This is a genomic window from Pseudomonas sp. 13B_3.2_Bac1 (assembly GCF_025466205.1).
In the GTDB taxonomy this organism is placed as follows: domain Bacteria; phylum Pseudomonadota; class Gammaproteobacteria; order Pseudomonadales; family Pseudomonadaceae; genus Aquipseudomonas; species Aquipseudomonas fluorescens_H.
In genome coordinates, this window is sequence record NZ_JANLOG010000009.1 from 1 (window position 1) to 57671 (window position 57671).

Consider the following 57671-nt stretch of genomic DNA (forward strand, 5'->3'; position numbering starts at 1 on the left):
AGTCCCCAGACATACGGGTCTCAGGGTCAGAAAGTTAAAAAAAAGGGCTTGGGGACTGATCCCCAAGCCCTCAAAAGGTGAGAGGTGTCTAGTCCCTCGACCTGGTGAGCGGTGCTACAAGTAACGCGTCGGCTCAGGCTTTGAGCGGAACCAGACGCGGGGCAATCATGTTTTCCGGGCGCAGGATGTCGGCGAGCATCGCTTCGTCGAGCAGGCCTTCTTCGCGCACCAGTTCCAGCACGCCGCGGCCGCTTTCAAGGGCGATACGGGCGATGCGGGTGGCGTTTTTGTAGCCGATGTACGGGTTCAGCGCGGTGACCAGACCGATCGAGTGCTCGACCAGTTCGCGACAGCGCGCTTCGTTCGCGGTGATGCCGACGATGCAGTGCTCGCGCAGCATGTCCATGGCGCGTTGCAGCAGGCGGATCGAGTCGAGGATCTTGAACGCGATCAGCGGCTCCATCACGTTCAGTTGCAGTTGGCCGCCTTCGGCTGCCATGGTCAGCGCCAGATCGTTACCGATGACCTGGAAGGCCACCTGGTTAACGGCTTCCGGAATCACCGGGTTGACCTTGCCGGGCATGATCGAGCTGCCTGGCTGACGCGCTGGCAGGTTGATTTCGTTGATGCCGGTACGTGGGCCGCTGGACAGCAGGCGCAGGTCATTGCAGATCTTCGACAGCTTGACCGCGGTGCGCTTGAGCATGCCGGAGAACAGCACGAAGGCGCCCATGTCGGAGGTGGCTTCGATCAGGTCGGCAGCGGGCACCAGCGGCTGACCGCTGATCAGTGCCAGGCGTTGAACGGCCAGCGCTTGATAACGCGGGTCGGCGTTGATGCCGGTGCCGATCGCGGTGCCGCCCAGGTTCACTTCAGTCAGCAGTTCCGGGGCCAGCGTCTTCAGACGGGCCAGGTCTTCGCCCATGGTGGTGGCGAAAGCACGGAACTCTTGACCCAAAGTCATCGGCACGGCGTCTTGCAACTGGGTACGACCCATCTTCAGGACGTGGTTGAATTCTTCACCCTTGGCCGCGAAGGCCTGAATCAGGCTGTCGAGGCTGGCCAACAGCGCGTCGTGACCCAGCAGCAGACCCAGGCGGATCGCGGTCGGGTAGGCGTCGTTGGTCGACTGCGCCATGTTGACGTCGTCGTTCGGGTGCAGGTACTGGTACTCGCCTTTCTGGTGACCCATTGCTTCGAGTGCAATGTTGGCGATCACTTCGTTGGCGTTCATGTTGGTGGAGGTACCGGCGCCACCTTGAATCATGTCGACCACGAACTCTTCGTGGAAATCACCGCGGATCAATCGGGCACAGGCTTCGCTGATGGCAGCGTGCTTGGCTTCGCTCAGATGACCCAGTTCACGGTTGGCGTCTGCAGCGGCCTGTTTGACCATGGCCAGACCGACAACCAGTTTCGGGTAATGCGAAATCGGAACGCCGGAGAGACGGAAGTTGTTCACCGCTCGCAGGGTCTGGATGCCGTAATACGCTTGAGCCGGTACTTCGAGGGCGCCAAGCAGGTCATTTTCTGTGCGGAAAGATGCAGCGGAGGACATGATAGAAATCATCTCGATATGGACCCGGTCTATGCCGGAACGCTGCGAATGCTAGGCTTCCGGGATTTTTTGGGCCAATGCTGTTAAACACTGGCCTATGCACATTCGGCATAATGCCGGTGTGACGCCGCGTGCGCGGCAGACGTGTGACCTGTTTTGGTGCGTGTCCGGGAGGACGTGATGAATCTGGAAAGCAAATGGCTCGAGGACTTCAGTGCCCTGGCCGCCACCCGCAGCTTCTCGCAGGCGGCCGAACGGCGCTTCGTGACCCAGCCGGCCTTCAGCCGGCGAATCCGCAGCCTCGAGGCCGCTCTGGGGCTGACGCTGGTCAACCGCTCGCGCACGCCGATCGAGCTGACGGCGGCCGGGCAACTGTTTCTGGTGACCGCGCGCACCGTGGTCGAACAGCTCGGCGAAGTGCTGCGTCATCTGCATCATCTGGAAGGCGGGCAGGGCGAGGTGATCCAGGTCGCGGCGGCGCACTCGCTGGCGCTGGGCTTCTTCCCGCGCTGGATCGCGCAATTGCGCAACGAAGGCTTGAACATCGCCACGCGGCTGGTGGCGACCAACGTCGGCGACGCGGTGCACGCGCTGCGCGAGGGTGGCTGCGACCTGATGCTGGCGTTCTACGACCCGGACGCGGCAATGCAGATGGACCCGGAAATCTTCCCGTCGCTGCACCTGGGCCAGACCGAAATGCTGCCGGTGTGTGCAGCGGACGCCGATGGCAAACCGCTGTTCGATCTGGAAGGCGAAGCCAGTGTGCCGCTGCTGGCCTATAGCGCCGGGGCGTTTCTCGGGCGTTCGGTGAATGGTCTGCTGCGCCAGCGTCAGTTGCGCTTTACCACCATTTACGAAACCGCCATGGCCGACAGCCTCAAGAGCATGGCGCTGGAAGGCCTCGGCATCGCCTGGGTGCCGCAGTTGAGCGTGCGCGCCGAACTTGGCCGAGGTGAACTCGTTGTTTGCGGCGGCCCGCAATGGCATGTGCCGCTGGAGATTCGTCTGTATCGCTGCGCACTGGTGCGCAAGGCCAACGTGCGCTTGTTGTGGCGCAAGCTTGAGGGCGGGGCAGCCGGCCCGGCGACTTGAGGGGCCCAGGCGTGAAAGTCTCAATGGGCTTTCACGCTGTTGTTCATGACTTAAAGCGTTTCAAGCATTTTCTTCGAGATACTTGCGGATTCTTTCCCGGTTTTTATCACTGAAGCGTTTGGCATTGCCTCTGAGAGAGGATTCAAGCGATCCGGAGGCCATGATGGTTTCATCCCACCAACCGTTGTAATAAACCTCGAAGTCTTCATGGCGTGCGCCGAACATATGCCCCACTTCATGCGCGGGTGTCTGGTCACCGTTAATGGATGCAATGGCAACAAACCCCGTTTGACTTGCAATCCCTGCAACCGTGCTGCTGAGATTGTCGCGTGTCAGCAGAAGGTACTTGCGCGTGTGGTTGGTATAAGTGTCGGCGGGTTGGGTCTGTTTATGCTGTTCGACTTTTTTAGACCAGGAAAGAAGTGTCTGTTCCGGGCTGTCAATCTTGTAGCTCAGGTCTGTGAGGGCCGGCGCGTCTGAAGGTGACTTGAAAAGGATTGCGAGCGGCCGTCCGGAAAGTGTTTCGAATTCCTTGGCCAACCATTTGAATTGTTTTTCGTAAATATCATCAGCGTCATGATCTGCCAGATCCTTATGAACAAACACTAATAACAGCAATGGGTGTGGCATTTAAATGCTCCGATGGTTTCTGGATTCGGTGGTGGGTGCCGAAAATATTGATGATTTAATAAGGGCGAAATATTTTATTAAGTTGAAGTTCGCAAGTTGCCGCAACTTCACGTTGTTTATATAACATTGGTAGCGTGTGACGCGGCTGGTTAGTGTTTTAGCTTTTATTTCCTGATGCTCTTTACTTGGCGTTTATCGGGTGCAGTTCAGGAGGGATGTTCTTGATTCTCGAGTCAATAAAACCGCTGTATTGCCTCGGCTGACAGATGGTCGAATCGGGGGCTGTTTATTGCTTTCTTTGCGGTATACTGCGCGGCCTTCGGCCGGCACGTCCGGCCATTTTTCGTACAATCAAGCCACGCAATCCTGCGTGGCTTGTTGTTTTTGACGCGCCTGCGGGCGCCCAGAGAGAAGAGGCGCGACGATGAGTGCACTGGTTGGCGTGATCATGGGCTCCAAGTCCGATTGGTCCACCCTTAGCCACACCGCCGATATGCTGGAAAAGCTCGGCATCCCGTACGAGGTCAAGGTGGTTTCTGCCCACCGCACCCCGGATCTGCTGTTCCAGTACGCCGAAGAGGCTGAGGGCCGCGGCATCGAGGTGATCATCGCCGGTGCCGGTGGCGCAGCCCACCTGCCAGGCATGTGTGCGGCCAAGACCCACCTGCCGGTGCTGGGCGTTCCGGTGCAGTCGTCGATGCTCTCGGGCGTCGATTCGCTGCTGTCGATCGTGCAGATGCCGGCGGGCATTCCGGTTGCCACCCTGGCCATCGGCAAGGCCGGCGCGATCAATGCTGCGCTGCTCTCGGCGAGCATTCTCGGCGCCAAGCATCCACAGTTCCACGCGGTACTGAAAACCTTCCGTGCCGAGCAGACAGACAGCGTCCTGGACAATCCAGACCCACGTATTGCCTGAGGTTGTTGAGATGAAGATCGGTGTAATCGGTGGCGGCCAGTTGGGCCGCATGTTGGCGCTGGCGGGCACTCCGCTGGGCATGAACTTCGCTTTCCTCGACCCTGCGCCGGACGCTTGCGCCGCGGCACTGGGCGAACACCTGCGGGCCGATTACGGCGATCAGGATCACCTGCGCCAGTTGGCCGATGAAGTCGATCTGGTGACCTTCGAGTTCGAAAGCGTCCCGGCCGAAACCGTGGCGTTCCTCTCGCAATTCGTGCCGGTGTACCCGAGTGCCGAAGCCCTGCGCATCGCTCGCGACCGCTGGTTCGAGAAGAGCATGTTCAAGGACCTGGGCATCCCGACCCCGGCCTTCGCCGACATTCAGTCGCAAGCCGACCTGGATGCCGCCGTGGCTGCCATCGGTCTGCCGGCGGTGCTGAAAACCCGCACCCTGGGTTACGACGGCAAGGGCCAGAAAGTCCTGCGCAAGCCGGAAGACGTGGTTGGTACGTTCGCTGAACTGGGCAGCGTTGCCTGCCTGCTGGAAGGCTTCGTGCCGTTCACTGGCGAAGTCTCGCTGATCGCCGTGCGTGCCCGCGACGGTGAAACCAGGTTCTATCCGCTGGTACACAACACCCACGACAGCGGCATCCTCAAGCTGTCGGTGGCCAGCACCGATCACCCGCTACAGGCGCTGGCTGAAGACTATTCCAGCCGCGTGCTCAAGCACCTGGATTACGTCGGCGTGATGGCGTTCGAGTTCTTTGAAGTCGACGGTGGCCTGAAGGCCAACGAAATCGCCCCGCGCGTGCACAACTCCGGGCACTGGACCACCGAAGGCGCCGAGTGCAGCCAGTTCGAAAACCACCTGCGCGCCGTTGCCGGCCTGCCGCTGGGTTCGACGGCCAAAGTCGGCGAGAGCGCGATGCTCAACTTCATCGGCGTGGTTCCGCCGGTGGAGAAGGTCATCGCCATCGAAGATTGCCATCTGCATCACTACGGCAAAGCCTTCAAGGCCGGGCGCAAGGTCGGTCACGCCAACCTGCGCTGCGCCGACATGGCCACGCTGCAGGCGCAGATCGTCAAGGTCGAAGCGCTGATCGCCGAGTAAAAGCAGTTTCATCTGGCCGCGGCGGAACCATTGCGGGGCCGCCGTTCTCTGATGGCAGGATGCGAAAGTCTGACTAGGCTTTCGCATATCTACTATTCAGAGGGAAATGCCATGGGAATTATCGGAACCATCTTTATCGGCTTGATCGTCGGCCTGCTGGCACGCTTTCTCAAACCGGGCGATGACAGCATGGGCTGGATCATGACCATCCTGCTCGGTATCGGCGGTTCGCTGGCAGCCACCTACGGCGGCCAGGCCCTGGGCATCTATCAGGCAGGTCAGGGCGCAGGCTTCATTGGCGCACTGGTCGGCGCGATCGTGCTGCTGGTGATCTACGGCCTGATCAAAAAGAACTGATCCAAAGCGACAAAGCCCTCTCTGCCAAACCGGTGGGGAGGGCTAGAATGCGCGGCGACTGTTCGTCCCTTCTTTTTTACCGAGCTCCTCCATGCGCCGCATTTTGTTGACTCTCCTTTTTCTGGGCAGCGGTTTGGCCCACGCCGGCGAACTGCCGGAAACCGACTGGCTGGAACTGATGCCCAAGTCGGACCAGAAAGCCCTCGAGGCCATGCCTGAAATCGATCACAACTCCCCGGAAGCCACCGGCACGTTCACCCAGAAGGGTGGCATGAAGCAGGCCAAGGGTTTGCCGGCGGTGATGTATTCGACCAAAACCGTGGCGGCGATGAACGACAAGCACATTCGTATCGGTGGTTATCCGGTGCCGCTGGAGTCCGATGCCAAGGGCCGCACCACGGTGTTCTTCCTCGTGCCGTACCCGGGCGCTTGCATCCACGTGCCGCCACCGCCGCCGAACCAACTGGTGCTGGTGCGTTATCCCAAAGGCTTGAAGCTGGATGACATCTACACGCCGCTGTGGGTGACCGGTACGCTGAAGATCGAGAAGGTCAACAACGATCTGGCGGACGCGGCGTACGCGCTGGATGCGGACAAGGTGCGGGTGGTGCAAGAGTCCGATCTCTAACACTTGCCACAAAACAACTGTGGGAGCGGGCTTGCTCGCGAATGCGGTGTATCAGAGAGATTAATGTATCTGACACACCGCATTCGCGAGCAAGCCCGCTCCCACAGTTTGTTTCGCACCAGGGTTTAAAGCGGTTTGCTGCCGACGCTGACACCCATCGTATGGCTCACACCCGAGCCCAGCGTGACCACGTCATCCATCACATTCGCCGTCTCGATGCACAGCATGCGCTGCCAGCCATCGTTGTCCATGTCGCTGAACGCCGCTGCGCGGTCGATCCATGGGTTCCAGATCACCGCCGTGCGTGAGCCAGTGGCGGTCAGCACGATGCGCCGTTTCCAGGTCGGATCGACGATGCTCAGTTGCGGCGGAGCGTCGAGGTAGATGCGGTCGGTTTCCCCGGCGAAGCGCAGCTCGCCCTGCTGTTTGTGGGTATTCCAGTTGTCCAGAGTCTCGATGTAGTCCAGGCCGTCCACACCGTCGACGTGCACGTTGCGCACATCGCTGACCGCGAAGTAACTGTGCAGCGCCTGGCTGATGCTGACGCTTTCGGCGCCCCGGTTGTGGCTGGTCAGGCTGATGTGCAGTTGATCATTCAGGTGCAGGGTCAGGGTCAGATCGACCTGGTGCGGCCAACCCGGGAAGCCACCTTCGGGATACGGCAGCTTGAACTCGACTTTGATGCCATCGTCCTCGGCTTCGATGCCGCCCAGTTGCCAATCCATCGCCCGGACGAAACCGTGGGACGCTGCCGGTTCTTCGCTGACGCGCATGGCTTGCACGCTTTGCGGGTTGCGATCAAACACACCGAACCACGGCCAGCACACCGGCACACCGGCGCGGATGCTCTTGCCGGTCTTGAACAGCGCCTTGTCGTTGAGCCAGATGATCGGCGGCTGACCGTCAACCTGATAACTGAGGATGTGCGCGCCTTGCTGGGCCACCAGCACTTCGGCCTGACCGTGGCGGATGCGCCAGCAGTTCAGTTCATCCAGTTTCACGGCTTCAACGTTGGGCGTGTTCATGGGGCAGCTCTCGATCAGACACTTGGGACGACTATCGACCGCAAAACCGCGGCGAGGTTTAACGCGCGCGTGGCGGTACCGAACGGGTACGACCGCTGCCGTCGATGGCGACGAAGACGAACACCGCTTCGGTCACTTTACGCCACTCGCTGGACAGCGGATCGTCGCTCCACACCTCGACCATCATCTGGATCGAGCTGCGGCCGATTTCCAGGGTCTGGGTGTAAAAGGACAATTGCGCGCCCACCGCGACCGGCACCAGGAACGCCATGCGGTCGATGGCCACGGTCGCCACACGGCCACCGGCAACCCGGCTGGCCATCGCAGTGCCGGCCAGATCCATCTGCGCCACCAGCCAGCCGCCGAAAATATCGCCAAAGCCGTTGGTTTCGCGGGGGAGTGCGGTAATTTGCAGGGCCAGGTCGCCTTGCGGGATCGGATCTTCTTGTTCGAGCTCTATCATGCCGGGGGTGCCTCTGACCCGTGACTCTTCTTTGGTATTGCTGGTGGTAGCCGTCTTCGGGAAAAACGATTCAGCACCGAACATACTGCGTTCGTCACGTTTTCCATAAGGCAACTAAAGGGGAAACTCTGCGAAACCGGCTGATCCCGTTCAAAGGCCGGGCCAACGACGTTTTCGCACAGCAACCCCCTACAAACCGGAGCAAGGTTGCGAGTATATCGGTCGGTAGACTCCGCGACGACCATCGGGTTCTGATTTTGACCGTCAAATACGCGCCTCTATGTGCTTTTTCGAACAATTTGCTATGGTGCCGAACCTGCCGAAGCCACAGCCAGCGTTGTTGTGGCGGCGGATCCGACTATAAGAGAAGCCCTTGCCATGACCACAGCGCCTTCGAGCCTCGCGCAGCCCGAGCAACCTGCACGCCCCCTGACCCGCAATGACTACAAGACTCTGTCGCTATCGGCCCTGGGCGGTGCGCTGGAGTTTTACGACTTCATCATCTTCGTGTTCTTCGCCACCGTGGTCGGCAAGCTGTTTTTCCCGGCCGACATGCCCGAGTGGCTGCGCCTGATGCAGACCTTCGGCATTTTCGCCGCCGGTTACCTGGCGCGGCCGCTGGGCGGCATCGTCATGGCGCACTTCGGCGACCTGCTGGGACGCAAGAAGATGTTCACCCTGAGCATTTTCATGATGGCCGTGCCGACCCTGATCATGGGCCTGCTGCCAACCTACGCGCAGATCGGTATGTGGGCGCCGATCCTGCTGCTGTTGATGCGGGTGATCCAGGGCGCGGCGATTGGTGGTGAGGTGCCGGGGGCGTGGGTCTTCGTTTCCGAACACGTGCCGCAAAAGCACATCGGCTACGCCTGCGGCACCCTGACCAGCGGCCTGACGGCGGGCATCCTGCTCGGCTCTCTGGTCGCTACGGCAATCAACAGCATTTATACGCCGGGGGAAGTCGCGGATTACGCCTGGCGCATCCCGTTCCTGCTCGGTGGTGTATTCGGTCTGTTCTCGGTGTATCTGCGTCGCTGGCTGCACGAGACCCCGGTGTTCGCCGAGCTGCAACTGCGCAAGGCGCTGGCCGAAGAAGTGCCGCTGCGCGCGGTGCTGCGTGACCATCGCGGGGCGATTGCGATCTCGATGCTGCTGACCTGGCTGCTGTCCGCCGGGATCGTCGTGGTGATCCTGATGACCCCGACCGTGCTGCAGACGGTCTATCACTTTTCGCCGACGATTGCGTTGCAATCGAACAGCCTGGCGATCGTGTTCCTCAGCGTCGGCTGCATCATCTCCGGTGCCCTGGCGGATCGTTTCGGCGCCGGCCGGGTGTTTGTCTTCGGTTCGCTGGGCTTGCTGATCAGTTCCTGGACCTTCTATCACAGCCTCGCTGATCATCCGAACTGGCTGTTCCCGCTGTATGCGCTGACCGGTCTGCTGGTCGGCACCATCGGTGCGGTGCCATACGTGATGGTCAAGGCGTTCCCGCCGGTGGTGCGCTTCAGCGGGCTGTCGTTCTCGTACAACGTGGCGTACGCGATCTTCGGTGGCCTGACGCCAATGGTGGTCAGCCTGCTGCTTAAAGAGAGTGCGATGGGCCCGGCTTACTATGTGGCCGTCCTTTGCACGATGGGGATTCTGGTGGGGGCGTGGCTCTGGAAGAAGGGGCGCTGAAAATCTTCACCTGTGGGAGCGGGCTTGCTCGCGAATGCGTTGTGTCAGTCTGCATATGAATAGGCTGACACGGCCTCTTCGCGAGCAAGCCCGCTCCCACATTAGTTCTGTGTTGTTCTCTGAGATCTTCGAATCATCCTGCAAAACCCCGATACTGGCCTTTCATCCAATTGTCATATTTCAGCCATAGAGTGTTCACACGGCCTGCTGATACTTGGCCCCGACTTAACACCCCCTATCTGCTAGGAGTAAGGCATGAAACTGAAGCGTTTGATGGCGGCAATGACTTTTGTCGCTGCTGGCGTTGCGACTGCCCACGCGGTAGCCGCTGGCGTTGACCCGTCAATTCCGGCTTACACCAAAGTCACCGGTGTCTCGGGCAACCTGTCCAGCGTTGGTTCCGACACTCTGGCCAACCTCATGACCCTGTGGGCTGAGAACTACAAGAAAGAATACCCGAACGTAAACATCCAGATTCAGGCCGCTGGCTCCGCCACCGCGCCACCTGCGCTGACTGAAGGCACCTCCAACCTGGGCCCGATGAGCCGCAAGATGAAGGACACCGAACTGGCGGCCTTCGAGCAGAAATACGGCTACAAGCCAACCGCAATCCCGGTTGCCGTGGACGCCCTGGCGGTGTTCGTGCACAAGGACAACCCGATCCAGCACCTGACCATGGAACAGGTTGACGCGATCTTCTCGTCCACCCGTCTGTGCGGCGCCAAAGCCGACGTGAAAACCTGGGGCGACCTCGGCGTAACCGGCGACCTGGCCAACAAGCCAGTGCAACTGTTCGGCCGTAACTCGGTATCCGGCACCTACGGCTACTTCAAGGAAGAAGCCCTGTGCAAAGGCGACTACAAGCCTAACGTCAACGAACAGCCAGGTTCGGCGTCGGTCGTGCAGTCGATCAGCTCCTCGCTGAACGGCATCGGTTACTCGGGCATCGGCTACAAGACCGCCAGCGTGAAAACCGTTGCTCTGTCGAAGAAAGGCAGCACTGACTTCATCGAAGACACCGAAGAAAACGCCCTGAACGGCAAGTACCCGCTGTCGCGCTTTCTCTACGTTTACGTGAACAAGGCACCGAACAAGCCTCTGGCCCCGCTGGAAGCCGAGTTCGTGAAACTGGTTCTGTCGAAACAGGGTCAGGAAGTCGTAGTGAAAGACGGCTACATCCCGTTGCCAGCCAAGGTTGCTGCAAAAGCACTGGCTGACCTGGGTCTGCAGGAAGGCGGCGCTGAAGTCGCAAAAAAGTAACAAATTGAGTCAGGGGTGAACCCCGCCTGACTCAAGTGTGGGGCCCGGTCCGCAAGCGGCCGGCTCCCACACCCTCCGAATTTTTCTATCCACTGCCAGTACCCCGCTGGCGGCGGATTTGGTGCGTCACTGCATTGTCATCTTTCTGTCATACAGGATCGCTAGGGTGTGCGCATGAATGATCTGGCCAATTCCCCAATGACTACGACTTCCCCTCCCAAGCGCATTGATTTCAATACGCCTGAGCTGCAACGCAAGCGCCGCATTCGCGCGCTCAAGGATCGCTTCACCCGCTGGTACGTCCTCGTCGGCGGCCTCGCCGTGCTGGCAGCCATCACCCTGATCTTCTTCTTCCTCGCCTACGTCGTTGCACCGTTGTTCCACGGCGCCAGCCTGACCGCGAAGGATGCCATTACCCCCGCCTGGATGCAGGACGCCGGCAAGCCGCTGATGATTTCGCTCGAAGAGCAGAATCAGGTGGCGATGCGCGTTTCCGACAAGGGCCAGGCGCTGTTTTTCGACATCGACAGTGGCGCTGAATTGAAGCGCGTCGATCTGCCTGTGCCAGCCGGCACCACCGTGACCTCCATTGGCGAAGACCAGCCAGGTCATCCGCTGGTAGCCGTGGGCCTGTCCAACGGCCAGGCGCTGGTGTTCCGTCACACCTATAAAGTCAGCTACCCCGATGGCAAGAAAACCATCACCCCGGCCATTGAGTATCCGTACGGCGAAGCGCCGATCGCGGTGAACGAGGGCGGCGGGGCGCTGGAGCACGTCAGCCTCAACGCGACCGATTCGACCCTGATGCTGGTGGGTTCGACCGGTTCGCAGCTCAATGTGCTGGCGCTGACCAGCGAAGAAAACATGATGACCGGCGAAGTCACCAACGAGCAGAAGCGTATCGAGCTGCCGCAGATGACCGAGCCGGTGAAGAACATCTTCGTCGACCCGCGCCAGCAATGGCTGTACGTGGTCAACGGGCGGGCCCAGGCCGACGTGTTCAGCCTGCGCGACAAGAGCCTCAACGGTCGCTACAAACTGCTGGAAAACGCCGACGCCCAAGTCACGGCCTCGACCCAACTGGTGGGCGGTATCTCGCTGATCATCGGTGATTCCACGGGTGGTCTGGCCCAATGGTTCATGGCTCGCGATACCGATGGCGAGTTGCGTCTGAAACAGATCCGCACCTTCCAGATGGGCACTGCGCCGATCGTTGAAATCACTGCCGAAGAGCGTCGCAAGGGCTTCGTTGCCCTTGATGCCAGCGGCAAGCTCGGCGTGTTCCACAGCACCGCGCACCGCACCCTGCTGGTCGATCCGGTGGTCGAGGGTCAGGGCCTGTTCGGTCTGTCGCCGCGTGCCAACCGGGTGATCGTCGAGGCCGGCGGCAAGCTGCAACCGCTGCTGCTCGACAACCCGCACCCGGAAGTATCGTGGAGCGCGTTGTGGAGCAAGGTCTGGTACGAAAACTACGACGAGCCTAAATACGTCTGGCAATCGACTGCGGCCAACACCGATTTCGAACCGAAACTGAGCCTCTCGCCACTGACCTTCGGCACCCTGAAAGCCGCTTTCTACGCAATGTTGCTGGCCGCACCGCTGGCGGTTGCCGCAGCGATCTACACCGCGTACTTCATGGCCCCGGGCATGCGCCGCAAGGTCAAACCGGTGATCGAGCTGATGGAAGCGATGCCGACGGTGATCCTCGGTTTCTTCGCCGGTCTGTTCCTCGCGCCGTATGTGGAAGGGCATCTGCCGGGCATCTTCAGCCTGCTGATGCTGCTGCCGATCGGCATTCTGGTCGCCGGTTTTACCTTCAGTCGTCTGCCTGAGTCGATCCGCCTGAAAGTCCCGGATGGCTGGGAAAGTGCGCTGCTGATTCCGGTGATCCTGTTTGTCGGTTGGTTGTCGCTGTACATGAGCCCGTACATGGAGAACTGGTTCTTTGGCGGCGACATGCGCATGTGGATCTCCCACGACCTGGGCATCACCTACGACCAGCGCAACGCTCTGGTGGTTGGTCTGGCGATGGGTTTTGCGGTGATCCCGAACATCTACTCGATCGCCGAAGACGCCGTGTTCAGCGTGCCGCGTGGCTTGACCCTCGGCTCCCTGGCCCTCGGTGCCACGCCGTGGCAGACCATGACCCGCGTGGTGATCCTCACCGCCAGCCCGGGCATTTTCTCGGCACTGATGATCGGCATGGGCCGTGCGGTCGGGGAAACCATGATCGTGCTGATGGCTACGGGTAACACCCCGGTCATGGAAATGAACCTGTTCGAAGGCCTGCGCACCCTGGCCGCCAACGTCGCGGTGGAAATGCCCGAGTCGGAAGTCGGCGGCAGCCACTACCGCGTGCTGTTCCTCTCGGCGCTGGTGCTGCTGTTGTTCACCTTCGTCATGAACACCCTGGCAGAACTGATTCGTCAGCGTCTGCGCAAGAAATACTCGTCGCTTTAAGAAAGGTAGAAGTCTGTGAAACAGAACTCCCTGAATGGATGGTTCAAGAGCGGCGCCCCGGGCGTCTGGATCAGCGGTGGCGCGGTGTCCATCGCGGTCATCATGACCATTGGCCTGCTGGCGGTGATTGCCGTGCGCGGTCTGGGTCACTTCTGGCCGGCGGACCTGATCCATGCTAGCTACGACGTACCGGGCCAGGCCAATCACCTGGTCATCGGCGAAGTGGTACAGAAAGAAGAAGTGCCGCGTGCACGCCTGAAAAGCGCCGGCCTGCCGGTGCCTGATCAGGGCCCGGAATTCATGACCCGCGAGCTGATCAAAGTCGGCAACCGTGACCTGAACGGCAACGACTTCACCTGGGTGGTCGGCGAGTGGCTGACCAACCAGACCACGCCGCCGGAACTGATGGCGATCGAGCGTCGCGAGTGGGGCAACTTCTACGGCTACCTGGTCAACGTCAAACAGGACGGCAAGGTGATCGCCGAAGGCGAAGCGGCCTGGCCTGAGCTGCAAGCGCGGATCGACCGCGTGAACAAGCTCGCCGCGCAGCTCAAGTCGCTGGAAAAGACTGATATCGGGGCGATCAACGCAGGCCTGGAACGCATCCGTCTGCACGGTCGCAAACTGGAACTCGACGGCAAGCTCGACGCCACCGCGCAAGCGGACATGGACGCCGAACGTGCCGAGCTGAACGCGCGTTATCAGGACATCGAAGCGCGTCTGGCCGATCTGCATGCGCAGTTCAACCGCGACGCTTTGACCGCTCGCGATGCCAACGGCAAAGAGATCGAAATCGGCCTGGGCAAAGTCGTTCACGCCTATCAGCCGAACGCGATGAGCACCTTCACCAAGGTCGGTTTCTACTTCAGCAAGATCTGGGAATTCCTCTCGGATGACCCGCGTGAAGCGAACACCGAAGGCGGCATTTTCCCGGCGATTTTCGGCACCGTGATGATGACCCTGATCATGGCGATGATCGTGACTCCGTTCGGCGTACTGGCGGCGGTGTACCTGCGCGAATACGCCAAGCAGAACACCCTGACCCGGATCATCCGTATCGCGGTGAACAACCTGGCGGGCGTTCCGGCGATCGTTTACGGCGTGTTTGGTCTGGGCTTCTTTGTTTATGTGTTGGGTGGTTCGGTTGACCGTCTGTTCTTCCCGGAAGCACTGCCGGCACCGACCTTCGGTACGCCGGGCCTGCTCTGGGCGTCGCTGACTCTGGCGCTGCTGGCGGTACCGGTGGTGATCGTGGCGACCGAGGAAGGTCTGGCGCGTATCCCGCGTACCGTCCGTGAGGGCTCGCTGGCCCTTGGTGCGACCAAGGCGGAAACCCTGTGGAAGATCGTTATACCGATGGCCAGCCCGGCGATGATGACCGGCATGATCCTCGCCGTGGCCCGCGCCGCCGGTGAAGTGGCGCCGCTGATGCTGGTGGGTGTGGTGAAACTGGCGCCGTCGCTGCCAGTGGACGGCAACTACCCGTACCTGCACCTGGACCAGAAGATCATGCACCTGGGCTTCCACATCTATGACGTCGGCTTCCAGAGCCCGAACGTCGAAGCGGCACGGCCACTGGTGTACGCCACGGCGCTGCTGCTGGTGCTGGTGATCGCGATCCTCAACCTGTCGGCGGTGTGGATTCGTAACCACCTGCGTGAAAAATACAAAGCTTTGGACAGTTGATATCCCTGTGGGAGCGGGCTTGCTCGCGAAAGCGGTGGGTCAGGCGACATTGATGTCGAGTGTGCCGGCCTCTTCGCGAGCAAGCCCGCTCCCACCCTAGATTGAGTACAGCCGCACCAAGCGGCTAACCGAACCGAATTTGTTAGCACAGGGAGCCTCCCATGCAGCACGAAACACCTACCCACGGCATCAACATGTCGGCCCTGGGGCGCGACAAGCAGAGCCTGAATCTCGAGCAGGAAACCGTGGCCATCGAGGTACCGGGTCTGAGCCTGTACTACGGCGACAAGCAAGCCCTGTTCGACGTCAGCATGAACATCCCGAAACAGCGCGTGACCGCGTTCATCGGCCCGTCCGGCTGCGGCAAGTCCACGCTGCTGCGTACCTTCAACCGCATGAACGATCTGGTTGACGGCTGCCGTGTCGAAGGCGCAATCAACCTGTACGGCAACAACATCTACCGCAAGGGCGAAGACGTCGCCGAACTGCGTCGTCGCGTCGGCATGGTGTTCCAGAAGCCCAACCCGTTCCCCAAGACCATCTACGAAAACGTGGTCTACGGTCTGCGCATCCAGGGCATCAACAAGAAGCGCATCCTCGACGAAGCGGTCGAGTGGGCGTTGAAAGGCGCGGCGCTGTGGGACGAAGTCAAAGACCGTCTGCACGACTCGGCACTTGGCCTGTCCGGCGGTCAGCAGCAGCGTCTGGTGATTGCCCGCACCATCGCCGTTGAACCGGAAGTGTTGCTGCTCGACGAACCGTGCTCGGCCCTCGACCCGATCTCGACCCTGAAAGTCGAAGAGCTGATCTACGAGCTGAAGTCCAAGTTCACCATCGTCATCGTCACCCACAACATGCAGCAGGCCGCGCGGGTTTCCGACTACACGGCGTTCATGTACATGGGCAAACTGGTGGAATTCGGCGACACCGACACCCTGTTTACCAATCCGGCGAAGAAGCAGACCGAAGACTACATCACCGGTCGTTACGGCTAGCAGACGCTGGTTGTCGCTCACTGAATTGACTGCGGCCCGCCGCACCTTACCGGACGCTCCAAGGACGCCAACATGATTAGTAAAGAAGGCCTTACCCACCACATTTCCGCGCAGTTCAACGCTGAACTGGAAGAAGTGCGCAGCCACCTGCTGGCCATGGGCGGGCTGGTCGAGAAGCAGGTCAACGACGCGGTCACCGCGCTGATCGAGGCCGACTCCGGCCTGGCCCAGCAGGTGCGCGAAATCGACGACCAGATCAATCAGATGGAGCGCAACATCGACGAAGAATGCCTGCGCATTCTCGCCCGTCGTCAGCCGGCGGCATCCGACCTGCGTCTGATCATCAGCATCTCCAAGTCGGTGATCGACCTGGAGCGCATCGGCGACGAAGCGACCAAGATCGCCCGTCGCGCCATTCAGCTGTGCGAAGAAGGCGAAGCGCCGCGTGGTTACGTCGAAGTGCGTCACATCGGCGACCAGGTGCGCAACATGGTCCGTGATGCGCTGGACGCGTTTGCCCGTTTCGACGCCGATCTGGCCCTGTCGGTGGCGCAGTACGACAAAGTCATCGACCGCGAATACAAGACCGCGCTGCGTGAACTGGCCACCTACATGATGGAAGACCCGCGCTCTATCTCGCGGGTTCTGAGCATTATCTGGGTGCTGCGTTCGCTGGAGCGGATCGGCGACCACGCGCGCAACATCTCGGAACTGGTGATCTACTTGGTGCGCGGCACCGACGTGCGTCATCTGGGCCTCAAGCGCATGAAGGAAGAAGTTGAGGGCACAAGCGGCGAAACCGCTAATGTTCCGGGCAATGCTGACGATAAGTAAGATTGCCTGAGAAAAGCGCCCGGCCCTTTGGCCGGGCGTTTTTGTTTGGGCGCTTGAATCAGGAAACCGAATTAAAAAGCAGCACCCGCGAACGAAAAGTCCCGGCGTGACTGAAGATTGTTGGCAATGTGCCATCAGCAAAGCGGTATGCTTGCCGGGATTTTTATAGGGGTGTTGGATGAGCAAGATCAGTGTGTTGGTCGTGGACGACGCTTCGTTCATTCGCGACCTGGTGAAAAAGTGCCTGCGTAACTACTTCCCGGGGATTCGTACCGAGGACGCCATCAACGGCAAAAAGGCCCAGGCGATGCTGGCCAGGGAAGCGTTCGACCTGGTGCTGTGCGACTGGGAAATGCCGGAAATGTCCGGCCTGGAACTGCTGACCTGGTGCCGCGAGCAGGACAACCTCAAGACCATGCCGTTCATCATGGTTACCAGCCGTGGCGACAAGGAAAACGTGGTGCAGGCGATTCAGGCTGGCGTTACCGGCTACGTCAGCAAGCCATTCACCAACGAACAGCTGCTGACCAAGGTCAAGCAGGCGCTGAACAAGGTTGGCAAGCTCGATACCCTGATGAACAGCGCGCCGACCAAGATGAACTCGGCGTTCGGTAACGACTCCCTGAGCGCGTTGACCGGCGGCAAGCCTGCCGTGGTCGGTACTGCGCCGGCGGCCGCTGCTGCGGTGAATCCGTTCGCCAAGCCTGCTGCAGCTGCTCCGGCGCCTGCTGCTGCACCGTCGCGTGGCTTGCTCAACAGTCCGCCGGTACAGGCACCGGCTGCCTCGAAAGCGCCGGCCGGCGGTCGTGGCCAGGGCCAGTTGCGTCTGCCGAGCGGCACCCAGCAATGCGTGATCAAGGCCCTGAGCATCAAGGAAGCGCTGTTGGTGGTGAAGCGCACCGACACCCTGCCACAGATCCTCGACAGCGCCGTGCTCGATCTGGAGCAGGGCGACAACGCCGAAATCGCCCGTCTCAATGGCTATCTGCACGCTGTGGTCGCACACGAGCCGAAGCCGGACAGTGAATGGCTGCAACTGACTTTCCGTTTCGTCGACCAGGATGCGCAGAAGCTCGATTACATCTCCCGCCTGATCGCCCGCGGCACGGCGCAGAAGCACTTCGTTCCGGGCGCTTGATCCTCGTCGCCTGACACACCGCTTTCGCGAGCAAGCCCGCTCCCACCTTTGAAATGCATTCCAAGGTGGGAGCGGGCTTGCTCGCGAAGGGGTCATCACTGACGACGTCCATTTTCCAGACTGCCCAATTTGAAACATCTGTCGACTAGCCTGGTCTGTCTCAGCTGCTAGGCTCTTTTCCAGGCCTTACTCGACAGAACCTTTGCCCATGCTCGCGCGCCTGCTGTTTTTCTGTGGTCTTTTCATGGCCTCCACCTCGACTGTGGCCATGACCATCTACAAATCCACCGATGCCAACGGCGTGGTCTCGTACAGCGACCGGCCGAGCAAAGGCTCGCAGGTGTTCGTGTTTCAGGACCGCATGGTCGAGCACCTCGAGCGCCAGGTGTATCTCGATATCAAGAAGCAGAAGGGTACCGACGTGGTGTTCGTGCGCAACGACCTGTATGCGCCGGTCGAGGTGGCGCTGGCGTTCACCGGCATGAGCAATGTGCGTGGTGCCCCGGCACAAACGATCCGCCGGGTGCTGCCGGCGCGCAGCAATACCCGGTTGGCACTGCTGACGGCGATTAGCGGCAGCCAGCCGCTGGTGTATACGCCGCAGTTCCAGTACTCGCTGGGCGACCCCGCTGGCGCCGCGCAGAGCTATCGCTATCCGTTGCCGTGGCGGGGCGGGCCGTTCCGTCTGAGTCAGGGCGCCAACGGCCAGTACAGCCACTACGGGCCGAAGAACAAGTACGCGATGGACATCGCCATGCCGGTGGGGACGCCGATCATTGCCGCACGGGCCGGGGTGGTGGTGAAAACCGAAAATTCACAGAGCGGGCGCGGCAATGATGCCTCCGGCAATTTCGTCCGGGTACTGCATGACGACGGCACCATGGGCGTGTACCTGCATCTCAAGCAAGGTTCGGTGAGCGTACGTGAGGGGCAGCGAGTGACGGTCGGCAGCCCGCTGGCGCTGTCCGGCAACACCGGCAACAGCAGCGGCCCGCACCTGCACTTTGTGGTGCAGCGCAATACGGGGCAGGGGCTGGTGTCGATTCCGTATCAGTTCAACCAGCCGCTGGGGGCGCTGCCCAACTTTGCGTTGGGCAAACAGTAAAGGCAGTGGAGCTCAACTGTGGCGAGGGAGCTTGCTCCCGCTGGGCTGCGAAGCGGCCCCAAAAACCTGAAACCGCGTTCGATCAGATACACCTAGCACACAGTTCTGCGACTGCTGCGCAGCCGAGCGGGAGCAAGCTCCCTCGCCACAAAAGCTGTCCTGCAATCGCGATCAATCCAGCATCAACACCTTCGCCAGCACAATCTTCGGCCCTTTCATCTTCTTGATGATGATTCGCAGGCCTTCGACTTCCAGCACTTCTTCCTCTTCCGGCACCCGTTTCAGGGTTTCGTAAACCAGGCCAGCCAGGGTTTCGGCTTCGATGTGGTCCAGGTCGATCCCCAACAGGCGCTCAACCTTGAACAGCGGCGTATCGCCACGCACCAGCAGCTTGCCCGGCTGATACGCGAGGATCCCGCGCTCGGCCTTGCGGTGTTCGTCCTGAATGTCGCCGACCAGCACTTCCAGCACGTCTTCCATGGTCAGGTAGCCGATGATGTTGCCGTCGGCCTCTTCAACCACGGCGAAGTGCGAGCCGCCCTTGCGGAACTGCTCCAGCAGCTGCGACAGCGGCATGTGTCGCGACACGCGCTCCAGCGGACGGGTCAGTTCAGCCAGGTTGAACGACTCCGGAATGTGGTCCAGCGCCGCCAGTTCCAGCAGCAGGTCTTTGATGTGCAGCAGGCCGACGAACTCCTGGCGCTCGCTGTCGTACACCGGGTACCGGCTGAACTTGTGGCGACGGAACATCGCCAGAATTTCTTTCAGCGGCGCGTTGAATTCGAGGGTGATCAGGTCTTCGCGGGAGTTGGCCCAGTCGACCACTTCCAGTTCGCCCATCTCCACCGCCGAGGCCAGCACGCGCATGCCTTGGTCGCTCGGATCCTGACCACGGCTGGAGTGCAGGATCAGTTTCAGTTCTTCGCGGCTGTAATGGTGTTCGTGGTGCGGGCCGGGTTCGCCTTGACCGGCGATCCGCAGAATCGCGTTGGCGCTGGCATTGAGCAGGTAGATCGCCGGGTACATCGCCCAGTAGAACAGGTACAGCGGCACCGCCGTCCACAGCGACAGCAGCTCGGGTTTGCGGATCGCCCACGACTTGGGCGCCAGTTCACCGACGACGATGTGCAGGTAGGAAATGATGAAGAATGCGGTAAAGAACGAAATGCCCTTGACCACTTCCGGCGACTGCACGCCGACCGCGCTCAGCAGCGGTTCAAGAATGTGCGCGAATGCCGGCTCACCGACCCAGCCGAGGCCCAGGGAGGCGAGGGTGATACCGAGCTGACACGCCGAGAGGTACGCATCGAGCTGACTGTGGACGGTGCGCAGGATGTGCCCGCGCCAGCCGTTCTTGTCAGCGATGGCCTCGACCCGGGTCGAGCGCAGTTTGACCATGGCGAATTCCGCCGCAACGAAAAAGCCGTTGAGCAAAACCAGGATCAGAGCGAAAAGAATCATGCCGAAATCGGCGAAAATCGTAGCGAGGGACAAGCCAGGGGAAGGGTCCATGATGGAGTTTTGCAGGTTCCGTGTGATTCGTAAGAGAGAAGAAATCGCGCCTGAAAGGCAGACGCAAGTCAGCCAATGTAGCGGCTGACATGGCGATTGCCTAGTGGCGCGTGCTGGCCGGTATCACTCGGCGGCGCTGATGGCCCGTGCCTGGGCCACCTGGGCCGGGGCGAAATGGCAGGTGAACGTGCTGCCATGACCGGGCACGCTGCTGATCTCCATTCGCGCGCGGTGGCGCAGCAACACGTGTTTGACGATCGCCAGGCCCAGCCCGGTGCCGCCGGTGTTGGAGTTGCGGCTGGAGTCGACGCGGTAGAAGCGTTCGGTCAGGCGCGGCAGGTGTTTGCTGTCGATACCGATCCCGGAATCCTGCACGCTCAGGTGCGCGCCTTGCTCGTCGCCCCACCAGCGAATGCGGATGTTGCCCTCGGCCGGGGTGTACTTCACGGCGTTGAACACCAGGTTGGAGAAGGCGCTGCGCAGTTCCGCCTCGCTGCCCTTGAGCAGGATGCGCGCATCGGCTTCGAGGGTGATTTTCTGGTTCTTCTGCCCGGACAACTGCTGGGCGTCGCTCTTGATTGACTGCAGCAGGGCGTCGATCTGCACTGGCTGGTTGTCCGACGGGTAATCGGTGGCTTCCAGTTTCGCCAACAGCAGCAGATCGTTGAGCAGCGTCTGCATGCGTCCGCCCTGTTGCTGCATCTGCTGCAGGGCGCGGCTCCAGCGCGGGTTCACTTCCTCGACGTTGTCGAGCAGGGTTTCCAGATAGCCGCAGATCACTGTCAGCGGTGTGCGCAGTTCGTGGGAGACGTTGGCGATGAAGTCTTTGCGCATCTGTTCCAGCTGATGGATGCGCGTGACGTCGCGTACCAGCATCAAGTGTTCGTTGTTGCCGTAGCGCGTCAGGTACAGCTGAATGCGCACGCGATCATTGGTCGGCGAAGGGATTTCCAGCGGTTCGGCGTAGCTTTCCTGCTCGAAGTATTCCTTGAAGCGCGGATGCCGTACCAGGTTGGTCACCGGTTGACCGCTGTCCTGCGGGGTCTTGAGGCCGAGCAGGGTTTCCGCGGCGCGGTTCCACCATTCCAGGTTGCCGTCGCTGTCGAGCATGATCACCGCGTCTTTGAGCGCGGCGGTGGACTCCTGCACCCGGTCGATCACCGCTTGCAGGCGCCCGCGTACCCGTTGATCGCGGCGTTGCAGGTGGTAGATGCTGTCGAACACCTCGCCCCACAGGCCATAGCCGTCGGGCGGTGCTTCATCGGGTTGGTGCAGGCGCAGCCATTCGTGCAGACGCAGCAGTTGCTTGAGCGTCCAGGCCAGGTAAATCCCCAGGCCTGCTGCGAGGCTCCAGCCGTAGTAGCCGGTGATCAGGCCGATCACCAGACACGCTGTGACCAGCAACAGCATGTGGCGAATCAGGGTGCCATGCCAGTTTTGATTCACGGAAAATACGGTCCTTGTCAGCGAGTCTGGCGGTCGGATCAGGCCTTGGTGGAAAACCGGTAGCCGGTGCCGCGCACGGTTTGTACCAGATTTTCGTAGGCGTCGCCGAGGGCCTTGCGCAGGCGGCGGATGTGCACGTCGACGGTGCGCTCTTCAACATAGACGTTGCCGCCCCAGACCTGATCCAGCAACTGTCCGCGCGTGTAGGCGCGTTCCTGGTGGGTCATGAAGAATTGCAGCAGACGGTATTCGGTCGGGCCCATCTCGGCCGGACGGCCGTCGATGGTCACGCGGTGGCTGATCGGGTCGAGCAGCAGGCCGCCGACTTCGATCGGCGCTTCGCCATCGGTCGGACCGGCGCGGCGCAGTACAGCCTTGAGGCGGGCGACCAGTTCGCGTGGGGAAAACGGTTTGGTGATGTAGTCGTCGGCGCCGACTTCAAGACCCTGGATCTTGTTGTCCTCTTCGCCCTTGGCGGTGAGCATGATGATCGGGATGTCCCCGGTCAGCTCGTCACGCTTGAGGCGGCGGGCCAGTTCGATGCCGGAGGTGCCGGGCAGCATCCAGTCGAGCAGGATCAGGTCCGGTTTGCGGTCAACGATGATGGCGTGTGCCTGCTGCGAGTTCTCCGCCTCGAGGCAGTCATAGCCGGCCATTTCCAACGCAACGGCGATCATTTCGCGAATGGGCGCTTCGTCGTCGACGATCAGAATGCTCCTGCCAACCATGCCTTAATCCTCTTGTCATTTAACTGTCTTGCGCCGCATTAGATAACGGAATTATTGCATTCGTGTGACAGTATTTTAGTCGCCCGGCGGTTGGCGCGATCCTGGACTAAGCTCTAAGTCCGAATCCTGACAACCACAAAAGAAGGTTTCCATGACACAAATGACTGCTTCTTTCAAAGCTCTGCTGCTGGCTGCTGCCGTTGCTTTACCGACCATGGCGTTTGCTGCTGAGCCAGCGATGGAGAAGGACGGCATGTTTACCGATCACAAGGGCATGACCCTGTACACGTTCGCCAAAGACTCTGCGGGCAAGTCCATGTGCAACGACAAGTGCGCGGCGAACTGGCCACCGCTGATGGCTACGGCTGGCGACAAGTCCATGGGCGACTGGACCGTGATCAAGCGTGACGACGGCAAGATGCAATGGGCCTACGAGGGCAAACCGCTGTACACCTTCGTGATGGACAAGAAGGCCGGTGACATGACCGGTGAGGGCAAAATGGACGGCGCCTGGCACGTCGCCAAAGCCAAGTAAACGCAAACCCCTTGTAGGAGTGAGCCTGCTCGCGATGACGGTGTATCAGTTAACAGCAATGTGGCTGATACACCGTCATCGCGAGCAGGCTCACTCCTACAGGTTTGTGTTTAGCGCAACGCGTAATCCAGCACGATCCCGACAAAAATCGCCAACCCGGCCCAGTGGTTGTGGAGAAACGCCTTGAAGCAACGCATGCGGTCGCGATCACGGGTGTACCAGAACTCCCACGCATAGCATCCAGCGGCCACCAACAGACCGAGATGGAACCAGATGCCCAGCTCGAACTTCGACCCGGCCAGCAACAGGCAGCCCAGCGACAGCGCCTGCAACGTCAGGATGATCACCCGATCCGCATCGCCGAACAGAATCGCCGTGGACTTCACGCCGATCTTCAGGTCGTCGTCACGGTCAGTCATCGCGTAATACGTGTCATAACCCACCGTCCACAGCAGGTTGGCGATCCACAGCAGCCACGCGGCGGCGGGCACGGCGCCGGTCTCGGCGGTGAACGCCATCGGCATGCCCCAGGAAAACGCCGCGCCCAGCACCACTTGCGGGTAGTAGGTGTAGCGCTTCATGAATGGGTAGGTGAACGCCAGTGCCAGACCGCCCAGCGACAGCCAGATCGTCGGCGCGTTGGTGCACAGCACCAGCAGGAAACTCACGCCCATCAGCAGCGCGAAGAACACCAGCGCCTCTTTCGAACTGATTTTGCCGCTGGCCAGAGGGCGTTGCGCGGTGCGTTTGACGTGGCCATCGACCTTGCGGTCGGCCCAGTCGTTGATCACACAGCCACCGGCACGGGTCAACACCACGCCGAGGACAAAAATCGCGATGTTGGCCAGCGATGGCGAACCCTTGCCGGCAATCCACAGTGCCCACAGCGTCGGCCACAGCAGCAGGTAAATGCCGATCGGCTTGTCCATGCGCGTCAACTGAATGAAATCCCAGGCGCGCGGGTTCAAGCGGTTCAGGGACTTGAGCAGGCTCTGGTACATCAGCAGTTCTCCGGATGGGCGCGGGCGGCGTTCCACAGGGTCGGCAGGAAAATCTCCGCCACCAGTACGCTCAAGGCGCCACGGTCGAAACGCGAGCGGCGGCCCCACAGCTCGGGGGCGCGGCAGGTTGGCGGCAACCAGTCCTGCGGGTAGTGACAGACCTCGATGGCGCGGCGCTGGAAGGCGTGGTCGCAGAACAGCAGTTCGCCCAGCGAGCGGCTGCCGAGTTCGTCCATGTGCAAGCCGTCGCCTTGCAGGGCGGCGCGTGAAGCCACGCTGCGGGCGAACACCCAGGCTTCGCCGTGACCGCGCAAATACACCTCGCGCACCCAGCCTTCGCTGCCTTCGGCCAGATCCAGTGCTGCGCATTCGTCGCTGCGCAGGGTGTCCCAGCCTTCGAACAACGGCGTGACGCTGAAGCCGTCATTCGACAGCCGCGTCAGACGGCGGGTCAGTGAGCCTTCGTCGAACAACCAGTCCAGGGTCAACGAATCGGGAAGGGGCGTCAGTCGGCTTTGAGTCAGCCAGAGCGGGGCCGGGCAGGCATTTGAATGTTGCACAATGAGTCATTATTGGCCGCAAATGAGGCGGCGAGCTTAACATGGCGTGCTGCGAATTTGATGGGTCCGGGGCGCCGTTGCGCCGAACAGGCTTGCATCTGCCCGGCACCCTCAGTACAAAACGCCCTGAGCCGGATGGCAGCGCAACCACCATCGACCATCCGCGCCGACAAAAGCCTGAATCCTGAGGAAGTACCTGAATGAAAAAGTGGCAATGCATCGTCTGCGGCCTGATCTACAACGAAGCTGACGGTTGGCCGGATGACGGCATCGCGCCGGGCACCCTGTGGCAGGACGTGCCGGAAGACTGGCTGTGCCCGGACTGCGGCGTGGGCAAGTCGGACTTCGAAATGATCGAAATCAACTGAGAAAAACCAAGGAGTAAGGCATGAACGCACCTGTCGTAATCGTCGGCACCGGGCTTGCGGGTTACAACCTGGCCCGGGAGTTTCGCAAACTCGATGGCGAAACCCCGCTGCTGCTGATTACCGCCGATGACGGGCGCTCTTACTCCAAGCCGATGCTTTCCACCGGTTTCGGCAAGAACAAGGACGCCGATGGCCTGAGCATGGCCGAACCCGGCGCCATGGCCGAGCAATTGAAGGCCGAAGTGCGCACCCACACGCGCATCAGCGGCATCGACGCCGGCCACAAGCGCCTGTGGATCGGCGAAGAAGCGGTGTACTACCGCGACCTGATCCTTGCCTGGGGCGCAGAAACCGTGCGTGTGCCGATCGAGGGTGATGGCTCCGAGCTGGTATTCCCGATCAACGATCTCGAAGACTATGCGCGCTTTCGTGCCGCCGCTGCGGGCAAACGCCGCGTATTGCTGCTGGGGGCGGGCCTGATCGGCTGCGAATTCGCCAATGACCTGATTCTCGGTGGTTACGAGGTGCAACTGGTGGCGCCGTGCGAGCAAGTGATGCCGATGCTGCTGCACCCGGCCGCTGCGGCCGCCGTGCAAGCCGGGCTGGAAAGCCTGGGCGCGCGTTTTCACCTCGGCCCGGTGCTGACCCGCCTGCAAAAAGTCGCAGACGGGCTGGAAGCGCATCTGTCCGACGGGCAGGTGATTGCCTGCGATGTGGTGGTGTCGGCCATCGGCCTGCGCCCGCGCATCGATCTGGCCGCGGCGGCCGGGGTGCAGGTCAATCGCGGCGTTGTTGTCGACCGGTATCTGAAGACTTCCCACGCCAATATCTACGCCCTGGGCGACTGCGCCGAGGTCGATGGGCTGAATCTGTTGTACGTGATGCCCCTCATGAGCTGTGCGCGTGCGCTGGCACAAACCCTGGCGGGCAATCCGACGGCCGTGAGTTACGGCCCGATGCCGATCACGGTGAAAACTCCGGTGTGCCCGTTGGTCGTTTCGCCACCGCCACGGGGCAGCGAAGGCGTCTGGACCGTCGAAGGGCAGGGCGCCGACATCAAGGCCCTGTGCCACAGTGCCGATGGTCAGTTGCTCGGCTATGCACTGACCGGCGCGGCGGTGATGGAAAAACTTGCTCTGAACAAACAGCTTCCGGCCCTGCTGGCGTAAATACCGGTCGTTCTGTCGGAATCACCCCGCTTTTGCCCCTACAAAGGTCGCGGGGAGACTGGCGCCGCCGGTATCCGCGTGCCATTCTCACTCCCGTCTGCCGCAGAGTAGAGCCTGCGGCGCCTTGGGCGCTGTTCCAACGAGAACAGCACGGACATAACAACAAAAAACCGTCAAAGGGGCTTCACTAATGCGTAAACCAGAACTCGCCGCTGCAATCGCTGAAAAAGCGGATCTGACCAAAGAACAGGCCAACCGCGTTCTCAACGCCGTCCTCGAAGAAATCACCGGCGCTCTGCACCGCAAGGACAGCGTCACGCTGGTGGGCTTCGGCACCTTCCTGCAACGCCACCGCGGCGCCCGCACCGGCAAGAACCCGCAAACCGGTGAGCCGGTGAAGATCAAGGCCAGCAACACCGTGGCATTCAAGCCAGGCAAGTCGTTGAAAGACAGCGTCAATCCTTAAATTGCGGCGAACTCCCTGAGTAGCGGGGAGAACTGCAATAAAAAATGGGCACACCGATTGCGGTCGGGTGCCCATTTTTTGTGGCCGTAAATCGGCTTATTGACGCCGGAAGCAGGCCTTGCCGTTGCCGAAATCCACGGCCAGACAGTTCGGTTCGATCGCCAGTTGCAGATCCTGAAACAGGCCGGACAAATCGCTGTCCGACGCCTGTTTGGTATCGCTCTTCAGCGTCACGGTGTTGTTTTGCATCTGCCAGGTGCCTTTGGCAAAGCCGTCTGCGCTGCCATACGACACGCCGGCGTCAAACGTGCCGTCCTTGCGCAGTAGCAATTCGGCGCCCATTTCCATTGCACCGGTCAGATAGTAATGACCGTCCAGTGGCGGGGTGTCTGCAGAGGCTTGAGTGACGGGAAGCCATAGCAGTGCTGCGAACAACAGGGGGTTCAATTCCATGAAGTAAAGCTCCTTGGCGGCTCCGGGTTCAGGAGCCGAATGAGATGCAGGCTCCGGACCGTGGCTCAACAGTCGGCCGGCCTGGTTGACATTGCCGGGCGAAAAGAATTTACCAAGGCAAGCTGGCAACGTGGGAAATAAAACGATGTAAGAATTATCCCTGACATTTGTCAGAGTATTTTCGGCGTGGAAGTGTTGCGTAAGTGGTGGAAAATGACTGTTGGACCGCACTTCGATAATTATTGAGTTGGCACTGAAGTACAGCATTCACGAGATGAATAAAGTTTCAGAAAAATGAATTGCCATCAAATTGATGGCACTTTTTTTGTTGAGCGTTGTCGCCGCTGAATTGTTTGTAATTCCAGCGGGTTTTCGGAAAAATCCTACTTCTATTTTTTTCGAGAGTTGTCATGCTGGCCCCCGTGTAATAGGACGGATGTTCGACGCGATTCGCGCAGGCTGGACCGGGCCGCTCTGGATCAAGGGTTCTGAGGGCGCAGGGCAAATGTTCTCAATATAATTCGCCATCAGGGAATCCCCTGCCACATATAGGGCGATCTCCTACACGGCCCAATGAACACTTCGTCTTGTTGTTTAACCAGATGCTTGCTAGTGGCCATCATAGTGATTACGATGCGCCCACTTGAAAGAGCACATCTCAATTGGATGAGTCGCTTCACCGCTCTTCGATACTGTCCCGCGCCGTGGCAACTCCAATAGGCGCATGACTGTAATCCTAATTAAAGGCCATGGATGTCCTACTCAAGCAAACTTTCCGCCCATTACCTCGAACTCGCAAAAGTCTCTGTTTCCAAAGAGAATTTCGCGGGCGAAGACGTTCGTTTTTCGAGCGAATTCGAGGCGCTGGAAAGCGAGCTGGCCAAGGCTTTGTCGATGCACGAAAGCGGGCAGATCGACTGGCTGAAAATCCGTGAAAACAGCGAAAATCTGCTGCGCACCCAATCCAAGGATTTGCGCGTCGGCGCCTGGCTGACCTGGTCGTTGTACCAGCGTGAATCCTTCCCCGGGCTGCTGGCCGGCCTCGGTCTGCTGCACCATCTGTCGGAAAATCACTGGGCCGACGTTCACCCGCTCAAACCGCGCACCCGTGCCGCCGCCATCGGCTGGCTGGTGCCGCGTCTGGAGCAGGTGCTCACCGAAAACATCGCGATCAAGGAACAGCTGCCGATGTTCCGGCAGTTGTCCGAGCATCTGGCCGGCCTCGATGCCGCGTGCACCGAGCACTTGGGCGATGACGCGCCGCTGTTGCTGCCGCTCTCGCGTCGCTTGAAAACCATGATCCAGCGCGCCGCCGACAACCAGCCGGCCCCCGGTGTGGTGGGTGCGGCGGTGGCGCAGGTCAAGCAGGCCGCGAGCCAGTTGCTGACTCCCGGCGCACCGATCGACAACGAAAAAGACGCTTACAAGGCCCTGCGCGCCCAGCAGGAAAGCGCGCGTCCGTTGTGTGCCTGGTGGCTCAAGCAGAAGGCCACCGACCTGCGCGCCCTGCGTCTGAACCGCACTTTGCTCTGGCTGCCGATCGACGCGGTGCCTGAGCGCAATGCCGAGCAGATCACCGTGCTGCGCGGTCTGCCTGTCGACAAGCTCAAGCAGTATCAGGATCGCTTCGATCAGGGCAAATACGCCGACCTGCTGGTGGAACTGGAGGCGAGCCTGGCGAAGGCGCCGTTCTGGTTCGATGGTCAGAGGATGGTCTGGGAATGTCTCCAGAACCTCAACGCCGAGATGGCAATGCGCGAAGTGGAAATCCACTTCGCGCTTTTGGTTCAGCGCCTGCCCGGCATCATCGAATGTCGTTTCCATGACGGCGCGCCGTTTGCCGATCCGTCCACCCGGGCGTGGATCGCCGGCAATGTCATGCCGCACCTGCAAAGCGCCAGCGCGCCGCGCAAGGTTGAAACCGACGACGTTGAAACCCAGCCCGCCTGGGAAAAGGCCCTGCAGGAAGTGCTGCCGCTGCTGCGCAAGGAAGGCCTCAAGCCTGCCGTGCAAATCCTCAAGCAGGGGCTGCAGTCGGCCCACGGTGGCCGCGAGCGGTTTTTCTGGCAGTTCGCCCTCGCGCGACTGTGCTTCATGGCCAAGAAGTACGAACTGGCCAAGAACCAGCTGGAAACCCTCGATCAGACATTACAGGACTCAGGCCTGCACGCCTGGGAGCCCGATCTTGCATTGGAAGTGCTGCACCTGCTGCACAGTTGCTGCGAGTTGTTGCCGCAGAACCATGCAGTGCGTGAACGCAAGGAAGAGATTTATCGCAGGCTGTGCCACCTCGATCTCGAAGTGGTACTCGAATAGGCCCCAGGGCCACAACCGCAAGGAGAAAAGCCATGGCCAAAGAAGGCTCGGTAGCCCCCAAGGAACGCATCAACGTCACCTTCAAACCCGCCACCGGCGGTGCTCAGGAAGAGATTGAACTGCCGCTGAAGCTGCTGGCAATCGGTGACTACACCCACCGCAAGGACGATCGCAAAATCGAAGATCGCAAGCCGATCAGCATCGACAAGATGACCTTCGACGAAGTGTTGGCCAAGCAAGAACTGGGTCTGACGCTGAGCGTGCCGAACCGTCTGCAGGAAGATGGCGAGGCCGACGAGCTGGCTGTGCAACTGCGCGTCAATTCGATGAAGGACTTCAACCCGGCCAGCCTGGTCGAGCAAGTGCCTGAGCTGAAAAAACTGATGGAACTGCGCGATGCGCTGGTGGCCCTCAAAGGCCCGCTGGGTAACGCACCTGCGTTCCGTAAAGCGATCGAAGGCGTGCTCGCCGACGACGAATCCCGCGGTCGCGTACTCGGTGAGCTGGGCCTGAACGCCGCAGCCCCGGACGCCTGAGACTCCAGCCAAGGAAGCCAACACAATGAGCACTAGCGCAGCACAAGAGAAGAGCGCCGAAAGCGGCGAGTACAGCATTCTCGACAGCATCATCGCCGAAACCCGTCTGACTCCGGACGACGAAGCCTATGACATCGCCAAGCGTGGCGTGTCGGCGTTCATCGAAGAACTGCTCAAGCCGCAGAACAACGGTGAGCCGGTCAAGAAGGCCATGGTTGACCGCATGATCGCCGAGATCGATGCCAAGCTCAGCCGTCAGATGGACGAGATCCTGCACCACCCGGACTTCCAGGCTCTGGAATCGTCGTGGCGTGGCCTGCAGTTGCTGGTCGACCGCACCAACTTCCGCGAAAACATCAAGATCGAAATCCTCAACGTCTCCAAAGAAGACCTGCTGGACGATTTCGAAGACTCGCCGGAAGTCATGCAGTCGGGCCTGTACAAGCACATCTACACCGCTGAATACGGCCAGTTCGGTGGTCAGCCGGTGGGCGCGATCATCGCCAACTACTTCATGTCCCCAAGCTCGCCGGACGTGAAACTGATGCAGTACGTGGCCAGCGTTTCGTGCATGTCCCACGCGCCGTTCATCGCTGCGGCCGGCCCGAAATTCTTCGGTCTGGAAAGCTTCACCGGCCTGCCGGATCTGAAAGATCTGAAAGACCACTTCGAAGGCCCGCAATTCGCCAAATGGCAGAGCTTCCGTACTTCGGAAGACTCCCGTTACGTCGGTCTGACCGTGCCGCGTTTCCTGCTGCGTAACCCGTACGATCCGGAAGAAAACCCGGTGAAATCGTTCGTGTACAAGGAAACCGTCGCCAACAGCCACGAGCACTACCTGTGGGGCAACACCGCGTTCGCGTTCGGCACCAAGCTGACCGACAGCTTCGCCAAATTCCGCTGGTGCCCGAACATCATCGGCCCACAGAGCGGTGGCGCAGTTGAAGACCTGCCGTTGCACCACTTCGAAAGCATGGGCGAAATCGAAACCAAGATCCCTACCGAGGTTCTGGTCTCCGACCGTCGTGAATACGAACTGGCCGAGGAAGGCTTCATCTCCCTGACCATGCGCAAAGGCTCCGACAACGCGGCGTTCTTCTCCGCCAGTTCGGTGCAGAAGCCGAAGTTCTTCGGCATCAGCGCAGAAGGCAAGGCGGCAGAGCTGAACTACAAGCTCGGCACCCAACTGCCGTACATGATGATCGTCAACCGCCTGGCTCACTACTTGAAAGTGCTGCAGCGCGAGCAACTCGGTTCGTGGAAAGAACGTACCGACCTCGAGCTGGAACTGAACAAGTGGATCCGCCAGTACGTGGCCGACCAGGAAAACCCGAGCGCCGAAGTGCGTGGCCGTCGTCCGCTGCGTGCTGCGCAAGTGATCGTCAGCGACGTTGAAGGCGAGCCGGGCTGGTACCGCGTCAGCTTGAACGTGCGTCCGCACTTCAAGTACATGGGTGCCGATTTCACCCTGTCGCTGGTTGGCAAGCTGGACAAAGAGTAAGAGCAGCTCATGGACGGATACGGCAGCCTTTTCGAACGCCTCAACGGCGATGCGGAACTACGCAAGGGCAGGAGCCTCGAGGCTTCTGCCATGGCGTCGGTGGCTGCCCATCTGGCCAAAATGCTCAGCACCCGGGCGGGCAGCGTGCAAACGCTGTCCGACTACGGGTTGCCCGATCTCAATGACATGCGCCTGAGCCTGCACGACTCCCTGAGTCAGGCCCGCCTGGCCATCGAAAGCTTCATCGAAGCCTACGAACCGCGCCTGAGCAACGTGCGTGTCATTTCCCTGCCGCGTGACCACGACCAGCTGCGGCTGGCCTTCAGCATCGAAGGCCTGCTGGAAGTCGAGGGTTTCAAGCGTCAGGTCAGTTTTTCCGCGCGCCTGGATGGCAGCGGTCAAGTGAAGGTCACCTAAGGAGATTCCCGATGTCTGGCAAACCCGCAGCACGCGTATCCGACCCCACCGCTTGCCCACTTCCAGGCCACGGTACCAACCCGATCGCCGCCGGTTCCGGCGACGTGTTCTTCGACGGCCTCGCGGCCGCCCGCCAAGGCGATGCCTCGGCGTGTGGTGGTGCGTTGGTTGGCGATCTGGCGACCACGGTTTTGATCAATGGCAAGCCGGCTGCGACCGTAGGTTCGGTTGGTACTCACGGCAATAAAGTCACGGCAGGTTCCGGCACGGTGATTATCGGTAATTCGCATTCGCCGGCGCCGTTTGTGCCACCAATTCCGTTGAACATATTTGGCTTTGATGTACGTGTTCAGTTAATGGACCCAGTATCGGGAGCCCCACTTAAAAATATTGCATACACCGCTACGCTTGAGGATGGTTCGGAAATTCGAGGCGTAACAGACGATACCGGACTATCCAAGTCGCTGGGCTCAAAAGCTCAAGTCCAAAATATACAAATTTCGGCTATACCAAATTGGTTGGTTAGGGGAGAGTGAAATGCCTCAAGCCGTAAAAGTCGCAACTGTAGCGACCACTCCTGCTAAGGATAAGACCCCAGTACAAATTTACTTGGTAAGTGATCATGATTTTGTGATTCCTGTTGTGTTTCCGGACTACAAAATTCATGTGGAGGCTTTGGGTATTAGTCATAAGTTCTCTGACCTAGGTCACGCAGGTGTACTAATTGTCAACGGTAAAACGGGGCTGACGAAGTACGGAGAGTACGGGCGTTATGAAGGAGCAGGTCCACCGGGAATTGTGAGGTTACGCCCCGTTCCTAATGTGACGATCAAAGGCGGAGCGATTACTGAGTCATCACTCAAAAAAACGTTGAGAAGTATGTCTTTAGCTTATGGTCAGTCGAGCAATGTGTCTGGGGTTGTGCTCAGGGGGGCCGCATTTTCTCAGGCCGAAGCGTGGCTTAAAAATAAAGAAAAAGACAACGACAACATGAATAGAGAACCGTACAGCATAAGAAGCCACAACTGCATGACGTTTGTGGCTGATTTAGTTGATAGTCTGGATCTCGGTGCGCCTAAAAGATCCTATTTTGCAGTGATACCAAAAGATTATATGGAGGATTTCCAAGAAACAAAGCCAGATCTGGATTACACATTCAGCAGCGATACGTTGGAGATAAAAGATTGATCTGGTTGAAGCGTTTTCTGATGGCCGTTGGTGCACTGTCTCTGTTGATAGCATTCGGGGTAATGTTTTTTATGGATTTTTCAGAAGATAAGCCGCATGTACTCAGCGAATATCCAAATGCTCATTGGAGAGGTGGTGCTGATGGAGGTCAATACATTGAAGTGACTAAGTCAGAACCTCCATATTATTTCGTTCAAGTCAGGCATGAAAGTGGTGAGTTGTGGGATGAAGGATGGCTCAAGTTTGGAGACGAGAATAGCGAGCCACTCACATCTAACAGTGTAATTGCCTTTTCAGGAGAAGGTGTTATTTATCTTCAGCAACGCAAAGTCCTAAGTTCTGAAAAAGCTAAAGCGAAATAGCTATGAGCAAATATTGAAAGGCATTCTTGGGTATACGTTGGAAGCTGATGAAAATATCTGAAGCAGGTGAAATTCAAGGCTACCTCGCCTTTGTTGCCGACAGCGACCTGTTCGGCTGGCTGGCCCTGTTGAGCTTTTTTTTACTCGCGGCAGCAATTTTTCCCGCTGCTCGGAAATCGCGCCTGCATCGTGTGATGACGTTTTCGGTTCTGGTAGCCATTGTTGCTATCCATGGCTTTGGTTCGTGGTATGGGAATTTGAGGCTTGCATGAGTAGCTACGTTCGTCTCGCCCTATGCCTATTAATCCACGCCCTCGGATGCGTGGCTTATGCATTTTTGAATGACGCGGTTGTGCATGCTTACAGGCTTTTTAACGGCGGATTTACCTCCCATGGTGTCGCCATCGGCATTGCGAGTTACGCACTGTTTTACATTTTTCTGGGCGTCAACCTGATCGTTGCGCTGATTCCAGGTCTGGTCGCCAAGCTGGCCATCCTTTTTCTGATGGTGGGCTTCATCCTGCTCTGGATGCTACCCGACAACCCGTTAAGAGCCCTGTTCTACGGCGTGGCCCAAGGCTGCGTCACGTTGCTGGCGATCCTCACCACTCAAGTCATCGAGTTGCGTTGGGCTTTGCGAAAAATCCCAGGTCGTATTCAGCCAGGTCGGCCTGCAGGTGTAATCCAATGACCAGGTCGGGCGTCGAGCGTAATCCACAGCTCGGTATTTCCATGAGTTCCACTACCAGGCAGGTAACCCGTGTCCTTTAACCACTACTACCAAAGCGAACTCACCGCACTGCGCCAACTGGGCCGCCGTTTCGCCGAGCGTAGTCCGGCGTTGGCGCCGTTCCTGGGCCAGGCCGGGCGGGATCCGGATGTGGAGCGGTTGCTGGAAGGCTTTGCGTTCCTCACCGGGCGGCTGCGGCAGAAGCTCGATGACGAGCTGCCGGAGCTCAGCCATTCGCTGATGCAGTTGTTGTGGCCGAACTACATGCGCCCGCTGCCGGCGTTCAGCATTTTGCAGTTCGATCCGTTGAAGCGTTCCGGGCCGGCGCTGTTGGTCGAGCGCGATACGCCGATTGAAAGCAAACCGATCGAAGACGTGCGTTGCCGTTTCCGCACCTGCTACCCGACTGAAGTCCTGCCGCTGGATCTGGCCGCGCTGAACTACTCGGTGAAGGGCGACGGTTCGCTGCTCAGCCTGCGTCTGGAGATGAGCGCCGACGGTCACCTCGGTGAGCTGGAGTTGAGCAAACTGCGCCTGCACTTTGCCGGCGAACGCTACATCAGCCAGATGCTCTACCTGAGCCTGCTGCGCAACCTGGAAGGCATTGAGCTGATCCCGCTCGACGGCGCTGGCAAGCCAATCGATGGCGTGGCCGGCAAGCCGATGGCGTTCAAGATTCCGGGTGACCGGGTCAAGCCAGTGGGCTTTGCCGAAGAAGAAGCGTTGATCCCGTATCCGCTGAACACTTTCCGTGGCTATCGCTACCTGCAGGAATACTTCGCCTTCCAGGACAAGTTCCTGTTCGTCGACGTCAACGGTCTGGACATCCTCAAGGCGCTGCCGGAAGACACTCTCAAGCAGATGCGCGGCCTGGAGTTGCGCTTCGATATCCGCAAGAGCGGGATCATGCGCATGCGTCCGACGCTGGATAACGTGAAGCTGTTCTGCACGCCGATTGCCAACCTGTTCGCGCACGACGCCTTGCCGATCCGCCTCGACGGCAAGCAGGATGAATACCTGCTGCTGCCGGCGGAATACGATCTGGAAAACTGCGGCGTGTTCTCGGTGGAAACCGTCACCGGCTGGAAGCCCGGCGGCCTCGGTTATCAGGAGTACGTGCCGTTCGAATCCTTCGAGCATGACCCGAGTTTCGACGTGCCCAACAGCCGTCCGCATTACAGCATCCGCCAGCGTTCATCGTTGCTGCATGACGGCCTCGACACCTACCTGAGCTTCGGCATCCGCCACACCGAAGCCCACGAAACCCTGTCGATCGAGCTGATGTGCACCAACCAGAACCTGCCGCGCAAGCTCAAGCTCGGCGACATCTGCATGGCCTGCGAAGAGACTCCGGAGTTCTTGAGTTTCCGCAACATCACCCCGGCCACTTCGAGTTTCGCGCCGCCGCTGAACCGTGACTTCCTGTGGAAGCTGATCAGCAACATGTCGCTCAACTATCTGTCGCTGGCCGACGTCAACGCGTTGAAGGTGATTCTCGAAACCTACGACCTGCCGCGCTACTACGACCAGCACGCGGAGAAGGTCAGCAAACGCCTGCTCGGCGGCCTCAAGCACATCAAGCACCACCACGTCGACCGGCTACACCGTGGCTTGCCGGTGCGCGGTCTGCGCACCGAACTGACCATCGACCCGGAAGGGTATATCGGCGAAGGCGACCTGTTCGTTTTCGCTTCGGTTCTTAACGAGTTTTTCGCGCTTTACGCCAGTCTCAATTCGTACCACGAGCTGCGGGTAAAAAGCACACAGGGAGAGGTGTACCAATGGACACCACGTATGGGCCTGCAGCCCCTGCTTTAAGCGGGCTGACCAAGGTAATACGCGAGTACTCGCTGTTTCAGGCCGTGCTGCTGGTGATCGACCGGCTGCGCGAGGCGCACCCGTACCTCAGCGAAGACGATTTGTATGATCAGGTGGAGTTCCAGGCCAACCCGAGCCTGGGCTTTCCGCGCAGCGACGTCGATCGCGTGGAGTTTTTCGAAGAGCACGGGCAGATGCGCGCGCGCATGCGTTTCAACCTGATCGGCCTGGTCGGCTCCGGTTCGCCGCTGCCGGCGTTCTACGGCGAACAGGCCTTGGGAGACAGCGAGGACGGCAACCCGACGCGCAACTTCCTCGACCTGTTCCACCATCGCCTGCAACGGCTGATGCTGCCGATCTGGCGCAAGTACCGCTATCGCGCCAGTTTCCAGAGTGGCGCGATCGACCCGTTCTCCTCGCAGCTGTTCGCCCTGATCGGTCTGGGTGGCGACGAGATCCGCAAGGCCAAGGAACTGAACTGGAAACGCCTGCTGCCGTACCTCGGTTTGCTCAGCTTGCGCGCGCACTCCGCGGCGCTGATCGAAGCCGTGCTGCGTTACTACTTCAAGCACGAAGACCTGGTCATCGAGCAGTGCATCGAGCGCCGCGTGGAGATCCTCGACGAGCAGCGCAACCGCCTCGGCCGTGCCAACAGCCTGCTCGGTGAAGACCTGGTGCTGGGCGAACAGGTGCGCGACCGCAGCGGCAAATTCCGCATTCACATCACCGAACTCGACTGGGAGCGATTCCACGAATTCCTGCCGATCGGTTTCGGTTACCAGCCGCTGTGCGCGCTGGTGCGGTTCACCTTGCGTGACCCGCTCGATTACGACATTCGCCTGGTGCTGCGCCCGGAAGAAATCCGCGAACTGCGCATTGGTGAGAAGAACGACTGTCGCCTGGGGTGGACCAGTTGGCTGGGCTGCGAAAAAGCAGACGGCGTGGTCACCCTGGGCAGCAAAATTCATTAAGGACGTGAGCCATGATCAACGTAGACCTGCAACAACTCATCCAGGCGCTGGACGCCGAAACCCGTCGCGATCTGGAGCGTTCGGCTGAACGTTGCGTGGCCCGTGGCGGCAGCAAGATCCTCGTCGAAGACCTGCTGCTGGGTCTGCTGGAACGTCAGAATGGCTTGCTGTCCCGCGCTTTGCAGGATGCCGATGTCGACGCCGGTGAACTGAGCGCCGCGCTGCAATCTCGCGTTGAACACAGCGCCTCGCGCAACCCGGTGTTTGCCCCGGAACTGGTGCAGTGGCTGCAAGACGCGCTGCTGGTGGCCAACCTCGAACTGGGCCAGACCCAGGTCGAAGACGCCGCGTTGATCCTCGCGCTGCTGCGCAACCCGATGCGTTACGCCGGCAGCCGTTACCAGCCGCTGCTCGCCAAGCTGAACATCGATCGCCTGAAGGAATTTGCCCTGTCGCAACAGGAGCAACCGGCCGCCAACGGCAAGCCGGCGGCGCAAGGCGAATCGCTGCTGCAGCGCTTCACGCACAACCTGACCCAACAGGCCCGCGACGGCAAACTCGACCCGGTGCTGTGCCGCGATGGCGCGATCCGGCAGATGGTCGACATTCTCGCCCGTCGCCGCAAGAACAACCCGATCGTGGTCGGTGAGGCCGGCGTCGGTAAAACCGCCATCGTTGAGGGCCTGGCCTCGCGCATCGCTGCTGGTGAAGTGCCGCAGGTGCTCAAGGGCGTCGAGCTGTTGTCGCTGGACATGGGCCTGCTGCAGGCCGGCGCCAGCGTCAAAGGTGAATTCGAGCGGCGTCTCAAAGGCGTGATCGACGAGGTCAAAGCCTCGCCTAAACCGATCATCCTGTTCATCGACGAAGCCCACACCCTGATCGGCGCTGGCGGCAATGCCGGTGGTTCCGACGCGGCCAACCTGCTGAAACCGGCACTGGCCCGTGGCGAACTGCGCACCATCGCCGCCACGACCTGGGCCGAGTACAAGAAATACTTCGAGAAGGACCCGGCGCTGGCCCGTCGCTTCCAACCGGTGCAACTGCATGAGCCGACTGTCAGCGAAGCGGTGACCATTCTCCGTGGTCTGGCGCAGGTCTACGAGAAGAGCCACGGCATCTACCTGCGGGATGACGCGGTGGTCTCCGCTGCCGAGTTGTCCGCCCGCTATCTGGCCGGTCGCCAACTGCCGGACAAAGCTGTCGACGTGCTCGACACCGCCTGTGCCCGCGTGCGCATCAGCCTCGCCGCCGCCCCGGAAAGCCTCGAACGCCTGCGTGGCGAATTGGCCGAAGGTGGCCGTCAACGTCAGGCTCTGCGCCGCGATGCCGAGGCTGGTCTGCTGATTGACCACGAAGCGCTGGATGCGTTGGAAGCGCGACTGGACGAAGCCGAAAGCGAAATGGTCGCGCTGGAAAGCCTGTGGACCGAACAGAAACAGCTGGCCGAGCGCCTGCTGGAACTGCGTCAGCAACTGGCCAAGGCCCGTGAAGCTGCCGCTGTCGAGCCGACCGTCAGCGTTGAAGAAGACGCCGAAGGCACGGTGATCGAAACCCTCGTTGCCGAGGTCGAGGAAGGCCAGAGCGTCGAAGCGCTGGAGGCCGAGCTGAATAAGACCCACAGCGCCCTGACCGCTGCGCAGGTCAAGGAGCGTCTGGTCAGCTTCGAAGTCTGCCCGCGTCTGGTCGCCGAAGTGATCAGCGCCTGGACCGGCGTGCCCCTGGCGCAACTGGCCCGCGAACACAACGCCAAGGTCGCGAGTTTCGCCACCGACCTGCGCACGCGCATCCGTGGTCAGGAACAAGCCGTGCATGCTCTGGATCGCTCGATGCGCGCCACGGCGGCAGGCCTGAACAAACCGGACGCGCCGGTCGGCGTGTTCCTGCTGGTCGGCCCGAGCGGCGTCGGCAAGACCGAAACCGCGCTGGCCCTGGCTGACCTGCTGTACGGCGGTGACCGCTTCATCACCACCATCAACATGTCCGAGTTCCAGGAGAAGCACACCGTCTCGCGTCTGATCGGTGCGCCACCGGGCTACGTCGGTTATGGCGAGGGCGGCATGCTCACCGAAGCGGTGCGCCAGAAGCCGTATTCGGTGGTGCTGCTCGATGAAGTCGAGAAGGCCGATCCGGACGTACTCAACCTGTTCTACCAAATCTTCGACAAGGGCGTGGCCAACGATGGCGAAGGTCGCGAAATCGACTTCCGCAACACTTTGATCCTGATGACCTCGAACCTCGGCAGCGACAAGATCAGCGACCTCTGCGAAAACGGCGCGCGCCCGACCGCCGAGTTGCTGGAAGAAACCATTCGTCCGGTGCTGAGCAAACACTTCAAACCGGCGCTGCTGGCGCGGATGAAAGTGGTGCCGTACTACCCGGTCGGCGGCCCGGTGCTGCGCGAGCTGATCGAGATCAAGCTCGGTCGTCTCGGCGAGCGCCTCAACCGTCGTCAGCTGGATTTCAGCTGGTGCCAGAACCTCGTCGACCACCTGTCCGAGCGTTGCACGCAAAGCGAAAGCGGCGCGCGCCTGATCGACCATCTGCTCGATCAGCACGTGCTGCCGCTGGTAGCCGATCGTTTGCTCGATGCGATGGCCACCGGTGAAAGCCTCAAGCGTGTGCATGCCACGCTCGACGGCAACGCCAGCGTGACGTGCGAGTTCGCCTGAGGTGGGTGTGATGTTCACTCAAGTGCCGCAGCCACTGGTCTATGCCGAAGCCTTGCTGGCGCAGTTCGCCAGCCTGTCGCGCGCGGCGGACGGTGCTGCGCTGCTGGGTGACTTCGTGCGCGGGTTGGCCGAGCTGAGCGGTTGCGAATTGACCCAGCTGTACCTGCTCGACGCCACCCACACCTGCCTGGGGATGAACGCCGAATGCCTCGACGGCGCGCTGCAACCGCGCGCCGCCACCAGCCTGCCGGCGGACTACAACGGTGAGCAACTGCTGCAATTCGCTCTGTGCCAGAACCGCGTGGTGTGCCTGGATGATCTGGGTGCCAGCCTGCACGAAACCAGTTTCCTGCCGGCCACCGCCGGTGCCTGGCAATCGCTGCTGTGCGTGCCGCTGGTCAATCAGCAGAAGGCAGTAGAAGGCCTGTTGCTGTGCGCCAGTCGCCGTCACGTCGATCTGCAAGGTTTTGCCGATTCCCTCGGCCAGCTCGGCTCGTTCGTCCTTGGTCAGTTGCACTTGCTGCAACGCCTGCGTCAGCCGGTCGGGGTCGAGACACCAGTGAGTCGTAGCGTGCCGAGTCTTAACGGCTATGGCCTGATCGGCAAGAGCGCGGCGATGCGCCAGACCCACTCGCTGATCAGCAAAGTCCTGCACAGCCCGTACACAGTGCTGTTGCGCGGCGAGACCGGCACCGGCAAGGAAGTGGTGGCGCGGGCGATTCACGATTGCGGTCCCCGTCGCTCCCAGGCGTTCATCGTGCAGAACTGCGCAGCGTTCCCGGAAAACCTGCTGGAAAGCGAGCTGTTCGGCTACCGCAAGGGCGCTTTCACTGGCGCTGATCGCGACCGCGCCGGACTGTTCGATGCGGCCAACGGCGGCACCTTGTTGCTCGATGAAATCGGTGACATGCCGCTGTCGCTGCAGGCGAAGATTCTGCGGGTGTTGCAGGAAGGCGAGATCCGCCCGCTGGGTTCCAACGACACGCACAAGATCGACGTGCGCATCATCGCCGCGACGCACCGCGACCTGGCGGTGCTGGTCAGCGAAGGCAAATTCCGCGAGGACTTGTACTACCGCCTGGCACAGTTCCCGATCGAACTGCCGGCCCTGCGTCAGCGCGAAGGCGACATCCTCGATCTGGCCCGGCACTTCGCCGACAAGGCCTGCGCTTACCTGCAGCGCGACCCGGTGCGTTGGTCCGACGCGGCGCTTGAACACCTGTCCGGTTACACCTTCCCCGGCAACGTGCGGGAACTCAAGGCATTGGTCGAGCGCGCGGTGCTGTTGTGCGAGGGCGGCGAATTGCTGGCCGAGCATTTCTCCCTGCGCATGGAACCGATGCCCGAAGACCACAGCGGCCTGAACCTGCGCGAACGCCTGGAGAAAGTCGAACGCACTTTGTTGCTCGACTGCCTGCGCAAGAACGACGGCAACCAGACCCTCGCTGCCCGCGAACTGGGCCTGCCGCGCCGCACGCTGCTCTACCGCCTCGGGCGGTTGAATATCAACCTGGGTGACTTCGATGGTTGACGTGAACACTTATTGGAAGGCGAATTCCCCTGTGGCGAGGGAGCTTGTCGAATCGTCGCACCGTCCCGCTCGGCTGCGCAGCAGTCGCAACCCGATGAACTCGGTTTCCCTGAGGCACCGCAGTGTCTGGTTTTGGGGCTGCTGCGCACCCCGGCGGGAGCAAGCTCCCTCGCCACAAATTGCTCATTTGCCACAAGAGGTGCGTGCGCCTCGCTGGTCTGGCTCAAGGCCCCGATGTAGAGCCTTCGAGACCGCCCAAAGAATTAATTTCAGCGCCGCCCGCAAGGGTCGGCGCTTTGTGCTTTGTCTACCCCTGGAGACCCTCTGATGTCTGTTCGTCACTGGCACGCTGTCCTGCTGACCCTCGTCGTTCTATGCGGCCTTGGCGGCTGTAGCGGCAATTACAAATTCAACGACAACGACTATCGCCCGTTGGGTGATCCGCAAGCGGTCAATCGCGGCAAGTGACCGCAAGGAGCATCAAACATGGAATTGGTTTTCGAAATGCTGAACACCAAGCAGTTCGTGCCCACCGAGTTGTGCCAGAAGACCTTCAAACAGGCCGGCGGCGTGATCGGGCGGGGCGAGGACTGCGACTGGATCATTCCTGATCGCAAGCGTCATCTGTCCAATCACCACGCGATTGTCAGCTACCGCGAAGGCACGTTTTTCCTCACCGACACCAGCAGCAACGGGGTTCAGGACGGCGACAGCGGCGCACGCCTGCACAAGGGCGAACCGGTGCGCATCGAGCACGGCAGCACCTACGTGCTCGGTGACTTCGAGATTCGTGCGCGGCTGGTGCGTGACCCGGCGACGTTCGATGGTGAAGTCGGCCGTCCGCGTGCCGCCGGCAGCATCATTCCGGACGACGCCTTCCTCGACCTGGACCCGCTGAACGCGATTGAGCAGCAAGAGCGCGTCTATTCGGAAATCGACGAACTGTTGGCCCCGACCGCCAAGCCCGAAGACTCCCGTCAGCGTGCCGACTATGCACGCATCGACATGGAAAGCCTGATGGTGCCGGAGCTGATCGCCCCGGTTGAACCCGAGCCAGCTCCGGCCCCGAAGGTCGTCGAGCGGCAGAGCGAAGGCTTCTGGGAGCATTTCGGCGCGGCGCTGGGCGTTGACGTCAAAGGCCTGGATCACGACGCTCGCGAAGCTTTGGCACTCAACGCCGCGCGTCTGCTGCGGCAGAGCATCGGCGGTTTGCAGCAGAGCCTGCGCACCCGTTCGGAGCTGAAAAACGAACTGCGTCTGGCCCAGACCACCGTGCAAGGCACCAACAAGAACCCGCTGAAATTCGCCGTCGATCCGAGCGAAGCACTGGAGATTCTGTTGCAGCCGCACAAGCCTGGTCATCTCCCTGCCGAGCAGGCGATCTCCCGTGCGTTCCGCGATCTGCAAGCGCATCAGGTCGCGCTGCTTACCGCCAGCCGCGCCGCCGTGCGCGGCACCCTGGAGCACTTCTCGCCGGAGCAACTGACCCTGCGTTTCGAGCGCGACAACAAGCCGTTGATCGCCACGTCGGGCGGGCGCTGGAGAGCGTTCGGCCGTTACCACCAGGCACTGCGTCAGGACGATGACTGGAGCGAGCGCCTGCTGGCCCGCGATTTCGCCCAGGCCTACGAAGAACAGATCCGCCTGATCTCCACCCTCCACACCGACCACCAAGGATGATGCGCATGTCTCGCCGCTCGACCGCTTTTTTCAAGACGCTGACTGCGCTCACCGTACTGGTGCTGCTCGCCGGTTGCTCGTCGCTGTCGCCGTACTCGAAAGTGACCAAAGTCAATCTGAAGCTGACCGGCAGCGATCAGCTCAACCCGGACCTCAACGGTCGTCCGTCGCCGATCGTCGTGCGCCTGTTCGAACTCAAGCACCCGGTGACTTTCGAGAACGCTGATTTCTTCAGCCTCTACGAGCGCGCCAAGGAATCCCTCAACCCGGATCTGGTGGCCAGCGAAGAACTCGAACTGCGCCCGGGTGAGACCGTGGAAATGAAGCTCAGCGTGGAGGAGGGCAGCCGCTACGTCGGCGTTCTTGCCGCCTACCGCGATCTGCCGGAAACCAAGTGGCGCTACACCGTGCAGGTCACGCCGCTGGAACTGACCGATGCCGATCTGACCCTGGATCAGGCCGGTATCCGCAACACCCATGAAGCGCTCGCCAAGGCGGATGACTGATCATGAATACCCATAAAGTCATTTGGCAGGAAGGCATGCTGCTGCGGCCGCAGCACTTCCAGCACAACGATCGCTACTACGATCACCAGATGAAAACCCGCACCCAGTTGCTGGGTGGCTACACCTGGGGTTTCCTCAATCTGGAGATCGACCTGCAGTTCCTCAACATGGGCAAACTGGTGATCAGTGCCGCGTCGGGAATCCTGCCGGACGGCAGCCTGTTCGAACTCGGCGGCAACACCGAGCCGCTGGCGCTGGACGTGCCGCCGAACACCGGCAACACGCCGATTTACCTGGCGCTGCCGTTGGTCACCGGTAACCACATCGAAGCGCGCCGTCCGGAGCAATCCGACGTGCTGGCGCGGTACACCGCGTATGACGCCGAAGTGGCTGACTCCAACGCCGGCGACGATTCCGCCAGCCAGGTCAGCTGTGGCCGCCCGGACTTCAAACTGTTGCTCGGCGAGCAGCAGAGTGATCAGGCCTACGTGAAGTTGAAGATCTGCGACGTGCTCGACACCACGCCGGACGGCGTGATCAGCCTCGATCCGGATTTCGTACCGACTTACATTCAGGCCCACGCTTCCAGTTATCTGCTGTCGTGCCTGAAAGAAGTCATCAGCATGCTCAACCACCGTGGCGACACGATTGCCGAGCGGATTCGCTCCAACGGCAAGGTCGGCGGTGCGGAAGTCGGCGACTTCATGATGCTGCAACTGATCAACCGCACCGAACTGCTGCTGCGCCATTACCTCGGTCTGGAGCAGGTGCACCCGGAAGAGTTGTACCGCACGCTGCTGACCATGCTCGGTGATCTGGCGACCTTCTCCAGCGACAGCAAGCGCCCGCGTCTGGACAGCCGTTATTCCCACGCCGATCAGGGCGCGAGCTTCCGCAAACTGATGGAAGCGATTCGTCAGGTGCTGTCGATGGTGCTGGAACAGCACGCCATCGAACTGATCCTGCAGGCGCGTCAGTACGGGATCATCGTTTCGCCGTTGCACGACCACAAACTGCTCGGCTCGGCGTCGTTCGTGCTGGCGGCAAGTGCCAACTGCGACTCCGAAGAACTGCGCCACCGCTTGCCGGCGCACCTCAAGGTCGGCCCGGTGGAGCGCATCCGCCAACTGGTCAACCTGCACCTGCCGGGGATCAAGGTCAAACCGTTGCCGGTGGCCCCGCGGCAGATCGCGTTCCACTCGAACAAAACCTACTTCATCCTCGAACTCAGTTCCGAAGACCTGGCGCAACTCGAGCGCTCCGGCGGCTTCGCGTTCCACGTGTCCGGCGAATTCGCCGAGCTTGAACTGAAATTCTGGGCCATCAGGAACTGACCGACATGATCAAGGAAACGGATTACAACCAGGACGACAAAACCGTCCTGCTCGATCGTCAGGGCCACGGACCGGCAGCCAGTCCGCTGACCGACTTCGCCGCGCCGCCGCGCTTCGAGCAACTGGAAGAACGGATGATCTACGCCGCGCGCCTGCGCCCGGCGGAGGCCTTCAACATCAGCCTCAATTCGCTGGTGGCGGCGTCGTCCGAACTGCTCTCGGAAGTAGTGCGCCTCAAGCACAGCGAAACCCGCGAAGACCTCTACGCGCTCAACGAGCGCCTGACCGCCGGGCTCAAGCTGTTTGAAGTGCGCGCGTTGCACAACGGCGCCGAAAGCAGTCAGGTGATGGCCGCCCGTTACGTGCTCTGCACCGTGGTCGACGAAGCTGTCGTGACCACACCGTGGGGCAACGAAAGCGAGTGGTCGCAGATGAGCCTGCTCAGCAGCTTCCACAACGAGACCTTCGGTGGCGAGAAGTTCTTCCAGCTGCTTGATCGCCTGTCGAAGAACCCGGTCAAACACCTGCCGATGCTTGAGCTGATGTACCTGTGCCTGTCCCTCGGTTTCGAGGGCAAGTACCGCGTGCAGGCGCGTGGCATGCTCGAACTCGAAGGCATCCGCGACGCCCTGTACCGGCAGATCCGCCAGTTGCGTGGCGACGTGCCGCGCGAGTTGTCGCCGCACTGGGAAGGCCTCAACGATCAGCGCCGCAACCTGGTGCGCATCGTGCCGGCGTGGATGGTGGTGTTGTTCACTTTCGTCTGCCTGGTGGTGATGTATTCGGGCTTCGCCTGGGTTCTGGGCGAGCAGCGCGACACCGTTCTGCAACCCTATCAGCCGATCGATCCGGCCGCGGTTCAACCGCAGTCGCAGCCGTAACAGGGACGTGTGATGAAAAAGTTTTTCAAGAAAGTCGGCGCCTTCCTGCGCAAGACCTGGGTCTGGACCTTGCTGCTGGTGCTGTTTGTGGCATTGCTGGTGTGGTTCGTCGGCCCGTTGTTGGCGGTGGATGACTACAAGTTCTGGGAGAGCGCGACCTCGCGCCTGCTGACCATCAGCGTGCTGTTCCTGATCTGGGGCCTGACCATGGTCTTCGTCAGCTGGCGCGCGGGCATCCGCAAGAAAGCCGTCGAAGAAACCGAAGACGGTCAGGATCGCATTCGTCGTGATGAGCTGATCGAAGAAGAGCAGAAAGAGTTGAAGGCGCGCTTCAAGGACGCGCTGAAAACCCTGAAGACTTCGAGCCTGTATCGTGGCCGCAGCGAACGCTGGCGCAACGACTTGCCGTGGTACCTGTTGATCGGTCCGCAGGCTTCCGGCAAGACCAGCCTGCTGGACTTCTCCGGGCTGGAATTCCCGATCAACAAGATCGACCGCAAGCTGACCCGCGACACCCTCGGCACCCGTCATTGCGACTGGTACTTCGCCGACCACGGTGTGCTGATCGACACCGCCGGGCGTTACACCACACAGCCGGACGCGGAAGTCGACGGCAGCGCCTGGACCACCTTGCTCGAGTTGCTGCGCAAGCGTCGTCGCGGGCGTCCGTTGAACGGTGTGCTGGTGACCATTCCGGTGGAATCCCTCACCGGTGGCAGCGAGCAGGACATCGACACCCTGGCGCGCCAGGTGCGCGGTCGTCTGCAAGACGTCTATCAGAAACTGCACGTCGATGTGCCGGTGTATCTGGTGCTGAGCAAAGCAGACAAGCTGCTCGGTTTCGACGAGTTCTTCGATCAACTGACCCGCGAAGAAAGCGATCAGGTGCTGGGGACCAGTTTCCGCAAGGATCAGGTCGGCACCGACGTCGCGGTACTGCGCGGCGAGTTCGAAGAGCTGCTGCGGCGCCTGAACAATCAGGTGATCATGCGCATGCACTCCGAGCGCGATACCCAGCGCCGTGGCCGCATCCTCGACTTCCCGCATCAACTGGGGCAGATCGGCGAGCGCCTGTGCCTGTTCGTGGATATGGCGTTCACCGGCAACCGCTACCAGCGTGCGACGCTGTTGCGTGGTTTCTACCTGACCAGCGCTCCGCATCTGACGCAGGAAATGGACGCGACCACCGCCGGCATCGGCGCCAACCTGGGCATGAATGCCGGTGTGCTGCCGACCCTGCGCAGCGGCCGTTCGCGCTTCATCCATCATCTGCTCAGCCGGGTGATCTTCCCGGAATCGGATCTGGCCGGTCTGGACAAGCGCGAGCGCAGCCGCATTCATTGGGGCCAGCGTGCGTTGTACGTTGGCGCATTGGCGGCACTGGCGCTGTTCGGCATGCTCTGGGCCGGTGGTTTCTCGGCCAACTATGAGCGTCTGGAAAACCTGCGCACACTGGCGCAGAACTGGACTCAGCAGCGTTCAGCGCTGACCCCGCGTGATGATGCGATGGGCGTGCTGAAAACCCTCGACACCAGCTACGCCGCGACTCAGGTGTTCCCGAAGAAGGGCGACGTTTCGTACCACGAACGTGGCGGTCTGTATCAGGGCGAAGACGTCAATCCGGTGGTCAGGCAAGCCTACGAGCATGAGCTCGAAGCGCAATTGCTGCCAAGGGTCGCGACCCTCCTTGAAGGGCAGATCCGCGCCAACATGAAGGACCGCGACAAGCTGCTCAACAGCCTGCGTGCGTACCTGATGCTGAACATGAAGGACCGTCGCGACGCGGCGTGGCTCAAGGACTGGGTCGCCACTGACTGGTCGCAGCGCTACACCGGCAACACTGCGGTGCAGAACGGTCTGAACACCCACCTTGAGCGCCTGCTGAAGCAGCCGTTCATCTACCCGCTGAACGATCAACTGGTGACTCAGGCACGTCAGGTGCTGCGCGCCGAATCGCTGGCCACCGTGGTCTACCGCATGCTCCGCGAGCAGGCACGCAACCTGCCGGAGTACCGTTTCAGCCAACACCTCGGCCCGCAGGGTTCGCTGTTCATCGGCACCGAATACGTGATCCCGGGGTTCTACACCCAGCAGGGTTATCAGCAGTACTTCTCGGTGCAGGGTTCGGCGCTGGTCACCGACATCCTGCGTGACAACTGGGTGCTGGGCGAAGGTGCGGGCATCAGCGACATGGACTTGCGTCGCTTGATGGTCGAACTGGAGCAACTGTACTTCCGCGACTACGCCAACTACTGGAGCGAAGCCGTTGGCCAGGTGGCCTTGCCGCCGATCAGCGACGCCGGTGAAGGCGCCGAGCAACTGGCGGGCCTGACGTCGGCCAACTCGCCGGTGCTGGCATTGCTGACTGAAGTGCGCGAGAACACGCGCTTCCCCGCGGCTGCCGATCCGGTGGATGAAGCTGGTGATGCCGCCGATGCACTGGCAGGGCAGAAGGGCAAACTGGGCAAGGTCGGCAAACTGGCCTCGGCTGTCGCCGACAAGGCTTCGGCGCTGAACGTGGCGAAGAGCCTCCCGGATACCGCGAAGAAATCCCTGCAACGTCGCTTCGAGCCGCTGCATCGTTTGCTCGATGACAACAACGGCCCGGCCGCTGACCTGACCCCGGCCCTCACCGCGCTCAACGACCTGCAACTGCAACTGTCCGGTCTGGCCCGTTCCAGCACGCCGGAACAGGCCGCGTTCGAAATGGCGAAAACCCGCATGAGCGGCCAGCGTGATGCGCTGACCAACCTGCGTGCGGCCTCGGGTCGCCTGCCGCGTCCGCTGAGCGTGTGGTTCAACGTGCTGGCCGAGGACTCGTGGCGCCTGGTGCTCAACGACGCTTACCAATACCTGAACGGCCGTTATCAGAACGAGCTGTACAGCGTGTATGGCAAAACCATCAGCAAGCGTTATCCGTTCAGCGCCAGCAGCACCAGCGACGTGGCGATCAGCGACTTCCGCGAGTTCTTCCGCGCTCAAGGCACCGTCGACCGCTTCTTCGACAGCTACATGCGTCCGTTCGTCAGCGGTGATCCGGGCAACTACCGGATGCGCAGCGTCGACGGTCACAGCCTGCCGGTATCGAAGATGTACCTCGACCAGATGGCGGCGGCGCTGACGATTCGCCAGAGCTTCTTCTCGATCAACCCGGCCGAGCCGACCGTGCAGTTCAAACTGGAACCGTACACCCTCGATCCGGCGGTGAGCCGTTCCGAGTTCAAGTTCGGTGACAAGACCATCGAGTACCGTCACGGTCCGATTGTGCCGGTGTCGTTCAAGTGGCCGACCGATGCTGAAGACGGTCGCACCAGTCTGGTGATGGACAAGATGGCGGGGCGTCCGATCGGTATCGAGAAGAACTCCGGCCCATGGTCGCTGTTCCGTCTGTTCGACCTGATGCAGACCGAGTACCTGACCGGACGCGACGTGCTGGTGCTGAAAGCCGACGTGGGTGGCCTGCGCGCCAACTACCTGCTGACCAGCCAGCGCACGCCGAACCCGTTCGACATGGGCGTGCTGCGCACCTTCCGTATGCCGGTGCAGCTCTGATGCTGGTGGCCAGTCCCTGGCGCAGCGCGGCGCGTACCGACCCGGGCAAGGTGCGGGCGCGCAACGAAGATGCCTTCCTCGACTCGCCACAGCAGGGGCTGTGGGTGGTCGCGGACGGCATGGGCGGTCATCAGGGTGGCGACATCGCCAGCCAGTTGATCGTCGCCAGCCTGGCTGAACTGCCGCAGCACGAGGACTTCGACGAACGCCTCAAAGCCATCCGCCAGTGCCTGCACTGGTTGAATCGGCGTTTGGGGCAGGAGTTGACGGTCACCGCCGGACGCCACGACAGCATCATGGGCAGCACCGTCGTGGCGCTGTTGGTGGAAGGCAGTCGCGCGGCCTGCATCTGGGCCGGCGACAGCCGTTGCTACATGTGGCGTGGGCAGCGGCTGTATCAGCTGTCCAAAGACCATTCGCTGCAACAGCAACTGATCGACGAACAACAGATGAGCGTTGAACAGGCGGCGGCGCATCCGGCGGCTCAGGCGTTGACCCGAGCCGTCGGCGCCGCCGAACAGCTGACCCTGGATGTCCTCGAACTCGAGGTCTATCCGGGCGATGCGTTTTTGCTGTGCAGCGATGGTTTGTATCAGGGCCTGAGCAGCGATGCCCTCGGCAACGCCCTCAGCCTCAGCGCGCCGCATGTGGCGCTGGAACGTCTGTTCGACGGTGCCCTGCGGGGCGCCGCCCGGGACAACCTGACTGCCGTGGTGATCCGCCAATGACTGAAATCGAATCCTCAGTCGATGACTTGCTGATGAGCGAAGAGCAGGCCAGCAACCTGACCTACTTCGCCTTCGCCAAGGCAAACAACGCAGAGCCGCTGCTGGCGCCGACCAAGGCCAGCATCGGTGCACTGCCGGACGTACTCGCCGGCCGCTACCACCTCGAGCGTCTGCTCGGGGCGGGCGGCATGGGTGCGGTTTACAGGGCGCGAGATCTGCTGCACGAGCAGTTCGGCGATCCCGACCCTTACATTGCGCTGAAAATCCTCAGCGAAGAATTTGCCGAATCGCCGGACGCCAGTGCCTTGCTCTACAGCGAGTTCGCCCTGACCCGACGCCTGCGCCACGACAACGTCGTGCGTGCGCACACCTTTGAAGTCGACACCGACTGCCAGCGGGCCTTCATCACCATGGAATACATGCGTGGCCTGACCCTGGACAAATTGCTCTGCGAGCGGCCCCTCGGCCTGCCGTGGAAAGAAACGCGCGACATCGCGCTGCCGCTGCTCGACACGCTGGCCTACGCCCACCGTCGCGGCGTGCTGCACGGTGACATGAAACCGAGCAATGTCATGCTCAGCGAAGACGGCCTGCGCCTGTTCGACTTCGGTCTCGGCCAGGCAGACGAGGGCGTGTTGCCCGGTCTGCCACACCTGAGCCGCGAGCGTTTCAACGCCTGGACCCCGGGCTACGCCGCCCCCGAACTGCTTGAGGGCCAACCGTTGTCGGCCAGCGCGGACGTGTACGGCGTGGCCTGCGTGATCTATGAACTGGCGAGCGGCAAACACCCGTTCCGCCGCTTGCCCTCGACCCAGGCCCGCGACGAGCACCTTGAGCGCGAGCTGCAAGCCCCGGCGAACTTACCGAAACACGGCTGGCCAGCGCTGCGAACCGCGCTGAGCTTCAATGCGGCAGAACGCACCATCACTGCCCAACAATTGCGTGACGCCTTGGGCGCCACTTCGTCCTGGCTGCAACGGTTGCGACTTCGGGCGTAACGGACGACATTCGAACAGGGAGCGCTTTATGTTCAACCCAGCTAACGAAACCCACTTCAGCCTCAAGGTCGAAGACTACGTGGGCGACCTGCAAGTGCTGTGGTTCACCGGCACAGAAGGCATCAGCCAGCCGTTTCGTTTCGACCTCGAACTGGTCAGCGAAAACCCCGATCTGGACCTGGAAAAGCTCCTGCACAAACAGGCGTTTCTCGCATTCGATCCACAGGGCTCGGGCATTCACGGCCAGATCTACCGCGTCGCCCAGGGCGATGCCGGCAAGCGCCTGACCCGCTACAAGGTCTCGCTGGTGCCTCAGCTGCAATACCTGCATCACCGCACCAACCAGCGCATCTACCAGCAGATGTCGGCGCCGAAAATCATCGCGCTGATCCTCGACGAACACGGGATCAAGGGCAACGCCTACAGCTTCCAGCTGAGCCAGCCGTGCGCGGATCGCGACTACTGCGTGCAGTATGACGAAACCGACCTGCACTTCGTCCAGCGCCTGTGCGAAGAGGAGGGTATTCACTACCACTTCCAGCACAGCGAAAAAGCTCACCTGCTGGTGTTCGGCGACGACCAGACGGTGTTCCCCGACCTCGGCCAGCCGACTGCCTACATACAGGGCAGCGGCATGGTCGCCGAAGAACCGGTGATCAAAGGCTTCAAGCTGCGCCTGGAAACCCGCACCAGCCGCACCACGCGCCGCGACTACGACTTCGAAAAACCGCGCCTGCAAATGGAAGCGGCGTACAAACCGGATGGCGAGAGCACTGAACCGGATCTCGAAGACTACGACTACCCGGGCCGCTTCATCGACCGTGCGCGCGGCAAGTTCCTCAGCCAGCGTGCCCTCGAACGCCACCGCGCCGACTACCGCCAGGCCGAAGGTCGCGGCGACCAGACCAAACTGGTCAGCGGCCACTTCATGGCCCTGTCCGACCACCCGCGCAGCGAGTGGAACGACCTGTGGCTGCTCACCGAAATCTTCCACGAAGGCAAACAGCCGCAAGTCCTCGAAGAAGGCGTGACCAGCGACACCACCGACAACAAGGACGACTTCCACCAGGGCTACCGCAACACCTTCCTCGCCACCCCGTGGGACGTGTTCTACCGCCCGGCCCTCGAACACCCGAAACCGCGCGTGCTCGGCAGCCAGACTGCCATGGTCACCGGCCCCAAAGGCGAAGAAATTCACTGCGACCAATACGGCCGCATCAAAGTCCAGTTCCACTGGGACCGCGAAGGCCTGGCCGACGACAAAACCAGCTGCTGGCTGCGCGTCTCCAGCTCCTGGGCCGGCGACCGCTACGGCGCCATCTCCATCCCGCGCGTCGGCATGGAAGTCCTCGTCACCTTCCTCGAAGGCGACCCCGACCAACCCCTCGTCACCGGCTGCCTGTACCACAAGGAAAACCCGGTGCCGTACGCCCTGCCGGCAAACAAAACCCGCAGCGTCTTCAAAACCCTCAGCTCCCCGGGTGGTGGTGGGTATAACGAACTGCGCATTGAAGACAAAAAAGGCGCGGAGCAGATCTACATCCACGCCCAGCGTGACTGGGACGAAAACATCGAGCACGACCAGAAGATTCGTGTCGGCAATGAACGCCACGACACCGTGGTGAAGAACACTTACACCGAGCTCAAGGCCGAAGAGCACCGCACCACGATCTCCGACCGCAAGGTTGAAGCGAAGCTGGATGATCACCTGACGGTTGGGCAGAACCAGCATGTGAAGCTGGGCACGGCGCAGCTCACCAGCGTGGGCAAAGAGATTCACCTCAAGGCTGGGGACAAGATTGTTATTGAGGCGGGGACGGAGCTGACGATTCTTGGGGGTGGGAGCTTTATCAAGCTCGATGGCGGTGGTGTGACGGTGGTTGGGCCGGTGGTGAAGATTAATGCGGGTGGCTCGCCGGGGAGTGGGACTGGCATCGGGATTAAACCGCCGGTACTGCCGGGGGCGGCGGATAAGGATAAGGCGGGGAGTTTGATGGATCAGGCGTTGTTGAATGCGTCTGAGGAAAAGATCAAACGCAAACCGAAGCGCATGCTCAATTTTTCCGGGTAAGACATCGACGGCAATCCAAGCCACCAGGGATCAGAATTCAGGTAATTGGTAATGACAGAGACAACCAAGAAAGTAGAAAAATGGTCGTATCCCTTGAAAGTAGGGACGGCCGAAGCGACCGATCCGCAGCAGTTCTACAAGGCGTTAGCCAAAGCGAAGGATGGCTATTATCCGCTGGGGGCCAATGGTCTTTGGCATGGTGGTGTTCATTTCGATGAAGCTTCGGGGTTGGTGAAGGATCTGACGGAGGTCAGGTGCATCGCTGATGGAGAAGTCGTCGCATACCGTATTGACGAGAAATATCCGACTTCTGATTTTGGCTCGACGCACTCGGTTTATTCGACGGGGTTTGTGCTGGTTAAGCATCGACTTGAGTTACCGGCACCGTCTACGCCGGCTCCTGCTACTGGTACGGCTGCTGCGACTGGGCCAAGCCTGACGTTCTTCAGTCTCTATATGCACCTACTTGATTGGGAAACCTATAAAGCGAATCCTTCGCTTAAGCCTCCGGGTTTCTGGGGGAAAGGCCTTTATCAAGTAAAGGAAAATCTTCGAACCAAATCATTGGGACTTAGGGTTCGTGAAGGCAATTCGTCTCAAACACCTATTTTGGCAGTACTACCCCGTGGCACTAAGGTACTCACCAAACCGGGACCACCTAACCAAAACTGGCTGGAAGTCGTCAGTGTCACTCCTGAGTTCCCAAGCTTGCCTGTCAATACTGGATGGGTATTTAAGGGGCAAATGAAGCATTTGGGGGGAGACAGCTATCTGGTAGGAGAGGAAGCAAAAGACGCTCCTCCGAACCAAAAGAGCGGTGCTAACGTTCGTGATGCGACCAGCGGTGGGCAACCTATTGCGTTATTACCGGCGGGTACGCAAATCAGAATTAGCGATGAACAAGCCGCGAGGCAGTATCGAAAGCTAGTTGAGATTGTAGGTGGTCAGCCTATTCCAGCAATTGAGGTTAGTAGTGACGGTAAATTGCCTGGATTTGTTTGGCTTGAAGATTTGGAAGCCAAGAACGAGCCACATGCCCCTATTGGGCAGGTGGTTCCACTGCCTCAGACCTACAAAATTAAGGCCGGTGAGGTGTTGGGGCATGTTGGGAAATATCAGACCCATACAGATGCCGCTCCGAAAAATTTATTACACCTGGAAGTTTTCAGCTGTGAGGACGTGGAATCTTTTACTAGTAAAAGTAAAGAGAAGGCTGTAGGCCTTCCCGCTGCTGAAAAAACAATAGTCAAGATACCAGCAGATACGTGGTTAGTTACTCATGCACCACATATGAATGCCGCGACTCCTCCTAAAGCAGCAGATCCAGGCAACAAAGTGGGCTATGACTTCTATATTCCCGTTGGACTGCTTGAAGCACTACCCGCGGAGAAGAAAATCAAAGAATCTGTAGTGATGGGTACATCGACTTCCACCACCTATTGGTGGCGCCTAGATGGTTTGTTAGGCGACAAAAATGGTAATGGAATTGATGGATGGTTTGCAGAACCCGATACAGTGCTCTCGCGGCACTCTCCGTTTGAGTGGAACGGATTCACCTTTATTAACGAAACCACAAGCAATGTCGACCACCTAGCAGCTTTTCTGCATGCTCAAGAGAGTCTCGATGAGCAAGAGCGTGAGTCGTATCTGCCGAATGTAGAGACCGCCCTAGCGGGTTCTGTTAACGAGACGCTGTACAAAATTCTCGACAGAAATGGAGATAAAAAACTCGCGCCGTCTGAAATTGCGGAGGCGTTGGGCAAACCGTGGTTCTCCCAACCCATATCGCAGATGGTGACGCGATATGAAAATGAATGGGACTATAAAAAAGAAAATTGGGATACTCTGGATGAAATTATTGGCCATAGTGATTCTGATCCTCACAAGGCTTGGCTTGAGGAAAAAGCAAGGATTGAGCGTCTAAGTTGGTGGGGTAAGCTTATAGGACAACATGGTATTACTGCTGATGCTAGCGTTCAGCATATTCATCCGGTTGGTTTGATTTCAAATTGCATGAAGTATTCTTGCGGCTGCTTGAATATTGAAAAGTTCGTGGAGGAGTACAAAAAAGAGCATCAGCATGTATTTGGTTGGTTCGCTAGCAATAATGTCACTCATGTTTCATTGGTGCATCCGCTAAATCAAGAGTCAGAAGATAATCTTAAAAAATTGCTCTCCATGATGATGAAGTTGTGGGGAGAGTATTTTGATGAATGTAATGATGTGTATCTATCTTACATGCTGGCAACTATCAGGGTTGAGTCTTATGACTGGAATAGGGTAGTATTTTTTGCACCTGTTAGCGAAAAAATTTCCTATGCGGATGCTGAGGTTGACTACGGTTCAGGTCCAACTGGGCGACGCGCTAATATGGCGAGATTGAATCATAATACTGAAATTGGTGATGGTTACAAGTATAGAGGGCGAGGGCTTAGCCAGATCACTTGGAAGATAAACTATGAGAAGTTCTCCGCAGGTTTGGGTATTGACTTTACGGGTAACCCAGACCTTGCGTTGGATCTGGAGTATGCGACCAGAATTATGCTTGGTGGCATGCGTGACGGTTTGTTCTCAACTGGAAATACACTGGCAGCACATTTGTCGCCTGGTAGTAAAAACTATGTTTCGGCTCGTAAAATTATCAATGGTACTGACCGGAAAGATGTATTTGCTTTTTATGCGCAAAAATTCGAAGCGCTTTTGACGAGGATTAAAAGTTGAAAACATTATTTTTTATTTTAGCTATTTTATTGCCGTCCATAAGCTGCGCTAAGCCTTTTTTCCCAAAGCATGGGTCATGTACTGATGGCCAGGAAAAGTCAGAAAATTGCGAAATTTTGCTCAATGAAAATGGGTTTTTAGTTGAGGCATCTACAGGCAGTAAATTTTCTGAAGTCTCCGAGAATATGGGAGCGATGAGCTCTAACTGGCTTTATAAATATGGTGAAAAATATGTCTTGGAGCACTTGGATTTTTCATCATCTAAAAGCCGGAGTTGGGTTGTATTTTCCTATGTTGACAAGAAAATTTCTCTCGATAGGGTCTACAGCTTTTCACAAGTTATTTCACCTGCATCGATACCTGCTTGGTATGGGTATGAGTGCCGTGTTAGCGAAAAAAGTCAAATAATTTCTAAGAGTCAAACATTTAGTGATGCAGCAATAAGTTCGTTGTGTGGTGACGCTGTTCAGGATAATCTCGAATTAAAAAAGGAAACGCCAGATTCGTCCATGGGGGTGGATATCGCAATAAAGGTTCCAGTCTATAAAGCAGGAAAAATTGACGGTTCAGCTACGTATTTGTTTTTCGACTCTAATAAGCCCGATATTTTTCAGATGGCATGTTATTCAAATTGCGAGCTTAAGTCTGATGGTGTGGCGATAGCATATATTGGAAGGGTTGCTGAGAAGGCTTGGTTTATAGGCGATATAAAAAAGAATTCGTGCTCTAGTAAAGGCGGTTATAAATATAAACCTTCTTCAGAGAGGATTGTTTTTGAAGGATGTGTAGACGCGGCGGGATTGAATGTAACTGAGTACGCAGAAGATGGGAAAAAGCAGCGAGCTCTGTTTGTAGGGAAGGCAGATGGTGACGGTTATAAAGGCGATTGGGTATCGAAAGCCGGAGATAATAAAAAGTATAGCTTTTTCATGTTTCCCCTAACTGTATACTGATTGTTGAGAGTATGAAATGGGGACAGACCACGTTTTAATAATGATCCGAAAAACGTGGTCTGTCCCCATTTTTACTTAAAGGCAGGGCTTTGAAAATGTTAAAGGCAAAATTTTTTATAGGTACGTGTCTAATTTTTTCAATTGGATCTTTTTGTAATGCCGCAGATTCGAGTTTGACGAGTGCCGATGGTGCGATGCTCAAGTTTTCTTCTTGGGATCAAGGTGCCGCTGTATGGAAGCGCGCTACCTTCTCCAAGATGAACGAAAGCTATGATTTATACGATAGTGGGAGCAAAGCTTCAGTTGACGTAGGTATTAACTCTGATTCTCTTTCACCCAGCAAAAAATATGCGTTGGTTCAGCGAACTGTATTTGGAGAGTTGAGCAATGGGCAAGAGGTGGTTGCCACCGAGAATAATTATTGCGATATGGTTTCAATGGATACTGGTTGCGTACTTTTGTCACGCTCCGCTGAAGCGTGTTCTGGAAGTTGGAAAGGGGGAAATTGGTTGACTGATGGGGGAGAGGTGATTGTGCCGAACTTGGAAACGATTTCTCCTAACAATCTAATAAAGTCAGTGGAATCGATTAATAATGCTTCTGCGAGAGGACTTGCTGTAAAAGACCAACTATTCATGGGGGTCGAATCTTATATGAGTTGCTACCCAGCCAGTAAGAACGTCCAAGCCTTGAACAATGTCGGTTTCTATCTAGCACAAGCAGGTGATGATTCGTCCGCACTGAGGATTTATCGGGGAATCGAAGTAGTTGGTAAGCGGACTGTGCTGATGCTCAATATCGCGGACTCTTTGTGGAATTTGAAAGAAACTTCCGAGGCTGCGAAATATTACAAAAAATACTCTGACGCCATGATCGCGGAAGGTAAAGTCGGAAAAGTGCCTGCACGCGTTGCTGAACGGGCGAAATAGCGACGCGAGGGAGGTTTCGATCCTGGGCGGCATGGGCACCACCGAGGCGTATGTGCGGTGATTGGTAAAGGGGACGGATTTATTTGTTGCGCTCGATCGCTTTGAGTTTGGTTGAGAACTTAAA

At 59.5% G+C, this 57671-nt stretch carries 52 protein-coding genes; 42 read left to right on the forward strand and 10 right to left on the reverse strand.

The window, feature by feature from the left end; translation table 11 throughout:
- Positions 1-133: 133 nt before the first annotated feature.
- Positions 134-1558, reverse strand: a complete 1425-nt coding sequence (gene aspA, locus NTD85_RS01075) for an aspartate ammonia-lyase (protein ID WP_003229645.1) — start codon at positions 1556-1558, stop codon at positions 134-136.
- A gap of 180 nt (positions 1559-1738) precedes the next feature.
- Here aspA and NTD85_RS01080 point away from each other — a divergent pair, with 180 nt between their 5' ends.
- Positions 1739-2650, forward strand: coding sequence for a LysR substrate-binding domain-containing protein (locus tag NTD85_RS01080; RefSeq protein ID WP_201136219.1), 912 nt, complete (start codon positions 1739-1741; stop codon positions 2648-2650).
- Between the two features lie 60 nt (positions 2651-2710).
- Here the strand turns inward: NTD85_RS01080 and NTD85_RS01085 are convergent, their stop codons facing one another.
- Positions 2711-3280, reverse strand: coding sequence for a hypothetical protein (locus NTD85_RS01085; protein WP_003229643.1), 570 nt, complete (start codon positions 3278-3280; stop codon positions 2711-2713).
- A 424-nt stretch (positions 3281-3704) separates the two neighbouring features.
- Between NTD85_RS01085 and purE the strand changes: the two genes are divergently transcribed.
- The 4 genes from purE to NTD85_RS01105 all read left to right on the forward strand — a co-directional run bounded on the left by purE (position 3705) and on the right by NTD85_RS01105 (position 6274).
- Positions 3705-4196 (forward strand): 5-(carboxyamino)imidazole ribonucleotide mutase, encoded by a 492-nt coding sequence (gene purE, locus NTD85_RS01090; RefSeq protein WP_003229641.1) that lies wholly within the window; start codon positions 3705-3707, stop codon positions 4194-4196.
- A gap of 10 nt (positions 4197-4206) precedes the next feature.
- Entirely contained in the window at positions 4207-5289 is a 1083-nt protein-coding gene (locus NTD85_RS01095; RefSeq protein ID WP_003229637.1) for a 5-(carboxyamino)imidazole ribonucleotide synthase, read from the forward strand.
- Between the two features lie 111 nt (positions 5290-5400).
- Positions 5401-5646: a GlsB/YeaQ/YmgE family stress response membrane protein gene (locus tag NTD85_RS01100; RefSeq protein ID WP_003229635.1), complete on the forward strand. Its 246-nt coding sequence runs from the start codon at positions 5401-5403 to the stop codon at positions 5644-5646.
- Positions 5647-5737: 91 nt separating this feature from the next.
- A complete protein-coding gene (locus NTD85_RS01105; RefSeq protein ID WP_262141225.1) occupies positions 5738-6274 on the forward strand; it encodes a DUF3299 domain-containing protein in 537 nt (178 codons plus the stop codon).
- Between the two features lie 125 nt (positions 6275-6399).
- Here NTD85_RS01105 and NTD85_RS01110 read toward each other — a convergent pair whose 3' ends face one another.
- Both NTD85_RS01110 and NTD85_RS01115 read right to left on the reverse strand, forming a co-directional pair.
- On the reverse strand, positions 6400-7299 hold the full coding sequence (locus NTD85_RS01110; protein WP_003229630.1) for a D-hexose-6-phosphate mutarotase: 900 nt from the start codon (positions 7297-7299) through the stop codon (positions 6400-6402).
- Between the two features lie 58 nt (positions 7300-7357).
- Positions 7358-7762: an acyl-CoA thioesterase gene (locus NTD85_RS01115; protein ID WP_003229628.1), complete on the reverse strand. Its 405-nt coding sequence runs from the start codon at positions 7760-7762 to the stop codon at positions 7358-7360.
- 378 nt (positions 7763-8140) lie between these two features.
- Between NTD85_RS01115 and NTD85_RS01120 the strand changes: the two genes are divergently transcribed.
- From NTD85_RS01120 to NTD85_RS01155, 8 genes are all read left to right on the forward strand, one after another.
- A complete protein-coding gene (locus NTD85_RS01120; protein ID WP_262141226.1) occupies positions 8141-9439 on the forward strand; it encodes an MFS transporter in 1299 nt (432 codons plus the stop codon).
- Between the two features lie 255 nt (positions 9440-9694).
- Complete coding sequence (locus NTD85_RS01125) at positions 9695-10699, forward strand: phosphate ABC transporter substrate-binding protein PstS (RefSeq protein ID WP_003229623.1); 1005 nt, start codon at positions 9695-9697, stop codon at positions 10697-10699.
- Positions 10700-11125: 426 nt separating this feature from the next.
- Positions 11126-13159, forward strand: coding sequence for an ABC transporter permease subunit (locus NTD85_RS01130; protein ID WP_262141249.1), 2034 nt, complete (start codon positions 11126-11128; stop codon positions 13157-13159).
- Positions 13160-13174: 15 nt separating this feature from the next.
- Positions 13175-14845 (forward strand): phosphate ABC transporter permease PstA, encoded by a 1671-nt coding sequence (pstA, locus tag NTD85_RS01135; protein ID WP_003229620.1) that lies wholly within the window; start codon positions 13175-13177, stop codon positions 14843-14845.
- Between the two features lie 161 nt (positions 14846-15006).
- Positions 15007-15840, forward strand: coding sequence for a phosphate ABC transporter ATP-binding protein PstB (gene pstB, locus NTD85_RS01140; RefSeq protein ID WP_103484627.1), 834 nt, complete (start codon positions 15007-15009; stop codon positions 15838-15840).
- 72 nt (positions 15841-15912) lie between these two features.
- Positions 15913-16674, forward strand: a complete 762-nt coding sequence (gene phoU / locus NTD85_RS01145; protein WP_003229617.1) for a phosphate signaling complex protein PhoU — start codon at positions 15913-15915, stop codon at positions 16672-16674.
- A 178-nt stretch (positions 16675-16852) separates the two neighbouring features.
- Positions 16853-17812, forward strand: coding sequence for a response regulator (locus NTD85_RS01150; protein WP_003229615.1), 960 nt, complete (start codon positions 16853-16855; stop codon positions 17810-17812).
- A gap of 208 nt (positions 17813-18020) precedes the next feature.
- Positions 18021-18917, forward strand: coding sequence for a peptidoglycan DD-metalloendopeptidase family protein (locus tag NTD85_RS01155; protein ID WP_103521157.1), 897 nt, complete (start codon positions 18021-18023; stop codon positions 18915-18917).
- 171 nt (positions 18918-19088) lie between these two features.
- On the opposite strand, the gene NTD85_RS01160 is transcribed toward NTD85_RS01155, so the two are convergent.
- From NTD85_RS01160 to phoB, 3 genes are all read right to left on the reverse strand, one after another.
- On the reverse strand, positions 19089-20429 hold the full coding sequence (locus NTD85_RS01160) for a hemolysin family protein (protein ID WP_003229612.1): 1341 nt from the start codon (positions 20427-20429) through the stop codon (positions 19089-19091).
- Positions 20430-20552: 123 nt separating this feature from the next.
- Positions 20553-21839, reverse strand: coding sequence for a phosphate regulon sensor histidine kinase PhoR (gene phoR, locus NTD85_RS01165; protein WP_207199136.1), 1287 nt, complete (start codon positions 21837-21839; stop codon positions 20553-20555).
- Between the two features lie 74 nt (positions 21840-21913).
- Positions 21914-22603: a phosphate regulon transcriptional regulator PhoB gene (phoB, locus tag NTD85_RS01170; protein ID WP_003229608.1), complete on the reverse strand. Its 690-nt coding sequence runs from the start codon at positions 22601-22603 to the stop codon at positions 21914-21916.
- Between the two features lie 151 nt (positions 22604-22754).
- Between phoB and NTD85_RS01175 the strand changes: the two genes are divergently transcribed.
- Complete coding sequence (locus NTD85_RS01175; protein WP_262141227.1) at positions 22755-23138, forward strand: hypothetical protein; 384 nt, start codon at positions 22755-22757, stop codon at positions 23136-23138.
- Between the two features lie 110 nt (positions 23139-23248).
- Here NTD85_RS01175 and ubiA read toward each other — a convergent pair whose 3' ends face one another.
- Both ubiA and NTD85_RS01185 read right to left on the reverse strand, forming a co-directional pair.
- On the reverse strand, positions 23249-24139 hold the full coding sequence (gene ubiA, locus NTD85_RS01180; protein WP_103483754.1) for a 4-hydroxybenzoate octaprenyltransferase: 891 nt from the start codon (positions 24137-24139) through the stop codon (positions 23249-23251).
- On the reverse strand, positions 24139-24699 hold the full coding sequence (locus tag NTD85_RS01185) for a chorismate--pyruvate lyase family protein (protein WP_262141228.1): 561 nt from the start codon (positions 24697-24699) through the stop codon (positions 24139-24141). Before NTD85_RS01185 ends, ubiA begins: the two co-directional genes overlap by 1 nt.
- A gap of 200 nt (positions 24700-24899) precedes the next feature.
- Between NTD85_RS01185 and NTD85_RS01190 the strand changes: the two genes are divergently transcribed.
- The 3 genes from NTD85_RS01190 (at position 24900) to NTD85_RS01200 (ending at position 26702) form a co-directional block, all read left to right on the forward strand.
- Positions 24900-25067 carry a rubredoxin gene (locus NTD85_RS01190; protein ID WP_003229600.1) on the forward strand — a complete coding sequence of 56 codons (168 nt, stop codon included), beginning with the start codon at positions 24900-24902 and terminating at the stop codon, positions 25065-25067.
- A gap of 20 nt (positions 25068-25087) precedes the next feature.
- Complete coding sequence (locus NTD85_RS01195) at positions 25088-26236, forward strand: NAD(P)/FAD-dependent oxidoreductase (protein ID WP_226500759.1); 1149 nt, start codon at positions 25088-25090, stop codon at positions 26234-26236.
- 190 nt (positions 26237-26426) lie between these two features.
- The gene (locus tag NTD85_RS01200) at positions 26427-26702 is read left to right on the forward strand and encodes an HU family DNA-binding protein (RefSeq protein WP_003213368.1); all 276 of its coding nucleotides are present in this window, start codon (positions 26427-26429) and stop codon (positions 26700-26702) included.
- Between the two features lie 96 nt (positions 26703-26798).
- Here the strand turns inward: NTD85_RS01200 and NTD85_RS01205 are convergent, their stop codons facing one another.
- Positions 26799-27155, reverse strand: coding sequence for a hypothetical protein (locus tag NTD85_RS01205; protein ID WP_262141229.1), 357 nt, complete (start codon positions 27153-27155; stop codon positions 26799-26801).
- A 753-nt stretch (positions 27156-27908) separates the two neighbouring features.
- Between NTD85_RS01205 and tssA the strand changes: the two genes are divergently transcribed.
- The 25 genes from tssA to NTD85_RS01330 all read left to right on the forward strand — a co-directional run bounded on the left by tssA (position 27909) and on the right by NTD85_RS01330 (position 57547).
- The gene (gene tssA / locus NTD85_RS01210; RefSeq protein WP_262141230.1) at positions 27909-29471 is read left to right on the forward strand and encodes a type VI secretion system protein TssA; all 1563 of its coding nucleotides are present in this window, start codon (positions 27909-27911) and stop codon (positions 29469-29471) included.
- Positions 29472-29503: 32 nt separating this feature from the next.
- Positions 29504-30007, forward strand: coding sequence for a type VI secretion system contractile sheath small subunit (gene tssB, locus NTD85_RS01215; protein WP_003229587.1), 504 nt, complete (start codon positions 29504-29506; stop codon positions 30005-30007).
- A gap of 25 nt (positions 30008-30032) precedes the next feature.
- Complete coding sequence (gene tssC, locus NTD85_RS01220; RefSeq protein WP_003229584.1) at positions 30033-31508, forward strand: type VI secretion system contractile sheath large subunit; 1476 nt, start codon at positions 30033-30035, stop codon at positions 31506-31508.
- A 9-nt stretch (positions 31509-31517) separates the two neighbouring features.
- Positions 31518-31925, forward strand: a complete 408-nt coding sequence (gene tssE, locus NTD85_RS01225) for a type VI secretion system baseplate subunit TssE (protein WP_003229582.1) — start codon at positions 31518-31520, stop codon at positions 31923-31925.
- An 11-nt stretch (positions 31926-31936) separates the two neighbouring features.
- Positions 31937-32461 (forward strand): PAAR domain-containing protein, encoded by a 525-nt coding sequence (locus NTD85_RS01230; protein WP_262141231.1) that lies wholly within the window; start codon positions 31937-31939, stop codon positions 32459-32461.
- A 1-nt stretch (position 32462) separates the two neighbouring features.
- The gene (locus tag NTD85_RS01235; protein ID WP_098966309.1) at positions 32463-33113 is read left to right on the forward strand and encodes a hypothetical protein; all 651 of its coding nucleotides are present in this window, start codon (positions 32463-32465) and stop codon (positions 33111-33113) included.
- A 5-nt stretch (positions 33114-33118) separates the two neighbouring features.
- Entirely contained in the window at positions 33119-33475 is a 357-nt protein-coding gene (locus NTD85_RS01240) for a hypothetical protein (protein ID WP_225136803.1), read from the forward strand.
- 47 nt (positions 33476-33522) lie between these two features.
- Positions 33523-33747 (forward strand): hypothetical protein, encoded by a 225-nt coding sequence (locus NTD85_RS01245; protein ID WP_098966306.1) that lies wholly within the window; start codon positions 33523-33525, stop codon positions 33745-33747.
- Positions 33744-34166 (forward strand): hypothetical protein, encoded by a 423-nt coding sequence (locus NTD85_RS01250; protein WP_262141232.1) that lies wholly within the window; start codon positions 33744-33746, stop codon positions 34164-34166. The genes NTD85_RS01245 and NTD85_RS01250 overlap by 4 nt, the downstream gene beginning before the upstream one ends.
- A gap of 69 nt (positions 34167-34235) precedes the next feature.
- Positions 34236-36023 (forward strand): type VI secretion system baseplate subunit TssF, encoded by a 1788-nt coding sequence (gene tssF / locus NTD85_RS01255; protein ID WP_003229572.1) that lies wholly within the window; start codon positions 34236-34238, stop codon positions 36021-36023.
- Complete coding sequence (tssG, locus tag NTD85_RS01260) at positions 35987-36994, forward strand: type VI secretion system baseplate subunit TssG (RefSeq protein WP_003229570.1); 1008 nt, start codon at positions 35987-35989, stop codon at positions 36992-36994. The genes tssF and tssG overlap by 37 nt, the downstream gene beginning before the upstream one ends.
- Before the next feature lie 11 nt (positions 36995-37005).
- The gene (tssH, locus tag NTD85_RS01265; RefSeq protein WP_262141233.1) at positions 37006-39663 is read left to right on the forward strand and encodes a type VI secretion system ATPase TssH; all 2658 of its coding nucleotides are present in this window, start codon (positions 37006-37008) and stop codon (positions 39661-39663) included.
- Positions 39664-39673: 10 nt separating this feature from the next.
- Positions 39674-41194: a sigma-54 interaction domain-containing protein gene (locus tag NTD85_RS01270; RefSeq protein WP_045122679.1), complete on the forward strand. Its 1521-nt coding sequence runs from the start codon at positions 39674-39676 to the stop codon at positions 41192-41194.
- A 327-nt stretch (positions 41195-41521) separates the two neighbouring features.
- Positions 41522-41662: a hypothetical protein gene (locus tag NTD85_RS01275; RefSeq protein WP_003229566.1), complete on the forward strand. Its 141-nt coding sequence runs from the start codon at positions 41522-41524 to the stop codon at positions 41660-41662.
- An 18-nt stretch (positions 41663-41680) separates the two neighbouring features.
- Positions 41681-42874: a type VI secretion system-associated FHA domain protein TagH gene (tagH, locus tag NTD85_RS01280; RefSeq protein ID WP_003229565.1), complete on the forward strand. Its 1194-nt coding sequence runs from the start codon at positions 41681-41683 to the stop codon at positions 42872-42874.
- A 5-nt stretch (positions 42875-42879) separates the two neighbouring features.
- Complete coding sequence (tssJ, locus tag NTD85_RS01285; protein ID WP_003229563.1) at positions 42880-43380, forward strand: type VI secretion system lipoprotein TssJ; 501 nt, start codon at positions 42880-42882, stop codon at positions 43378-43380.
- Positions 43381-43382: 2 nt separating this feature from the next.
- Positions 43383-44714 carry a type VI secretion system baseplate subunit TssK gene (tssK, locus tag NTD85_RS01290; RefSeq protein WP_007962327.1) on the forward strand — a complete coding sequence of 444 codons (1332 nt, stop codon included), beginning with the start codon at positions 43383-43385 and terminating at the stop codon, positions 44712-44714.
- Positions 44715-44719: 5 nt separating this feature from the next.
- A complete protein-coding gene (gene icmH / locus NTD85_RS01295) occupies positions 44720-45595 on the forward strand; it encodes a type IVB secretion system protein IcmH/DotU (protein ID WP_103521167.1) in 876 nt (291 codons plus the stop codon).
- 12 nt (positions 45596-45607) lie between these two features.
- Entirely contained in the window at positions 45608-49147 is a 3540-nt protein-coding gene (gene tssM / locus NTD85_RS01300; RefSeq protein WP_262141234.1) for a type VI secretion system membrane subunit TssM, read from the forward strand.
- The gene (locus tag NTD85_RS01305) at positions 49147-49875 is read left to right on the forward strand and encodes a PP2C family protein-serine/threonine phosphatase (RefSeq protein WP_041071582.1); all 729 of its coding nucleotides are present in this window, start codon (positions 49147-49149) and stop codon (positions 49873-49875) included. The genes tssM and NTD85_RS01305 overlap by 1 nt, the downstream gene beginning before the upstream one ends.
- Positions 49872-50873 carry a serine/threonine-protein kinase gene (locus NTD85_RS01310; RefSeq protein ID WP_097089476.1) on the forward strand — a complete coding sequence of 334 codons (1002 nt, stop codon included), beginning with the start codon at positions 49872-49874 and terminating at the stop codon, positions 50871-50873. The genes NTD85_RS01305 and NTD85_RS01310 overlap by 4 nt, the downstream gene beginning before the upstream one ends.
- A 28-nt stretch (positions 50874-50901) precedes the next feature.
- Positions 50902-52944, forward strand: coding sequence for a type VI secretion system tip protein VgrG (locus NTD85_RS01315; protein WP_262141235.1), 2043 nt, complete (start codon positions 50902-50904; stop codon positions 52942-52944).
- Positions 52945-52995: 51 nt separating this feature from the next.
- Complete coding sequence (locus NTD85_RS01320; protein ID WP_262141236.1) at positions 52996-55665, forward strand: hypothetical protein; 2670 nt, start codon at positions 52996-52998, stop codon at positions 55663-55665.
- On the forward strand, positions 55662-56618 hold the full coding sequence (locus NTD85_RS01325) for a hypothetical protein (protein WP_262141237.1): 957 nt from the start codon (positions 55662-55664) through the stop codon (positions 56616-56618). Before NTD85_RS01320 ends, NTD85_RS01325 begins: the two co-directional genes overlap by 4 nt.
- Positions 56619-56713: 95 nt before the next feature.
- Positions 56714-57547: a tetratricopeptide repeat protein gene (locus tag NTD85_RS01330; protein ID WP_262141238.1), complete on the forward strand. Its 834-nt coding sequence runs from the start codon at positions 56714-56716 to the stop codon at positions 57545-57547.
- Positions 57548-57671: the final 124 nt, after the last annotated feature.

Excerpts from the sequence above, each read along its gene's own strand:
- aspA (WP_003229645.1), bottom strand. The coding sequence starts at position 1,558 with ATGTCCTCCGCTGCATCTTTCCGCACAGAAAATGACCTGCTTGGCGCC.
- NTD85_RS01080 (WP_201136219.1), top strand. The coding sequence starts at position 1,739 with ATGAATCTGGAAAGCAAATGGCTCGAGGACTTCAGTGCCCTGGCCGCC.
- NTD85_RS01085 (WP_003229643.1), bottom strand. The coding sequence starts at position 3,280 with ATGCCACACCCATTGCTGTTATTAGTGTTTGTTCATAAGGATCTGGCA.
- purE (WP_003229641.1), top strand. The coding sequence starts at position 3,705 with ATGAGTGCACTGGTTGGCGTGATCATGGGCTCCAAGTCCGATTGGTCC.
- NTD85_RS01095 (WP_003229637.1), top strand. The coding sequence starts at position 4,207 with ATGAAGATCGGTGTAATCGGTGGCGGCCAGTTGGGCCGCATGTTGGCG.
- NTD85_RS01100 (WP_003229635.1), top strand. The coding sequence starts at position 5,401 with ATGGGAATTATCGGAACCATCTTTATCGGCTTGATCGTCGGCCTGCTG.
- NTD85_RS01105 (WP_262141225.1), top strand. The coding sequence starts at position 5,738 with ATGCGCCGCATTTTGTTGACTCTCCTTTTTCTGGGCAGCGGTTTGGCC.
- NTD85_RS01110 (WP_003229630.1), bottom strand. The coding sequence starts at position 7,299 with ATGAACACGCCCAACGTTGAAGCCGTGAAACTGGATGAACTGAACTGC.
- NTD85_RS01115 (WP_003229628.1), bottom strand. The coding sequence starts at position 7,762 with ATGATAGAGCTCGAACAAGAAGATCCGATCCCGCAAGGCGACCTGGCC.
- NTD85_RS01120 (WP_262141226.1), top strand. The coding sequence starts at position 8,141 with ATGACCACAGCGCCTTCGAGCCTCGCGCAGCCCGAGCAACCTGCACGC.
- NTD85_RS01125 (WP_003229623.1), top strand. The coding sequence starts at position 9,695 with ATGAAACTGAAGCGTTTGATGGCGGCAATGACTTTTGTCGCTGCTGGC.
- NTD85_RS01130 (WP_262141249.1), top strand. The coding sequence starts at position 11,126 with ATGCAGGACGCCGGCAAGCCGCTGATGATTTCGCTCGAAGAGCAGAAT.
- pstB (WP_103484627.1), top strand. The coding sequence starts at position 15,007 with ATGCAGCACGAAACACCTACCCACGGCATCAACATGTCGGCCCTGGGG.
- phoU (WP_003229617.1), top strand. The coding sequence starts at position 15,913 with ATGATTAGTAAAGAAGGCCTTACCCACCACATTTCCGCGCAGTTCAAC.
- NTD85_RS01150 (WP_003229615.1), top strand. The coding sequence starts at position 16,853 with ATGAGCAAGATCAGTGTGTTGGTCGTGGACGACGCTTCGTTCATTCGC.
- NTD85_RS01155 (WP_103521157.1), top strand. The coding sequence starts at position 18,021 with ATGCTCGCGCGCCTGCTGTTTTTCTGTGGTCTTTTCATGGCCTCCACC.
- NTD85_RS01160 (WP_003229612.1), bottom strand. The coding sequence starts at position 20,429 with ATGGACCCTTCCCCTGGCTTGTCCCTCGCTACGATTTTCGCCGATTTC.
- phoR (WP_207199136.1), bottom strand. The coding sequence starts at position 21,839 with ATGCTGTTGCTGGTCACAGCGTGTCTGGTGATCGGCCTGATCACCGGC.
- phoB (WP_003229608.1), bottom strand. The coding sequence starts at position 22,603 with ATGGTTGGCAGGAGCATTCTGATCGTCGACGACGAAGCGCCCATTCGC.
- NTD85_RS01175 (WP_262141227.1), top strand. The coding sequence starts at position 22,755 with ATGACACAAATGACTGCTTCTTTCAAAGCTCTGCTGCTGGCTGCTGCC.
- ubiA (WP_103483754.1), bottom strand. The coding sequence starts at position 24,139 with ATGTACCAGAGCCTGCTCAAGTCCCTGAACCGCTTGAACCCGCGCGCC.
- NTD85_RS01190 (WP_003229600.1), top strand. The coding sequence starts at position 24,900 with ATGAAAAAGTGGCAATGCATCGTCTGCGGCCTGATCTACAACGAAGCT.
- NTD85_RS01195 (WP_226500759.1), top strand. The coding sequence starts at position 25,088 with ATGAACGCACCTGTCGTAATCGTCGGCACCGGGCTTGCGGGTTACAAC.
- NTD85_RS01200 (WP_003213368.1), top strand. The coding sequence starts at position 26,427 with ATGCGTAAACCAGAACTCGCCGCTGCAATCGCTGAAAAAGCGGATCTG.
- NTD85_RS01205 (WP_262141229.1), bottom strand. The coding sequence starts at position 27,155 with ATGGAATTGAACCCCCTGTTGTTCGCAGCACTGCTATGGCTTCCCGTC.
- tssA (WP_262141230.1), top strand. The coding sequence starts at position 27,909 with ATGTCCTACTCAAGCAAACTTTCCGCCCATTACCTCGAACTCGCAAAA.
- tssB (WP_003229587.1), top strand. The coding sequence starts at position 29,504 with ATGGCCAAAGAAGGCTCGGTAGCCCCCAAGGAACGCATCAACGTCACC.
- tssC (WP_003229584.1), top strand. The coding sequence starts at position 30,033 with ATGAGCACTAGCGCAGCACAAGAGAAGAGCGCCGAAAGCGGCGAGTAC.
- tssE (WP_003229582.1), top strand. The coding sequence starts at position 31,518 with ATGGACGGATACGGCAGCCTTTTCGAACGCCTCAACGGCGATGCGGAA.
- NTD85_RS01230 (WP_262141231.1), top strand. The coding sequence starts at position 31,937 with ATGTCTGGCAAACCCGCAGCACGCGTATCCGACCCCACCGCTTGCCCA.
- NTD85_RS01235 (WP_098966309.1), top strand. The coding sequence starts at position 32,463 with ATGCCTCAAGCCGTAAAAGTCGCAACTGTAGCGACCACTCCTGCTAAG.
- NTD85_RS01245 (WP_098966306.1), top strand. The coding sequence starts at position 33,523 with ATGAAAATATCTGAAGCAGGTGAAATTCAAGGCTACCTCGCCTTTGTT.
- NTD85_RS01250 (WP_262141232.1), top strand. The coding sequence starts at position 33,744 with ATGAGTAGCTACGTTCGTCTCGCCCTATGCCTATTAATCCACGCCCTC.
- tssG (WP_003229570.1), top strand. The coding sequence starts at position 35,987 with ATGGACACCACGTATGGGCCTGCAGCCCCTGCTTTAAGCGGGCTGACC.
- tssH (WP_262141233.1), top strand. The coding sequence starts at position 37,006 with ATGATCAACGTAGACCTGCAACAACTCATCCAGGCGCTGGACGCCGAA.
- NTD85_RS01270 (WP_045122679.1), top strand. The coding sequence starts at position 39,674 with ATGTTCACTCAAGTGCCGCAGCCACTGGTCTATGCCGAAGCCTTGCTG.
- NTD85_RS01275 (WP_003229566.1), top strand. The coding sequence starts at position 41,522 with ATGTCTGTTCGTCACTGGCACGCTGTCCTGCTGACCCTCGTCGTTCTA.
- tagH (WP_003229565.1), top strand. The coding sequence starts at position 41,681 with ATGGAATTGGTTTTCGAAATGCTGAACACCAAGCAGTTCGTGCCCACC.
- tssJ (WP_003229563.1), top strand. The coding sequence starts at position 42,880 with ATGTCTCGCCGCTCGACCGCTTTTTTCAAGACGCTGACTGCGCTCACC.
- tssK (WP_007962327.1), top strand. The coding sequence starts at position 43,383 with ATGAATACCCATAAAGTCATTTGGCAGGAAGGCATGCTGCTGCGGCCG.
- icmH (WP_103521167.1), top strand. The coding sequence starts at position 44,720 with ATGATCAAGGAAACGGATTACAACCAGGACGACAAAACCGTCCTGCTC.
- tssM (WP_262141234.1), top strand. The coding sequence starts at position 45,608 with ATGAAAAAGTTTTTCAAGAAAGTCGGCGCCTTCCTGCGCAAGACCTGG.
- NTD85_RS01305 (WP_041071582.1), top strand. The coding sequence starts at position 49,147 with ATGCTGGTGGCCAGTCCCTGGCGCAGCGCGGCGCGTACCGACCCGGGC.
- NTD85_RS01310 (WP_097089476.1), top strand. The coding sequence starts at position 49,872 with ATGACTGAAATCGAATCCTCAGTCGATGACTTGCTGATGAGCGAAGAG.
- NTD85_RS01315 (WP_262141235.1), top strand. The coding sequence starts at position 50,902 with ATGTTCAACCCAGCTAACGAAACCCACTTCAGCCTCAAGGTCGAAGAC.
- NTD85_RS01320 (WP_262141236.1), top strand. The coding sequence starts at position 52,996 with ATGACAGAGACAACCAAGAAAGTAGAAAAATGGTCGTATCCCTTGAAA.
- NTD85_RS01330 (WP_262141238.1), top strand. The coding sequence starts at position 56,714 with ATGTTAAAGGCAAAATTTTTTATAGGTACGTGTCTAATTTTTTCAATT.